General features: G+C 71.1%; 53 protein-coding genes and 1 pseudogene (1 of these 54 cut by a window edge). 32 read left to right on the forward strand and 22 right to left on the reverse strand.

The window, feature by feature from the left end:
• The coding region (locus tag AB0I04_RS39835; protein ID WP_360897344.1) for an acyl-CoA dehydrogenase family protein at positions 1–227 on the reverse strand (227 nt) is incomplete at its 3' end.
• Positions 228–293: 66 nt separating this feature from the next.
• Between AB0I04_RS39835 and AB0I04_RS39840 the strand changes: the two genes are divergently transcribed.
• Together AB0I04_RS39840 and AB0I04_RS39845 are read left to right on the forward strand one after the other, a co-directional pair.
• A complete protein-coding gene (locus tag AB0I04_RS39840; protein ID WP_360897190.1) occupies positions 294–1613 on the forward strand; it encodes a UDP-glucose/GDP-mannose dehydrogenase family protein in 1320 nt (439 codons plus the stop codon).
• Positions 1614–1687: 74 nt separating this feature from the next.
• Positions 1688–2140: a CoA-binding protein gene (locus AB0I04_RS39845; RefSeq protein ID WP_360897192.1), complete on the forward strand. Its 453-nt coding sequence runs from the start codon at positions 1688–1690 to the stop codon at positions 2138–2140.
• Here the strand turns inward: AB0I04_RS39845 and AB0I04_RS39850 are convergent, their stop codons facing one another.
• Positions 2141–2578, reverse strand: a complete 438-nt coding sequence (locus tag AB0I04_RS39850; protein ID WP_360897193.1) for a nuclear transport factor 2 family protein — start codon at positions 2576–2578, stop codon at positions 2141–2143.
• A gap of 127 nt (positions 2579–2705) precedes the next feature.
• Between AB0I04_RS39850 and AB0I04_RS39855 the strand changes: the two genes are divergently transcribed.
• Complete coding sequence (locus AB0I04_RS39855; protein WP_360897195.1) at positions 2706–3497, forward strand: helix-turn-helix domain-containing protein; 792 nt, start codon at positions 2706–2708, stop codon at positions 3495–3497.
• Between the two features lie 72 nt (positions 3498–3569).
• Here AB0I04_RS39855 and AB0I04_RS39860 read toward each other — a convergent pair whose 3' ends face one another.
• The 4 genes from AB0I04_RS39860 to AB0I04_RS39875 form a co-directional block, all read right to left on the reverse strand.
• Positions 3570–3926 (reverse strand): STAS domain-containing protein, encoded by a 357-nt coding sequence (locus AB0I04_RS39860; RefSeq protein ID WP_360897197.1) that lies wholly within the window; start codon positions 3924–3926, stop codon positions 3570–3572.
• Complete coding sequence (locus AB0I04_RS39865) at positions 3914–4054, reverse strand: hypothetical protein (protein ID WP_360897199.1); 141 nt, start codon at positions 4052–4054, stop codon at positions 3914–3916. The genes AB0I04_RS39860 and AB0I04_RS39865 overlap by 13 nt, the downstream gene beginning before the upstream one ends.
• Positions 4055–4157: 103 nt before the next feature.
• The gene (locus tag AB0I04_RS39870) at positions 4158–4910 is read right to left on the reverse strand and encodes a hypothetical protein (protein WP_360897201.1); all 753 of its coding nucleotides are present in this window, start codon (positions 4908–4910) and stop codon (positions 4158–4160) included.
• 142 nt (positions 4911–5052) lie between these two features.
• Positions 5053–6669, reverse strand: a complete 1617-nt coding sequence (locus AB0I04_RS39875) for an LCP family protein (protein ID WP_360897203.1) — start codon at positions 6667–6669, stop codon at positions 5053–5055.
• Positions 6670–6750: 81 nt separating this feature from the next.
• Between AB0I04_RS39875 and AB0I04_RS39880 the strand changes: the two genes are divergently transcribed.
• The gene (locus tag AB0I04_RS39880; RefSeq protein ID WP_360897205.1) at positions 6751–7767 is read left to right on the forward strand and encodes a glycosyltransferase family 2 protein; all 1017 of its coding nucleotides are present in this window, start codon (positions 6751–6753) and stop codon (positions 7765–7767) included.
• On the opposite strand, the gene ispD is transcribed toward AB0I04_RS39880, so the two are convergent.
• Complete coding sequence (ispD, locus tag AB0I04_RS39885; protein WP_360897207.1) at positions 7730–8449, reverse strand: 2-C-methyl-D-erythritol 4-phosphate cytidylyltransferase; 720 nt, start codon at positions 8447–8449, stop codon at positions 7730–7732. The genes AB0I04_RS39880 and ispD overlap by 38 nt on opposite strands.
• Before the next feature lie 228 nt (positions 8450–8677).
• On the opposite strand from ispD, the gene AB0I04_RS39890 reads away from it, so the two are divergent.
• The 6 genes from AB0I04_RS39890 to AB0I04_RS39915 all read left to right on the forward strand — a co-directional run bounded on the left by AB0I04_RS39890 (position 8678) and on the right by AB0I04_RS39915 (position 14531).
• Complete coding sequence (locus tag AB0I04_RS39890; protein ID WP_360897209.1) at positions 8678–10333, forward strand: CDP-alcohol phosphatidyltransferase family protein; 1656 nt, start codon at positions 8678–8680, stop codon at positions 10331–10333.
• Positions 10330–11025 carry a DUF5941 domain-containing protein gene (locus AB0I04_RS39895; RefSeq protein ID WP_360897211.1) on the forward strand — a complete coding sequence of 232 codons (696 nt, stop codon included), beginning with the start codon at positions 10330–10332 and terminating at the stop codon, positions 11023–11025. The genes AB0I04_RS39890 and AB0I04_RS39895 overlap by 4 nt, the downstream gene beginning before the upstream one ends.
• Entirely contained in the window at positions 11022–11753 is a 732-nt protein-coding gene (locus tag AB0I04_RS39900) for a phosphocholine cytidylyltransferase family protein (RefSeq protein ID WP_360897213.1), read from the forward strand. Before AB0I04_RS39895 ends, AB0I04_RS39900 begins: the two co-directional genes overlap by 4 nt.
• Before the next feature lie 17 nt (positions 11754–11770).
• On the forward strand, positions 11771–12826 hold the full coding sequence (locus AB0I04_RS39905) for an iron-containing alcohol dehydrogenase family protein (RefSeq protein ID WP_360897346.1): 1056 nt from the start codon (positions 11771–11773) through the stop codon (positions 12824–12826).
• Positions 12804–13595 (forward strand): CDP-alcohol phosphatidyltransferase family protein, encoded by a 792-nt coding sequence (locus AB0I04_RS39910; protein WP_360897215.1) that lies wholly within the window; start codon positions 12804–12806, stop codon positions 13593–13595. Before AB0I04_RS39905 ends, AB0I04_RS39910 begins: the two co-directional genes overlap by 23 nt.
• 75 nt (positions 13596–13670) lie before the next feature.
• The gene (locus tag AB0I04_RS39915) at positions 13671–14531 is read left to right on the forward strand and encodes a glycosyltransferase family 2 protein (RefSeq protein ID WP_360897217.1); all 861 of its coding nucleotides are present in this window, start codon (positions 13671–13673) and stop codon (positions 14529–14531) included.
• 68 nt (positions 14532–14599) lie between these two features.
• Here AB0I04_RS39915 and AB0I04_RS39920 read toward each other — a convergent pair whose 3' ends face one another.
• Positions 14600–16867: a UvrD-helicase domain-containing protein gene (locus AB0I04_RS39920; RefSeq protein ID WP_360897219.1), complete on the reverse strand. Its 2268-nt coding sequence runs from the start codon at positions 16865–16867 to the stop codon at positions 14600–14602.
• 148 nt (positions 16868–17015) lie between these two features.
• On the opposite strand from AB0I04_RS39920, the gene AB0I04_RS39925 reads away from it, so the two are divergent.
• Entirely contained in the window at positions 17016–18794 is a 1779-nt protein-coding gene (locus tag AB0I04_RS39925; protein WP_360897221.1) for a PQQ-binding-like beta-propeller repeat protein, read from the forward strand.
• A gap of 100 nt (positions 18795–18894) precedes the next feature.
• Here the strand turns inward: AB0I04_RS39925 and AB0I04_RS39930 are convergent, their stop codons facing one another.
• The 3 genes from AB0I04_RS39930 to AB0I04_RS39940 all read right to left on the reverse strand — a co-directional run bounded on the left by AB0I04_RS39930 (position 18895) and on the right by AB0I04_RS39940 (position 22812).
• Positions 18895–20016 carry a glycosyltransferase gene (locus AB0I04_RS39930; RefSeq protein ID WP_360897223.1) on the reverse strand — a complete coding sequence of 374 codons (1122 nt, stop codon included), beginning with the start codon at positions 20014–20016 and terminating at the stop codon, positions 18895–18897.
• Positions 20017–20084: 68 nt separating this feature from the next.
• On the reverse strand, positions 20085–21353 hold the full coding sequence (locus AB0I04_RS39935) for a nucleotide sugar dehydrogenase (RefSeq protein ID WP_360897225.1): 1269 nt from the start codon (positions 21351–21353) through the stop codon (positions 20085–20087).
• A 13-nt stretch (positions 21354–21366) separates the two neighbouring features.
• Positions 21367–22812 carry a glycosyltransferase family 4 protein gene (locus tag AB0I04_RS39940; RefSeq protein ID WP_360897227.1) on the reverse strand — a complete coding sequence of 482 codons (1446 nt, stop codon included), beginning with the start codon at positions 22810–22812 and terminating at the stop codon, positions 21367–21369.
• Between the two features lie 50 nt (positions 22813–22862).
• Here AB0I04_RS39940 and wecB point away from each other — a divergent pair, with 50 nt between their 5' ends.
• Genes wecB through AB0I04_RS39955 form a run of 3 tightly spaced genes read left to right on the forward strand, consistent with a single transcriptional unit; the run spans position 22863 to position 26825 of the window.
• Positions 22863–23930, forward strand: a complete 1068-nt coding sequence (gene wecB / locus AB0I04_RS39945; protein WP_360897348.1) for a UDP-N-acetylglucosamine 2-epimerase (non-hydrolyzing) — start codon at positions 22863–22865, stop codon at positions 23928–23930.
• Complete coding sequence (locus AB0I04_RS39950; protein ID WP_360897229.1) at positions 23923–24597, forward strand: hypothetical protein; 675 nt, start codon at positions 23923–23925, stop codon at positions 24595–24597. Before wecB ends, AB0I04_RS39950 begins: the two co-directional genes overlap by 8 nt.
• Positions 24594–26825 carry a glycosyltransferase gene (locus tag AB0I04_RS39955; protein ID WP_360897231.1) on the forward strand — a complete coding sequence of 744 codons (2232 nt, stop codon included), beginning with the start codon at positions 24594–24596 and terminating at the stop codon, positions 26823–26825. The genes AB0I04_RS39950 and AB0I04_RS39955 overlap by 4 nt, the downstream gene beginning before the upstream one ends.
• On the opposite strand, the gene AB0I04_RS39960 is transcribed toward AB0I04_RS39955, so the two are convergent.
• The 3 genes from AB0I04_RS39960 to AB0I04_RS39970 all read right to left on the reverse strand — a co-directional run bounded on the left by AB0I04_RS39960 (position 26755) and on the right by AB0I04_RS39970 (position 30159).
• On the reverse strand, positions 26755–27861 hold the full coding sequence (locus AB0I04_RS39960) for an acyltransferase family protein (protein WP_360897233.1): 1107 nt from the start codon (positions 27859–27861) through the stop codon (positions 26755–26757). The two genes, AB0I04_RS39955 and AB0I04_RS39960, sit on opposite strands and share 71 nt — an antisense overlap.
• Positions 27862–27974: 113 nt before the next feature.
• The gene (locus AB0I04_RS39965; protein ID WP_360897235.1) at positions 27975–29393 is read right to left on the reverse strand and encodes an LCP family protein; all 1419 of its coding nucleotides are present in this window, start codon (positions 29391–29393) and stop codon (positions 27975–27977) included.
• A 43-nt stretch (positions 29394–29436) separates the two neighbouring features.
• On the reverse strand, positions 29437–30159 hold the full coding sequence (locus tag AB0I04_RS39970; RefSeq protein WP_360897237.1) for a TIGR03089 family protein: 723 nt from the start codon (positions 30157–30159) through the stop codon (positions 29437–29439).
• Here AB0I04_RS39970 and AB0I04_RS39975 point away from each other — a divergent pair.
• From AB0I04_RS39975 to AB0I04_RS39985, 3 genes are read left to right on the forward strand one after another with little or no spacing between them, the layout of a single operon-like run.
• Positions 30158–32296 carry a hypothetical protein gene (locus AB0I04_RS39975; RefSeq protein ID WP_360897239.1) on the forward strand — a complete coding sequence of 713 codons (2139 nt, stop codon included), beginning with the start codon at positions 30158–30160 and terminating at the stop codon, positions 32294–32296. The genes AB0I04_RS39970 and AB0I04_RS39975 overlap by 2 nt on opposite strands.
• Before the next feature lie 54 nt (positions 32297–32350).
• Complete coding sequence (locus tag AB0I04_RS39980) at positions 32351–33247, forward strand: glycosyltransferase family 2 protein (RefSeq protein ID WP_360897241.1); 897 nt, start codon at positions 32351–32353, stop codon at positions 33245–33247.
• A gap of 34 nt (positions 33248–33281) precedes the next feature.
• Positions 33282–34427: a glycosyltransferase family 4 protein gene (locus AB0I04_RS39985; protein WP_360897243.1), complete on the forward strand. Its 1146-nt coding sequence runs from the start codon at positions 33282–33284 to the stop codon at positions 34425–34427.
• Here AB0I04_RS39985 and trxA read toward each other — a convergent pair whose 3' ends face one another.
• The gene (trxA, locus tag AB0I04_RS39990) at positions 34428–34757 is read right to left on the reverse strand and encodes a thioredoxin (protein ID WP_345440502.1); all 330 of its coding nucleotides are present in this window, start codon (positions 34755–34757) and stop codon (positions 34428–34430) included.
• Positions 34758–34905: 148 nt separating this feature from the next.
• Complete coding sequence (locus tag AB0I04_RS39995) at positions 34906–35853, reverse strand: lysylphosphatidylglycerol synthase transmembrane domain-containing protein (protein WP_360897245.1); 948 nt, start codon at positions 35851–35853, stop codon at positions 34906–34908.
• An 83-nt stretch (positions 35854–35936) separates the two neighbouring features.
• Here AB0I04_RS39995 and AB0I04_RS40000 point away from each other — a divergent pair, with 83 nt between their 5' ends.
• From AB0I04_RS40000 to AB0I04_RS40020, 5 genes are all read left to right on the forward strand, one after another.
• On the forward strand, positions 35937–36644 hold the full coding sequence (locus AB0I04_RS40000) for a class I SAM-dependent methyltransferase (protein WP_360897247.1): 708 nt from the start codon (positions 35937–35939) through the stop codon (positions 36642–36644).
• An 87-nt stretch (positions 36645–36731) separates the two neighbouring features.
• Complete coding sequence (locus AB0I04_RS40005; RefSeq protein WP_360897249.1) at positions 36732–37859, forward strand: glycosyltransferase family 1 protein; 1128 nt, start codon at positions 36732–36734, stop codon at positions 37857–37859.
• Between the two features lie 49 nt (positions 37860–37908).
• Positions 37909–38961, forward strand: coding sequence for an NDP-sugar synthase (locus tag AB0I04_RS40010; protein WP_360897350.1), 1053 nt, complete (start codon positions 37909–37911; stop codon positions 38959–38961).
• A gap of 11 nt (positions 38962–38972) precedes the next feature.
• The gene (locus tag AB0I04_RS40015) at positions 38973–39875 is read left to right on the forward strand and encodes a DNA-3-methyladenine glycosylase 2 family protein (protein WP_360897251.1); all 903 of its coding nucleotides are present in this window, start codon (positions 38973–38975) and stop codon (positions 39873–39875) included.
• 52 nt (positions 39876–39927) lie between these two features.
• Positions 39928–42480, forward strand: coding sequence for a bifunctional FO biosynthesis protein CofGH (locus AB0I04_RS40020; RefSeq protein WP_360897253.1), 2553 nt, complete (start codon positions 39928–39930; stop codon positions 42478–42480).
• 162 nt (positions 42481–42642) lie between these two features.
• On the opposite strand, the gene AB0I04_RS40025 is transcribed toward AB0I04_RS40020, so the two are convergent.
• Positions 42643–43587, reverse strand: coding sequence for an NlpC/P60 family protein (locus tag AB0I04_RS40025; RefSeq protein ID WP_360897255.1), 945 nt, complete (start codon positions 43585–43587; stop codon positions 42643–42645).
• Positions 43588–43843: 256 nt separating this feature from the next.
• Here AB0I04_RS40025 and AB0I04_RS40030 point away from each other — a divergent pair, with 256 nt between their 5' ends.
• Positions 43844–44821, forward strand: coding sequence for a substrate-binding domain-containing protein (locus AB0I04_RS40030; RefSeq protein WP_360897257.1), 978 nt, complete (start codon positions 43844–43846; stop codon positions 44819–44821).
• Between the two features lie 122 nt (positions 44822–44943).
• Positions 44944–45972 (forward strand): chitinase, encoded by a 1029-nt coding sequence (locus AB0I04_RS40035; RefSeq protein ID WP_360897259.1) that lies wholly within the window; start codon positions 44944–44946, stop codon positions 45970–45972.
• Between the two features lie 100 nt (positions 45973–46072).
• Here AB0I04_RS40035 and AB0I04_RS40040 read toward each other — a convergent pair whose 3' ends face one another.
• Positions 46073–46915, reverse strand: coding sequence for a GntR family transcriptional regulator (locus AB0I04_RS40040; protein WP_360897261.1), 843 nt, complete (start codon positions 46913–46915; stop codon positions 46073–46075).
• 133 nt (positions 46916–47048) lie between these two features.
• Between AB0I04_RS40040 and AB0I04_RS40045 the strand changes: the two are divergent.
• Positions 47049–47429, forward strand: a pseudogene (locus AB0I04_RS40045) (ATP-binding protein); the annotation flags it as partial.
• A 229-nt stretch (positions 47430–47658) separates the two neighbouring features.
• Here AB0I04_RS40045 and AB0I04_RS40050 read toward each other — a convergent pair.
• The 3 genes from AB0I04_RS40050 to cofD all read right to left on the reverse strand — a co-directional run bounded on the left by AB0I04_RS40050 (position 47659) and on the right by cofD (position 51051).
• The gene (locus AB0I04_RS40050; protein WP_360897263.1) at positions 47659–48678 is read right to left on the reverse strand and encodes a hypothetical protein; all 1020 of its coding nucleotides are present in this window, start codon (positions 48676–48678) and stop codon (positions 47659–47661) included.
• 70 nt (positions 48679–48748) lie between these two features.
• Positions 48749–50023 (reverse strand): coenzyme F420-0:L-glutamate ligase, encoded by a 1275-nt coding sequence (locus AB0I04_RS40055; RefSeq protein WP_360897352.1) that lies wholly within the window; start codon positions 50021–50023, stop codon positions 48749–48751.
• An 83-nt stretch (positions 50024–50106) separates the two neighbouring features.
• A complete protein-coding gene (gene cofD, locus AB0I04_RS40060) occupies positions 50107–51051 on the reverse strand; it encodes a 2-phospho-L-lactate transferase (RefSeq protein ID WP_360897265.1) in 945 nt (314 codons plus the stop codon).
• 98 nt (positions 51052–51149) lie between these two features.
• Between cofD and AB0I04_RS40065 the strand changes: the two genes are divergently transcribed.
• Together AB0I04_RS40065 and AB0I04_RS40070 are read left to right on the forward strand one after the other, a co-directional pair.
• A complete protein-coding gene (locus AB0I04_RS40065) occupies positions 51150–52199 on the forward strand; it encodes a hypothetical protein (protein ID WP_360897267.1) in 1050 nt (349 codons plus the stop codon).
• 222 nt (positions 52200–52421) lie between these two features.
• Complete coding sequence (locus AB0I04_RS40070) at positions 52422–52688, forward strand: WhiB family transcriptional regulator (RefSeq protein WP_360897269.1); 267 nt, start codon at positions 52422–52424, stop codon at positions 52686–52688.
• Positions 52689–52805: 117 nt separating this feature from the next.
• Here AB0I04_RS40070 and AB0I04_RS40075 read toward each other — a convergent pair whose 3' ends face one another.
• A complete protein-coding gene (locus AB0I04_RS40075) occupies positions 52806–53192 on the reverse strand; it encodes a metallopeptidase family protein (RefSeq protein ID WP_360897354.1) in 387 nt (128 codons plus the stop codon).
• A 190-nt stretch (positions 53193–53382) separates the two neighbouring features.
• On the opposite strand from AB0I04_RS40075, the gene AB0I04_RS40080 reads away from it, so the two are divergent.
• The 5 genes from AB0I04_RS40080 to AB0I04_RS40100 all read left to right on the forward strand — a co-directional run.
• Entirely contained in the window at positions 53383–53745 is a 363-nt protein-coding gene (locus tag AB0I04_RS40080) for a DUF3499 domain-containing protein (protein ID WP_252841103.1), read from the forward strand.
• 61 nt (positions 53746–53806) lie between these two features.
• Positions 53807–55162: a phosphomannomutase/phosphoglucomutase gene (locus AB0I04_RS40085; protein ID WP_360897271.1), complete on the forward strand. Its 1356-nt coding sequence runs from the start codon at positions 53807–53809 to the stop codon at positions 55160–55162.
• A complete protein-coding gene (locus tag AB0I04_RS40090) occupies positions 55159–55332 on the forward strand; it encodes a Trm112 family protein (RefSeq protein ID WP_360897273.1) in 174 nt (57 codons plus the stop codon). Before AB0I04_RS40085 ends, AB0I04_RS40090 begins: the two co-directional genes overlap by 4 nt.
• Positions 55333–55466: 134 nt before the next feature.
• Positions 55467–56705: an RNA-guided endonuclease TnpB family protein gene (locus AB0I04_RS40095; RefSeq protein ID WP_360897356.1), complete on the forward strand. Its 1239-nt coding sequence runs from the start codon at positions 55467–55469 to the stop codon at positions 56703–56705.
• Between the two features lie 52 nt (positions 56706–56757).
• Positions 56758–56929, forward strand: partial view of an SIS domain-containing protein gene (locus tag AB0I04_RS40100; RefSeq protein WP_360897275.1) — the start only. Its footprint extends 971 nt past the window's final position; only the first 172 of its 1143 coding nucleotides appear in the window; the start codon lies at positions 56758–56760; the stop codon falls past the right edge of the window.

The following is a 56929-nucleotide window of genomic DNA, read 5'->3' on the forward strand; positions in this document are numbered from 1 at the left end:
ACGTGCACGGCGTGCAGGTCGGCCTGCACCAGCGCGTCGTAGACGGCCTGGGGGAACTCCCCGCTCTCATCCGTCTCCGCCGCCCGCGGAGCGATTTTGTCATCGGCCAGCGAGCGCACCGTCTCGCGGAGCATCTGGTGCTCTTCAGAGAGTTCGTACAGAGGAAAGTCTCTGGTCATACGCCGATCGTACGCGGTAAACCTACTCGCCAGTAGGGCCGGTAGCATGCCGTGCGGCCCGTGGGGAGGAAGACGGGGTTCGGGCACAACACTCTTTGGAAAGGAGGCGGGACCTTGGCACAGCGCTTGACCGTGATCGGTACCGGTTACCTGGGCGCCACCCACGCGGCTTGCATGGCCGACCTGGGCTTCGAGGTGCTGGGCGTGGACGTGGACGCTGAGAAGATCGCTCGGCTGACACGCGGCGACCTCCCGGTCTTCGAGCCGGGACTCGAGCCGGTCCTTCGCCGCAACCTGGAGAACGGCCGGCTGCGGTTCACCACGTCCTATGAAGAGGCCGCCGAGTTCGGCGACGTGCACTTCATCTGCGTGGGAACGCCGCAGAAGCCGGGCGAGTACGCCGCGGACATGAGCTACGTCGACGACGCGGTGAACTCCCTGGCGCCGCTGCTCACCCGGGCCTGCGTCGTGGTCGGCAAGTCGACCGTCCCGGTGGGCACCGCGGAGCGGCTGAGCAGGCGGATCTCGGAGCTGAGCCCCGCCGGAGACGTCGTCGAGCTCGCCTGGAACCCGGAGTTCCTCCGTGAGGGCTACGCCGTCCAGGACACGCTGCACCCGGACCGCATCGTCGTCGGCGTTCGCTCGGACCGCGCTGAGAAGATCCTGCGCGAGGTCTACGGATCGATGATCGCCGAGGATGTCCCCTTCGTCGTCGCCGACTTCCCCACCTCTGAGCTCGTCAAGGTGTCCGCCAACGCCTTCCTCGCGACGAAGATCTCGTTCATCAACGCGATGGCCGAGGTCTGCGAGGCGGCGCACGCCGATGTGACCAAGCTCTCCGAGGCCCTGTCCTACGACGACCGGATCGGCGGCAAGTTCCTCGGACCGGGTCTGGGGTTCGGCGGAGGCTGCCTGCCGAAGGACATCCGGGCGTTCATGGCCCGCGCCGGCGAGCTCGGCGTCGACCAGGCGCTGTCGTTCCTGCGCGAGGTGGACGCCATCAACATCCGGCGCCGCATCCGCATGGTCGACCTGGCACGTGAGCTGCTGGGCGGCTCGTTCATCGGCCGTACGGTCGGCGTGCTCGGCGCGGCGTTCAAGCCGAACTCCGACGACATCCGCGACTCGCCCGCCCTCGACGTCGCGACCTCCATCCGCGCCCAGGGCGGCCAGGTCACGGTGTACGACCCGCAGGCGCTCGACAACGCCCGCCGGGCCCACCCGGACCTGCACTACGGCGAGTCGGCGATGGACGCCGTCGCCGGCGCGCACGTCGTGTTGCTGCTCACGGAGTGGAAGGAGTTCCGGGATATCGACCCGGAGATCCTCGGCGCCGCGGTGGCCGAGCGCAACATCGTCGACGGCCGCAACGCGCTCGACCCCGAGCGCTGGCGCGCCGCCGGCTGGCAGTACCGGGCGCTGGGACGCCCCTAACCCCTAGCCCCTGGCTCGCAGCCGGGCGGCCCGTCGCCGGGAAGGCGACGGGCCGCTTGGTGGTTTGCAGGATCATGAGCGACTCTTACGCCGATGAGGCCGTCACCCGCCGGGTGCTGCTCGACTCGCGCACGTGGGCGTTCGTCGGGTTGCGCGACAACCCCGGCCGCACCGCGTACGACATGGCCCAGCTCCTTCAGTCCAGGGGCAAGGCGATCGTCCCGGTCCATCCCGCCACCGAGACCGTCCTCGGCGAGCCGGGCGTCTCCTCGCTGGCCGACGTGACGCAGCGGGTGGACGTCGTCGGTGTCTACCGGCGGGCCGCGCACGCGGGCGAGGTCGCCGACGAGGCGATCAAGCTGTTCGGCTCGTACGGCCCGCGGCGGGACGGCGAGGTCCGGGCGGTGTGGTTCCCGCTGGACGTGATCGATGAGGCCGCCGCGCAGCGCGTACGCGAGGCGGGCATCGACGTCGTCATGGACCGCTGCCCGGCCATCGAGTGGGCGCGCCTCCGCCTGCCCCGCTGATCACCTTCCGAGGACTTCGGCGATTTCATCGCGGAACTCCGCGCCGGCGAGGTTGTCGCCGTAGTCGCGCGAGTGGACGATCAGGCCGTCCCTGACCCGGATCACCATGACGTACGAGGAGGCGTACGGCCGGCCGGACCGGGTCATCGTGCCGTGCAGGGTGTACTCGGCGATGACCACCTCAGGGTCCGAGGTCTCCCAGAGGACCAGCGGATCGACCTTGGTGAAGCGGCGCGCCGGGGCGACGGCCTTGAACCGGGCGCGGTGACCCTCGCGTCCTTCGAAGCGCTCGGGGATTCCCGGCGGGGCGAACGGGAGCTCGATGACGGCGTCCGGCGCGTACAGGTCGGCGACGTCGTCCCAGGCGTTGTCGGCGGAGGCTTGGAGGAAACGCTCGACGACCTGACGGGGTGTGGCGGTGGCCGGTGATGCGGACACGGAAGACTCCAGGGGAGACAGGGCCTTAAGGCCGGGCATAGAATCGGAGCGATCGCTCCGGTTGAGACGTTACGGAACGTGCGCTCCGGTTGTCAATCGGCCCGACCGCGGAGGGAAGAGAGGTGGCATGTCCGGATCCGTCGACTCCGGGACGGGAGAGCGGCGAGCGGACGCCCGGCGTAACCGTGCTCGTGTGCTGGAGGCCGCTCAGGAGGTGTTCGCCGCCGACGGGCTCGCGGTGCCCCTGAGTGAGATTGCCCGGCGAGCCGGGGTCGGGCCGGGAACGGTGTACCGCCATTTCGCGAGCAAGGAGGCGCTGTTCGAGGCGGTGGTGGCCGACCGGCTCGCCCGCCTCGTCGACGAGACGGCCGCCCTGGCCGCCGACGACGATCCAGAGGCGGCGTTCTTCGCCGCCTTCTCCCTGGTCGTGGAGCGGGCCTCGCTCAACAGGGCGTTGTGCGAGGCGCTCATGGATCGTACGGGGCGGAGCGTGGAGGTCGCGGCCGAGGTCAGGGAACGCTACCGCGCCGCGCTCGCGGCGTTGCTCGAGCGGGCCCAGCGAGCCGGAGCCGTACGCGCCGACGTGACCGTGGACGACGTCCAGCGTCTCGCTCGCGGTTGCATGAGCATGGAGCAGGAAGGCTCATCCGGGCGGGCCACCGCGATCGTCTGTGACGGACTCCGGTCGTCCCGCCCGGAGCCTCCGGCCAGCCTGCCGCCCGTAACGAAACGGGTGCCCGAGGTGCGTAACGAAAGTCGGCCGGAAACGACGCGTGCGCGGTCCGCCGCGAAGGCGGCGGGCTGTGCGGAGTGCGGGGCGCCCATCGAGACGGCGCACACCGGAAGGCCGGCCCGGTTCTGCGGGGCGGCCTGCCGGCAGAAGGCGCACCGCCGGCGTACGGCCGGCCGGACCGATTGAGACGTTCAGAGCCTGTCTCGAAGTCCCCGCCTGGGCGCCGCGCAGTAGGACAGCGGGGCTTCGAGGCAGGCCCTAGAAGGTCGTGGCGCCGGTGCGGGCTCCGAGGGCGTCTTCGACGGTCGCGTGGACGGGGACCGCGGAGGCGATCCCGGTGATCTCCACGACGCGGGCGGGGCTGCGCTGCAGCGCGGCCAGGCCGGGCGTGCCACCGAGTCGGCGCGTCCTCTCGCAGGTCATGAGCAGAACTCCCAGGCCGCTCGTGTCGAGGAACGTCAGCCCGCCGAGGTCGAAGACCAGGTCGTCGCCCTCGTGCAGGATCTCCGGGAGCCATGCCTCCAGTTCGCGCGCGGTGAGGGCGTCGAGCTCCCCGCCGGCCGAGACGACGGTGGTTCCGGGCAGGCGTCGGTGCGTGAGCGTCAGCAGTTCCATGGGTGGGCTTCTCCGCTTCGCTTGATCAGCTGAACGCCCGTCTCGGGGGGAATCAGATCGAACCGGCCGATCGGCCGCTCGGTGGCGATGTCGCAGACACCAGAGGGCTCCCAGGGGGAAGTGGCCATGACGGACGTCCTTTTTGTGAGAAAAGACGGTCCCGCGCCCCTTTTTTGCCTGTGTGTCGGATCTTACGGTTTTTGTCCATGAGGCGCCAGTGTCGTATCCACGTCAGTGAGGGCGGCGCATCTCGCGGGTGCCACCGTCATCCTCGTCCGGCGGGGTGAAGAACGACCGCTCGCGGTGCGACCGCTCCGGCTCGTACAACGGCACGTCGAACTCCGTCTGCCCGTAGGCGGTGGCGGGCGCCTCGGAGGACCCGTAGACGTGGACGTCCCCCGGCTCTGCCGCCCCGTACGCGGCGTTGCGCGGCGTCCCGTACGTCGGGGTGCTGCCGTCGTCGTCGCCGCGCGCGGCGTGGCGGCCCCGACCGCTGGACGTGGCGCGTCGCGGCGACTCCTCGGACTCGGGCAGGCCGTACTCGTACGCCGGTTCGGCGTCATCGCCGGACCAGGCACGCCACCGCGAGGGGAAGAAGGACCCGAACAGCAGGCCGACGCCGACGAACAGCATGAACCCCTCCTCCTCCAGGCCGGCGAGCGTGACGCGCTGGCCCTTGAGGGGAAAGCGGTTGATGAGGTCGGTGGTCGTCTTCTGGGAGATGAAGAACAGCACGCCGGCCGCGGTGAGGATCAGCCCGCCGAGCAGCGAGCCCAGCGGCGACAGCCGTGAGGACGTGAGCAGGGCGAAGACGATGGCGGCACCGGCCAGCAGGCCTCCGCCGAGCCACTTGTCGGTCGTGTGGCCCTGCATCACGAAGCCGTGCTGCAGGCGGTACGTACCGAAGATCAGAAGCCCGGCGAGAGCGGCCGTGAGGATCAGCCCCAAGAGGAGTCCCCAGGCGTGGCGGGCGCCGTTCGACATGGATGTTCCTCCCAGTGGGCGGCGACACCGGCGGTGGTCGCCGGTTCACCAGCAGGCTAGTGGCCCGACGAGCTGGGAAAAAGAAGCATCTTCCGGACACGGTGATCTGACTTCGCCGGTCAGGTCGATCTCACGGTCGAGGTCACGTGCAGAGGTTCTGCGTGGCCGTCTTCGCGTTCACCTGCTGCTGGGAGCCGCCGGCGGGCGCCTGGGCGGGCGCGTTGACCGTGACCTTCTTCGCCCCGGACCAGGACGACCCGACCACCACCTGCAGCCGGGACCCGAGCCCGGCCACCTCCTTCAGTCGCGCTCCCGGGATCGCCGCCTTGAGCGTCTTCGCCGAGTCCTCCCGGCCCGGCGAGTACTGGATGACGGTCGTCTCGACCCCGTGCCGCGTGCCCAGCACCACGCTCGCCCGGAACCCCGCGTCGCGCAGGTCGCCGGTGGCCTTGGTGGCCAGCCCGAAAGTGCCGACGCCGTTGATGACCCGGACGTCGATGTCGCGAGGGGCCACGGTGAGGCCGCCCGGCTTCGCGGTCGGCGAGGCGCCGGCCGGAGAACTCGGCGAGGCCTTCGGCGCCTCGACGATCGGCTTGTCCCGCTGGATCTGGTCGAAGAGCCGCCCGGCGGCGTTGTCGTCCCACAGCACGGTGGACTGGCGCACCCCGGCGATCGGTGTCAGGTAGTTGCTGTTGGCCAGCGGCACCGTCGTGAAGGCGATGCTGTCCGTGCTCATCCCCTTCATCTGCGTCGCCAGCGACGTCAGCGTGCCCTTCGACAGCTCCTTGTCCGCCCGGATCGTGCTCAGCGCCGCGCTCAGCACGGCCGGGTACTTCGTCGGGTCGGTCAGCGCCTTGTGCGCCACGGCGGACATGAACTGCTGCTGCCGGTTGATCCGGCCCAGGTCGCTGCCGCCGGTCAGGGTGTAGCGGGCGCGCGAGTAAGCGAGCGCGGTCTTGCCGTCCACGGTGGTCTTGCCCGCGGGTAGCTGTAGGCCGCTCTTGGGGTCGTTGATCGGCTGGCTCGTGCAGACGGTGACGCCGCCGAGCGCGTCCACGACCTTGATGAAGCCCAGGAAGTTGATCTCGACGTAGTGGTCGACGTGCACGCCGGTGACCCGCTCGACCGTCTGCACGGCGAGCGTCGGCCCGCCGTACATGTAGGCCCAGTTGAGCTTGCCCTGCCGTTCGCCGACGTCCGTGCCGCGCGCCCCTTCGCTGCCGTTGGACTTGTGCGACGGAATGGTGACGAGAGAGTCGCGCGGCAGACTGACCACGGTTATCTTGTCGTGCTTCGACGAGACGTGCACCAGCATCATCGTGTCGGAGCGTTCGCCGTCGGCCCGGCCCAGGTGCAGGTCGCTGATCTGCTGGGCGGTGAGTCCCTCACGGCGGTCGACGCCGGCCAGCAGGATGTTCATCGAGCCCTCGGGCCCGGAGTCGGGGCGGTTCTTCAGCCCCTCGAAGGCGTTGACGCGCCGCACGCTGCCGAGGACGTAGTCCTGGAACGCCCAGCCGCCGCCGGAGAACAGCAGTACCGCCGTCGACAGCACGCCCGTCGTCACCAGGTAGCGGCGCTGCCGCCGCGCGCCGTCCGGTGCCACGGCCGTCCTGCGGGCGGAGCGCTCGACGCGCACGTGGGAGGACTCGGCGTCGCCGAACGCGACGCCCTCGACCTCCGCGGCGTCGTCGTCACCCGGAGCGCCAGGGCGGGGGCGGAAGTAACGCTCCTGCGGGTCGGACTCCTCGTCGTGTGCCATGACGGCTCGCCTCTCCGGGGGGTGCGAAGTCTTGCCTTCATTGCGGCGTTCCTCGCGTTCGTACAGTACCGTGGCGCCGTCATGAATCCCTCGCCCAACACACAGGTCGCCCGAAACCGCGTTTGGCCGGCCGTGTCAGTGATCATGCCCGTGCTCAATGAGGAGCGGCATCTCGCGGAGGCGGTCAGGTCCATCCTCACCCAGGACTACCCGGGTGAGCTGGAGCTCGTGATCGCTGTCGGGCCCTCCCGCGACCGTACGCAGGAGATCGCCGAGAAGCTCGCGGCCGACGATCCGCGCATCGTCGTCGTCGCGAACCCGACGGGCCGTACCCCCAACGGCCTGAACGCCTGCATCCAGGCGTCGCGGCACGACATCGTCGTCCGGGTCGACGGCCACTCACTGCTGCCGTCCGACTATGTGCTCGCGGCCGTCGAGACGCTCGAGGAGACCGGCGCGGACAACGTCGGCGGCATCATGGCCGCCGAGGGCGTCACGCCGTTCGAGAAGGCCGTCGCCCGCGCGATGACCACCAAGATCGGCATCGGCAACGCGACGTTCCACATCGGCGGCGGGTCGGGCGAGGCGGAGACGGTCTACCTCGGCAGCTTCCGGCGCAGCGCCCTCGACCGGGTCGGCGGGTACGACGAGACGTTCGTCCGCGCGCAGGACTGGGAGATGAACCACCGCATCCGCCAGACCGGCGGCAAGGTCTGGTTCACGCCCCGCATGCGCGTGACGTATCGGCCCCGGCCCAACATCCGGGCGCTGGCCAAGCAGTTCTTCCACACGGGCAAGTGGCGGCGTGTCGTCGGCCGCGAGCACCAGGGCACGCTCAACCTGCGCTACCTCGCGCCGCCGCTGGCCGTCGTCGCGATGGCCGCCGGCGTGGTCGCGGGCGTCTTCGGCTTCTGGCCCGGCTGGATCATCCCCGGCGGGTACGCCGCCCTGATCCTCGCGGGCTCGGTCGCGACCGGGCGGGGCCTGCCGTTCTCGGCGTGGGTGCGGCTGCCGGCGGTGTACGCGACGATGCACGTCGCGTGGGGCCTCGGCTTCCTGCTCAGCCCGCCGAGCCTGGGGCGCTCTCGCGAGCGGTGATCTGTTCGGCGATCAGCAGGTCGACCGGATGCGTGATCTTGATGTTCTGCTCGCTGCCCAAGACGACCTGGATGGGGATCTCGGGCAGGTAGCGGTGCACCACGCCGCAGTCGTCCGTCGGCGGGCGCTCGGTGAACCCCGGGTCGGCCAGCGCGCGCTCGTACGCCGCGCGGATCGTCGCGAGCCGGAACCCCTGCGGCGTCTGGAAACGGCGCAGCCGGTCCCGCGTCGGCATCTCCACGACCCGGTCCTCCTCGACCACGACGACCGTGTCGGACGAGGGCACCGCCACCGCGACGACCTCGTCGCGCTCCAGCGCGGCGACGCAGTCGGCGATGATCCGGGCGTCGACGAACGGGCGGGCCGCGTCGTGGAACAGCACGCGGGCGTCGCCCGGCCGATCCTCCAGCGCGGCCAGGGCCCGCAGCGTCGACTCGGTACGGGTGGCGCCGCCCTCGACGACGTCGGCGACCTTGGTGTACGGCTTGGCGATCACCTCCGCCTCGGCCACGTGCCCGGCGGCCATCACCACGAGGACCTCGTCGATGTCCGGCGCCGAGTCGAACGCCTCGATCGCACGGGCGAGAATGGGGCGGCCGCCCACCGTCGCCAACTGCTTCGGCGCGTTCAGTCCCAGGCGCAGGCCCGTTCCACCGGCGAGGACGACCGCAATGGTGCTCATGTGCCCGCACTTTACTGTCCGCCACGTACACGGTGAGGGCCTACCGCGCGTCGACAGCGGTAACCTATGGGGACCTTTGCCGCGTCACCCGGCTGAACGGATGTTTACGGCGAGGAGGCGGCGCCGTGACGGTCGCGGTATGGTCGGCGCTCGCATCTCACCGCTCTGCCGGAGAGAGACCCCCACCCCAGACCTGAGGACTACAGACATGATCTTCGGAGGGTGCCGATGACGTTGGCAGTGGTTCTCGCGACCGAGGCGGTCGCGTCCGGGTCCACGCCGACGGCCGGCCTCACGCTCCCGGGCGGCGGCCCCGTAGTCGCCCGTGTGCTCGCCCAGCTCCAGTCCCTCGACGTCGCCGACCGCCGTGTGATCGCCCGCCCCGAGTTCGCCGAAACGCTCCGGGAAGAGGGCTGCGAGGTCGTCGAGTCCAAGGGGCTCGCCGACGACCTGCGCGAGATCGCGCGCGTGGCCCGTGCTGCGAAGGAGCCGATGCTCATCCTCCACGGTGACGTCGTCGCCCATCGCGAGGTGATCGCCCGGCTCGTCTTCAACTCCAAGGCTCCGGCCTCCGCCGTCGTCGCCCGTGTCCCCGTGGACGACGACGACCTCACCCGCCCTCTCGTCCGGATCGGCAAGGGCCGCATCAGGTCCGCCGGATCCCCGTACCACCAGGTGACCGACCCGAACGCCGTCTTCCGCGGCGTCCTGCGCGTGTCCCAGGAGGAGACCGCCACCCTCGCGCAGGTGGCCGAGAAGCTCGCCGAGCTGGCCGACAAGCCGGACGGCTTCACGGAGATCAGCCCGATCCGCCACCTGTGGCAGGACCCGGCTGACACCGGGGACGCCGACATCGAGCAGGCCGACGGCGACTACCAGAGCGCCCTGGCCACCACCCCGATCACCGGAGACGACGCGCCGGCACTGCTCGTCGTCGGTCTGGTGCGGTCGGGCGTGAAGGTGACCGGCCGCGGCAACAGCGTCCTGCTCTGCGAGCGGGTCCTCGACCAGACGCAGGCCGACGCGGCGCAGCGCGCCGTCGACGCCGTCGACGAGGACAAGGTCCGGCTCAGCACCGCGGTCAAGAGCAACGACGGCTTCTTCACCACGTACGCGGTCAGCACCTACTCCCGCTACATCGCCCGCTGGTGCGGCAAGCGCGGCTGGACGCCGAACTTCGTCACCGCGATCTCGATGGGGATCTCGGTGGTGGCCGCCTACTTCTTCTCCACCGGCCAGCGGTGGGGGATGGTCCTCGGCGGCGTGTCGCTGTACTTCGCGTTCGTCTTCGACTGTGTCGACGGGCAGCTGGCCCGCTACACCCGCCAGTTCAGCACTCTGGGCGCCTGGCTCGACGCGACGTTCGACCGTGCCAAGGAGTACACCGTGTTCGGCGGGTTGGCCGCGGGCTCGACCGCGGCGGCGGTCGGCAGCTCGGTGCACGGCGGCGACGTGTGGTTCCTCGCGGTGACCGCCATCACCGCGCAGACCTGCCGTCACATGGTCGACTTCGCGTTCGGCGCGTCGAAGCGGCGGACGCCTCCCGAGCCGATCCCGATCGTTCCGCTCGGCAGGGCGGACGACCGCGTGCTGGACGAGCCGGAGCCGACGAAGAGCCGCCCGAAGGGCAGTGGTCTGAGCCACCTCGCGGTGTGGCTGTCCGCACGCTCGGAGAAGGTCCGCGTCTTCCACTGGTTCAAGAAGATGATCGTGCTGCCGATCGGTGAGCGGTTCGCGCTGATCGCACTGACCGCCATGTTCTTCAACGCCCATGTGACGTTCATCGCGCTGCTCTCGTGGGGCGCCGTCGCCGCCTTCTACACGGTCGCCGGCCGTTTCCTCCGTTCCCTCACCCAGCCCAGGGCGGTGGCAGTCCAGAAATGAGCACAGTAGTTCCCGGCATGTCGCCGGCGGGCGACCAGCCCGCCCCCGCTCACGCCCCCGTCCCGGACGCCGAGCTCGCCTACCACGGGAGCCGGCTGGTCGCCTACCGCGACGACGGCCCGATCGCCCACGTGCTCGGCCGGCTCACCAAGGGACAGCTTCCGCCGTTGCTCCCGCTGCTGGTCGCGGGTATCGTCACCGCGATCCTGCTGGTGGCCGGGGTCAACGGCCAGACCAGCCCGGCGGTCTTCGCCCCGGTGCTGGTGCTGCTGCTGGCGGGCCCGGGCTCCACGCATCCGCACAGCGGACGGCTGGACTGGTTCGTGCCGCCGCTGATGCGGGCGATCGAATACGGCTACCTGGCGACGCTGGCCTTCGCCCACGACGTTTCCAAGCCGCTGGTGTACGCCTTCCTGTTCGTGCTGGCCTACCACCACTACGACACCGTCTACCGCACGCGGCAGCGGCTGTGGCCGGCCAAGTGGGTGTTCGTCGCCGGCCTGGGCTGGGAGGGCCGCATGCTCATCGCGGCGGTCGCCACGCTCCTGGGGAAGCTGCCCATCGTTCTGGCGGTCCTCGGCGTCTACTTCCTGCTGCTGTTCGGCATCGAGAGCGTCTACACCTGGGTGCGGACCGGTACGGGCAAGGGCGTCATGGTCAATCTCGAGGAAGAGGAGGAAGCCGGCTCATGATCGGTATGGTTCTGGCCGCGGGAGCGGGGCGTCGGCTCCGTCCGTACACGGACACGCTGCCCAAGGCTCTGGTGCCGGTCGACGGTGAGACGACGATCCTCGACATCGCGCTCGGCAACCTCGCCGAGGTCGAGCTGACCGACGTCGTCATCGTCGTCGGGTACCGCTCGGAGGCGGTCGAGCAGCGCAAGGCCGCGCTGGAGAGCCGGTACGGCGTCTCGATCACGCTGGTGCACAACGACAAGGCCGAGGAGTGGAACAACGCCTACTCCATGTGGCTGGCCCGCGACCACTTCGCCGACGGCGTCCTGATGGTCAACGGCGACACGGTGCACCCGGTGAGCGTCGAGAAGACCCTGCTGGGCAACCGCGGCCCGGACATTCTCCTCGCCGTCGACGACCAGAAGAAGCTCGCCGACGAGGAGATGAAGGTCATCCTCGACGGCGACCGTCACCTGCAGCGCATCACCAAGCTGATGGACCCGTCCGAGGCGGCCGGCGAGTACATCGGCGCCACGCTGCTGGAGCCGGCCGCGGCTCGGCCGCTCGCGGACGCGCTGAAGGCCACCTGGGAGCGCGACCCCGACCTGTACTACGAGGACGGCTACCAGGAGCTGGTGAACCGCGGCGGCAAGATCTCGGTGGCCCCGATCGGCGCGGTCGACTGGGTCGAGGTCGACAACCACGACGACCTGGAGAAGGCCCGCCGGATCGCCAAGGAATACTGATGCCGCTGCTCACGCGGATGCTCCCCGCGCCGCTGTCCATCGACGTGCGGCGCGGGGCCATCGCCCATCTCGGTGAGCTCCTCGCCGACCGGCGAATCGCCACCGAGGGCCGCGTCGCCATCGCGGTGGGCCCGGGGCAGGGCGACCAGATCGCCGAGCACGTACGGCCGAGCCTGCAGGCGTGCGAGGTGTTCCACGTCGACGGCGGCACGGTGGACGCCGCCATGTCGCTCGGCTCGCGGCTGCGCAGCGGCTCGTACGAGGCGGTCGTCGGCATCGGCGGCGGCAGGACCATCGACGCGACCAAGTACGCCGCGACGCTCGCCGGCATGCCGATGGTCTCCGTCGCCACGAACCTCTCCCACGACGGCATCTGCTCGCCGACGGCCTCCCTCGAGCACGAGAAGGGCAAGAACTCCTTCGGCGTCGCGATGCCGCTGGCCATGGTCGTCGACCTGGACTACGTCCGCGCCGCGCCGGACCGTCTCGTACGGGCCGGGATCGGCGACGTGCTGAGCAACTTCTCCGCGGTCGACGACTGGCTGCTGTCCAACCGGGAGCAGGGCGACCCGATCGACCGGCTCGCGCTGACCCTCGCCCGTACGGCCGGCGAGGCGCTCATCTACCAGCCGAAGTCGATCGAGTCGGACGAGTTCCTCACCGTCCTGGCGGAGGGCCTGGTGCTGTCCGGCATGGCGATGTCGTTCGCCGGGTCCTCACGCCCGGCCAGCGGCGGCGACCACGAGATCCTGCACGCCATCGACCACCTCTTCCCCGGCACCGCCAACCACGGCGAGCTGGCCGGGATCGGTGCGGCCTTCTGTTATCACCTCCGCGCGACGCATCTCGGTGAGGGCTCCGAACGCCTCACGGAGATCGTGGCGAGCCTGGATCGTCATGGACTCCCCAAGACTCCGCATGACATCGGTCTGACCGAGGAGCAGTTCGCCGAGGCGGTGGCGTACGCTCCCCAGACACGGCCAGGCCGGTACACCATTCTCGAGCACCTCGGACTCGACGAGGGCGCTGTGCTGAAAGCGGTACGCGAATATGTCGGCACCTTCGCTGGCTGAGGTCCGGGCGGGCGGTCAGCCACCCGGTCTCAAGGATCGACGGAACGAAGAGCACTGGGCGGGGCGGCTGTACATGCGCAGCATCTCGCCCTTCTTCAGCTGGATCTTCATCCGGATCGGGTTCAGCCCGAACCAGCTGACCTACATGATGATCGTCTGCGGCATGCTCGGCGGTGTGGCCGTCGCGGTCGACGGCCGTGGCACCGCGGGCCTGGTGTGGGCGATCGTCGGCGCCGTGCTGATCCAGGCCTACCTGCTGCTGGACTGCTCCGACGGCGAGGTGGCGCGGTTCCGCAACCGCACGTCCATCACCGGTATCTTCCTCGACCGGATCGGGCACTACATGTCGGAGGTCGCGCTGCTCGTCGGCCTCGGCGTCCGAGCCCAGGGCGCGTGGGAGAACGGCGGCTACGTCGAGCTGGGCCTGCTGGCCGCGCTGGGCGCCGCCCTGATCAAGGCCGAGACCGACAACGTCGTCGTCGCCCGGGCCAAGGGGGGCATGCCCGCCGAGCCGGTGAGCGGCGACCGCGCGCTGCGCCCGGAGTCGACCGGCTTGGCGCTGGCGCGCGAGGCCGTCTCGATGCTGAAGCTCCACCGCATCATCGGCGCGGTCGAGCTGTCCCTGCTGATCGTGGCGGCCGCGGTCGTCGACCACCTGACGCACGGCCTGACCGCGACGAGGGTCCTCGCCGTCGCCGTGGCGGTCGTGGCCGTCCTGCAGACCGGGCTGCACTTCGTCAGCATCGTCGCCTCCCGGAGGCTCAAGTGAACAAGGTCGCGTTCCGGAGGCTCAAATGAACGAGACGGACCCCAGCGGGGTCCGAGTCGAGTCGGGGAGGCGCGCGTGAGGCTGTCCGTCGTCGTACTGACCATGGGCAACCGCCCGGCCGAGCTCGAACGCGCCGTCAAGAGCGCCCTGAACCAGAAGTACGTCGACGTCGAGATCGTCCTCGTCGGCAACGGCGCGGACGTCCCCGGCTCCTGGCCGGAGAACGTCAAGGTGCTCCGGCTGCCGGAGAACGTCGGCATCCCGGCCGGCCGCAACCGAGGCGTCGAGGCGTCGACGGGCGAGCTGATCCTCTTCCTCGACGACGACGGCTGGTACGAGTCGGCGGAGCTCGGCGCGCGTCTGCGGGACATGTTCGACGCCGACCCGAAGCTCGGCATCGTCTCCTTCCGGGTGCGCGACCCCGAGGGCGGGCCGGGGGAGCGGCGTCACGTCCCCCGGCTACGTGCCGGTGACCCGCTCCGGTCGTCGGACGTCACGACGTTCCTGGGCGGCGCCTGCGCGATGCGCCGCGCCGTGTTCGACATCGCCGGCGGGCTGCCGGAGGACTTCTTCTACGCCCACGAGGAGACCGACCTCGCCTGGCAGGCCCTGGGCGCCGGATACCGCATCGTGTACGACGCCGAGTCGGTGATGTTCCACCCGGCCGTCGCGCCCACCCGGCACGAGATGTTCTACCGGCTGAACGCCCGCAACCGGGTCTGGCTGGCGCGCCGCAACCTGCCCTGGCCGCTCGTGTTCGTCTACCTGGGCGTCTGGGTGGCGATGACGGTCGTCCGCGAGCGCAACCGGGCCGCGCTCCGCCCCTGGCTCAGCGGCTTCCGCGAGGGCTGGCGCAAACCGGCGGGCCGCCGCCGCCCGATCTCCTGGGGCACCGTCTGGCGCATGACCCGCCTCGGCCGCCCCCCGGTCATCTGACCGCAGACGAGGGCCCGTCTCCGTGCTGTGTCTTCCCGACCAACCGGCCCCGACCGACCCCCCGGCTGTCACCAGAGGGGGATCGTTCCCTTGTGAGGTGACAGCGGGCCGCGGGCGTCGTCGCCCGCGCCGGGCTTCATCCCCGTGCGGGCCCCGTCCCGTCCGGTGAGGATGGCCTGCCAGTCCGGGGCGGTGGTGAGGACGGTGAGGCGCTGGGTGGCGCGGGAGACGGCGACGTAGAGCGTGCGCAGCCCCATCCGCGAGTAGTCCGCGATCTCGCCCGGCTCGACGATCAGGGCCGCGTCGAACTCCAGGCCCTTCGCCTCGAGCGCGTCGAGGACCTGCACGCGCTCCGGGAGACCGGGCAGCGGCGGGGCCGGGTGGCCGACCGGCAGGATGACGCCGACGGTGCCCTCGACCGCGTCGGCGAGGGCGGCCGCCTCGGCACGGACGTTCCCGTCGAGAGCGGGGACGTGACGGATCAGCGGGACGTGGCCCGAGGCGCGCACCGCGCGGGCGGGCCGGGCCTCCGGTACCGCGCGGGCCAGCACCCGCGCTGCCACCTCCGCGATCTCGGTCGAGTTGCGGTAGTTGGTGGTCAGCTCGAAGGTGTGCCGGGGGCGGCGGCCGAGGGCGGCGTCCATCGCCTTGCCCGCGGCGGCGGAGTCCTCCCAGGCGCTCTGCGCCGGGTCCGCGACGATCGTCCAGGTCGCGTGCCGGCCACGCCTGCCGAGCATGCGCCACTGCATCGGCGACAGGTCCTGCGCCTCGTCCACGACGATGTGGGCGTACTCCACCGGGAGGTCCTCATCGTCCTCGTCGTCGCGGCGCATGGCCTGCTCGCGGCGCTCGACGTAGGTGGTGAGCTCCCGCAGCGTCAGGTCGTCGTCCTCGGTCTCGACCCGCTCGCCCGTGAAGACGTTCACGCCGTCGATCACGAACGGATCCTCCGCCTTGCGCTTCTTCGCGCTCCGGGCCGGTCGCGGCCGGGGCCCGAGGATGGTGCCGACCTCGTCGAGCAGCGCGATGTCGAGGTACGACCACGGGCCCCGCCAGGACTCCGCGAGCGATTTGACCTGGCGGTCGGTGAGGGCGCGGCCGGCGGCGCGGCGCAGCCGGTCCTCGTCGGCCAGCGAGCGCAGCACGTCGGCCGGGCGGCGGACCGGCCACCAGGCGCGCAGGAATTCCACGAAGCGCCGCTCGTCGCGGACGCGCTCGGTGAACGCCGCCCGCGTCGTGGGGGCGTCGTCCAGGCCGCCGATCTCCTGGAACCGCTCCCAGAGGGCGGTGAGGAGGAGCTCCGCCGCGCGGGGATAGGCGGTGTTCACCGCGCCGTGCGCGCTGCGGTGGACGTCCCGGCGGACGCGGTCGAGCGCGTCCCGGTCCAGCGCGACGACGACGCCACGGTAGACGGTGCGCAGCTCGTCCGGGCTGCCCGGCGGGGCGTCCTGGACGGCGCGGCGGAGCAGGCGCGTCATCATGGGGGCGCCCTTGAGGCGGGTCATGTCCGGCGCGTCGTGTCCGGCCGCCTCCGCACCCGGGACGAGGTCGCCGAGCGAGCGCAGGGTGGCGCCGCCCTCACCGAGCGACGGCAGCACGCGTTCGATGTAGGCGGTGAACCGAGGGTTCGGGCCGACGATCAGCACGCCGCGCGAGCCGAACCGGCGCCGGTGCCGGAACAGCAGGTACGCGACGCGGTGCAGGGCGACCGCGGTCTTGCCGGTGCCGGGACCGCCCTGGACGATCACGGTGCCGTCGGCGGGGGCGCGGATCACCTCGTCCTGCTCGCGCTGGATCGTGGCGACGATGTCCCGCATCACGCCCTCGCGGCTGCGGGCCAGGGAGGCCAGGAACGCGCCGTCGCCGACGATCGTGAGGTCGGGGCGGGCACCCGGGATCAGCAGGTCGTCCTCCAGATCGACGACCTTGCGGCCCCGGCAGTGCAGCACGCGGCGGCGAACGACGCCCTGGGGGTCCTCCGGGGTCGCGCGATAGAACGCCTCGGCCGCAGGAGCGCGCCAGTCGATCACGAGGGAGTCGTGCTCGCTGGTGCGCACGCCGATCCGCCCGACGTACAGCGTCTCACCGCCGACCAGGTCGAGACGCCCGAAGACGAGGCCCTCCTCGGCGATGTCGAGCGCTTGGCTCCGGACGGCGGCCTGGTGGACCATCGCGTCGCGGTCGACCAGCGAGCCCTTCGTGCCGGCCTGCGCCTGGCGGTACCCCTCCTCGAGCATCCGGCGGGCGGCCGCACGCATCTCCTCGAGGCGGGCGTACGCCTCGTCGACGCGGGCCTGCTCTGCGGCGATCTGCTCGTCCTTGACGGTGGGCACCATGGAGCAATTATCGGTGTGATGCGCCCGAACCCCGTACCCTCGGAGCCCGGGAGGTCGGTCGGGGCTGGTTGGTCGGGAAGACAGAGCAGGTCGGTCGGGGCCGGTTGGTCGGGAGGACACGATTGCCCGGCAGACACACCATGGGGAGGTGGTCACGGTCGAGTCCGTGCGGAGCCGCAGGCAGGTCATCACGAGCGCCCTGACGGCCCTGCTGGCCGTGATCGTCGGTGGGGTGCTGGCCGACCATTTCGTCCTTCAGGCGGAGTGGTGGCAGGTGAACCGCACCGTGACGCAGGCGCCGCAGCCGCCGCTGGGCGACCTCGGGCCGCCGGCGACACCGGTTACCACGAGCTGGCAGCTGAGCACGCCGGTCGGCGACAGCGACCTGCCCGCCTACGACCGGGTGGCGTACTCCATCGTCGACGGCCAGCTCGTCATCGTGTCCGGGCACGGCCTCGACGTCCGGGACGCGCGTACCGGTGAGGAGCGGTGGCACTACTACCGCGCCGAGTGGTCCATGCTCGGCTGGGCGCGCACCGGGCAGGTGCTCGTCGCGTACCTCGAACGGACCGGGCACCGCGGCAACCGCCTCATGGTGGGCCTGGACGCGGTGCACGGCACGCTGCTGTGGCGGCAGCGGGGCGACGTGCCCTCCGTGATCGATCGGACCACGCTGCGCTGGCCGGCCGCCGGCGGTGTGGTGTTCGTCACCGAGGACGGGCGGCACACGCTGTACGGGCGTTCGGCCACGACGGGGCGGCGGCTGTGGACCAAGCGGCTCCCGCACGGCTGCCTGCTGCCCGAGGCGGTGCCGTACGCCTCGGACAGCAGCGAGAGCATCGCGGCGTTCAGCATCGACTGCGGCGCGCGCGACCGGGTCCTGGTCGTCGATCCGCGGAAGGGCGTGACGAGGTTCACCGTCCTCACTCGGAACACCGCGCGCTCGGCGATCGCGGTCGGCGGCGACGTCACGGTCGTCTTCGACGGATCGTCGCTGCAGGCGTTCGACGGGCGGGGGCACCCCTTCCTGCGCCGCGCCGGTCAGGACGTGTGCCACAACATGTGCCCGGTCGCGGTGACCGCGGGCCATCTGCTCGTCGCCTACGAGACCGGGCAGCGGTCGGAGGACGCGACGCCGACCCGCCGCCTGGAGTCGGTGGACATCGCGACGGGCGCGTCGTCCTGGTATCGGGACATGCCCGGGTACACCGCCCTGTCGGTCGCCGGCGGCCTGGTGTACGGGCTGCGGTCGCGGCTCGCCGATCCGCTGCTGCCCGCCGGGGTGGACGTCATCGATCCGGTCAGCGGGAACGGCACCACCGTGCCGATCCCGGTGGTCCTGCGGGCCGGCCTGGACGGCGTCCGGCCCTGGCTCGCCGCAGGCGGAGGGCTGCTGTACGTCGCCGCGCCGGCCGCGCGCCCGCGCCCGTTCGGCGCGGCCCGGCTGGTGGCACTGCGCGGCGGGATGCGTGGCGAGGGACCGCCGGAGCTCGCGGGCGTCCCGCCCCATCGGTGGCCGGACGCCTGCTCCCTGCTGCCCAAGCGCGACCTGCCGCACGGCTACGCTGGCGAGCCGACGCCGGCGACCGTCGACGGCCTGCGGCTCCCCGCGGGCTGCACGTTCCGGCCGCACCACGGCCACGGGCGGGACTCCGACGGGCCGCAGCGGGAGACGGGCGTCCTGTCGGTCACGGTTCAGTGGGTCGCCGCCGATACCCGCACCGCCGAGGCGCTGTTCGGGGCGGCCCGTGACACCCAGAACGGCACGCAGGTACGGGCCGGGGACCAGGCGTACGCGACCGGTACGTCATCCGGAACGGTCGTGATGCGGGTCGGCAGCACGGTCGTGACCGTCAGCTCCGGGCTGCCCGACACGGCGACGCGGCTGGCAGCGGTGGTCGCGGCGCGGCTGCGCAGCGCCGCCTGATACGGCGACGCGGCTGGCGGTGGTGGTCGCCGCGCAGCTGCGCAGCGCCGCCTGACACGCGGCGGGACGGCGCTCTTCGATCTCCGACCGACCGGCAGCCTCAGACCACCCGGGGCGACAACTCGGTCGCCGTGTCGGTGGCGGAGTGGGCCCAGTCCTCGAGCTGGGCGACGAACAGCCGCGCCTGCTCGGGCCAGTGGAAGCGCGCGCGGGCGGCTTCGTGCCCGCGTTTGCCCATCTCCAGCCGCATCGCCGGATCGTCGCGCAGCCGCCGGACCGCCGCGGCCGTCGCCTCGGGATCCTCGAACGGCACGACGAGGCCGCAGTTCGCGTCTCCGACGATGCGGGCGGCGATCGGGTTGGGCGTGCTGATGACCGGGATGCCGCGGGCCATGTACTCGACGACCTTCGTGGGCATCGAGTGCCGGTAGTTGGGCGTGTCGTGCAGCAGGGACAGGCCCGCGAGGGAGCCCTCCGCCATGCGCAGCGCCCGGTCGTTCGGCACGAACCCGTACCAGCGCAGGATCCCCTCGCGCTGCGCGTCGCGCAGCAGCGGCCGTACGTCGGCGTCCGCGCCGCCGATCAGGTCGAGCATGATGCCGTCGGCGTGCACCAGGCGGGCCAGCTTGATCAGCTCGCTCACGCCGCGGGCGAACGACAGCTGCCCGACGTAGATGATCCGGTCGTCACCGGGCGGGGCGGGCGGCGCGTCCGGCACGTGGGTGGTGTTGGGCACCACCGGGTGCGGCTGGCGGAACCGGTCCTGGTACCCCTCCTCGGCCAGCAGCAGCTTCAGCCGCCGTTCGGCGCGGCGCTCCATCCGGCGTACGGCGAACCGCAACGGGATCCGGAGGGGCGCGGGCAGCCAGCCCTTCGCGCCGAGCGCGGCCGCGGTGTCCTCGTGCACGTCCCAGACGGTCCGCGAGCGCAGCCGGTGCGGCACCGCGAGCAGCAGCTCCGGGTCGTGCAGCAGGAGGATGTCGGCCTCCTCCGCGTGCGCGGCGAGGGTGCGGCGGGCCTGGCGCAGGGCGCGCAGCCGGTTCCGGCCGGTCGCCCTGGGCACGTCGAGCGGATCGATGTCCGGCCAAGGCGCCACATTGCACGCCCGAAAGGGCGCCACATAAGTCACGTCGTGGCCGGCGTCCAAAAGCGCGCGGATCTGGCGGTGCAGAATTCGCGCGTCCTCAGGATGGTGCACGACGGTGCACACGAAGATCCGCATGGTAATCACGTCCCCCGGACTCTCGCGTGCACAGACGAATATTCGGTGAACTCCATAAGGCGATCAGGTCACAGGAGCTCGACGCGTTCGGCGGCGGTTTCCTCGACGCGGCGGGTGGTGCCGCGAGTGTCGAACAGCAGCCGCGCGTGCCGGGTGAGGCTCTCGGCGTCGTACTCCTGGTGGTCCGTCACGACGATCACGAGGTCGGCCTCGGCGAGCGCCGTGTACAGCACGCGGGCGCGCGGGATGTCCTCGCCGTCGACCTCCCAGGCCTCGACGTGCGGGTCGTGGAAGCTCAGGTCGGCGCCCAGCTTCCGCAGCCGTCGGGCGACCGGACGCGCCGGCGACTCGCGCTGGTCGGCGATGTCGGGCTTGTACGTCACGCCGAGCAGGAGCACCTTGGCGCCCTTCATCGCCAGGCCCTCGCGGTTGAGCAGGGCCTGCGAGCGCTCGACGACGTAGCGCGGCATCCGGTCGTTGATCTCCTGGGCGAGCTCGACGAACCGGAACGGGTACCCGAGGGACCGGACCTTGTAGGACAGGTAGTTCGGGTCGATCGGGATGCAGTGCCCGCCGACGCCGGGGCCCGGGTAGAACGCCTGGAAACCGAACGGCTTGGTCGAGGCGCAGGCGATCGCGTCCCACAGGTCGATGCCGAGCTCGTGGCAGAACACGGCCATCTCGTTGACCAGCGCGATGTTGACGTGCCGGTAGGTGTTCTCCAGCAGCTTGGCCATCTCGGCCTCGCGCGTGCCCTTGGCCTGCACGACCTGGTCGACGAACTTGCCGTAGAACGCGGCGGCGGCGTTGGCGCAGGCCGGCGTCAGGCCACCGACGATCTTCGGGGTGTTGCGGACGCCGTAGACCGGGTTGCCCGGGTCGATCCGCTCCGGGGAGAAGGCCAGGTGGAAGTCCTCGCCCGCGACCAGGCCCGACTCCTCCAGGATCGGCCGGACGACCTCCTCGGTGGTGCCCGGGTAGGTCGTCGACTCCAGCACCACGAGCGTGCCCGGGTTCAGGTGCCGGGCGACCGTCTGGGAGGCGGACCGGACCGCCGTCAGGTCGGGGCCGCCGTCGTTCGACAGCGGCGTGGGCACGCAGATCACGATGGTGCGCGCACCGTCGAGGATGTCCTCATCCCGCGTCGGCGTGAAGCCGGCGGCGAGCATCTGCTCGGCCTCCTCGGCGCTCACGTCGTCGACGTGCGAAAGGCCGGCCTTGAGCCCGGCGACGACACGCGCGTCGCGATCCAGCCCGCCGACCCGGAGGCCGGCGCGGGCGGCCTCCCGCACGAGCGGGAGGCCGACGTAGCCAAGTCCGATGACCACCAGATCCACCAGGTGGCTCCCTTCACGATGCTGCGGAGGCGATGTCACGGTAGGCGCCGAGACAGCGGGCGGTGACGGCCCGCCAGGTGCGGTTCGCCGCGACCCATTCTCGGGCCGCGTGTCCGATTTCGCCGCGTAGCTTTGGACTGTAAATCAGCTGGTCGAGGCAATTCGCCCAGGCTTCCGCGTCTTCCGGAAGAGTTAACGTGCCGGTCACGCCTGGTTCGATGATTTCGCGAATCGCCTTGACATCACTTGCTATTACTGGGAGTCCCCCTGCCATCGCCTCCAGCGGTTTCAGCGGAGTCACCAACTGGCACACCCGGTCCGCCCTTCGCGGGACCGCGAAAACATCGAGGACTGCGTGATACCGACGTACCTGATCGACCGGCACCCGGCCAGTGAAGATCGCCGGGACCTTGAGCTCGGCGGCGCGGCGCTCGAGCGCCGGCCGCTCGGGGCCGTCGCCGACGAGCAGGAGCGTGAAGTCGCGCCGCAGCGCCGCCGCCTCGATGAGCGTGTCGATGCCCTCGAAGCCGTAGAACGTCGAGGTCAGGCCCACGACGACGTCGTCCTTGGCGATGCCGAGGTCGGCGCGCAGCTTCCCGCCGTCCGGCAGGGGCTGCAGGAAGCCGTCGTCCACGGCGTTGGGCACGACGAGCACGTCGCCGACGCCGCCGCGTCCCTGGATCTCGGCGCGCATCGCCTCGCCGAGCGTCACGACCAGGTCGGCGTCGCGCATCCGGGCGGTCTCGAGCTCCCGGGAGAGCCGGTAGAACTCATCCTCCGTCGACCGCGCCGGGTCGCGCGACAGCCAGGAGTCCTCCAGGAAGCCGCGGACCTCGTAGACCACGGGCAGGCCGTACCTGCGCCGCAGTTCCAGCGCGACGGCCGCGTTGAGGTGGTTGCTGGCCGCGTGCAGCACGGTCGGCCGCAGCTCTTCGACGAGGCGTCCGGCCAGGTCGGCGGCCTTGCGCACTTCCTGTACGGGTCCCGTCGGCGGCAGCCAGGGGAGCAGCCGGTGGTAGGGGATCCCGTCGACCTCGCACGTCGCCCGCGCGTCCCGGATGCCCTGCGTCAGCGGGTACCCGAGCCGGGTCACGACGTGCGGGTCCAGGCCCAGCTCGCGCTGGGCGGACACGATCCGGTGCGTCCGCACGGTGTACCCGGCCTGCGTGCGCGGCAGCGCGTTCGTGACCAGGTGCAACACCGTGTTCCCGCTGGTGCCGGGACGCGCGGCCTGAGGCCGCGCCTCTGCCGCGTCGGCCAGCAGCGCGCGCAGGTCCTCGGTCTCGCGGTCCTGGCGCTGCGGGGCCGGTGCGGCCAGCGCGCGGTACCGCGCGCGAATTCCGGCGGGCGCCACGCGAAGAGCCAGCCGTACGGCCAGCCGGACCGCCCGTCGTGGATCGGCACGGGCGTGCCGCCACGCCAGCACCGTCCAGAAATAGATCATCTTGGCCACCTGCATGGCGGGCGAGGTTAGGGATCGTCCGTGAACGAAAGGGAAACGCAACAGTGATCGCGCATGTCCTCGGTGCCCGGCCGAACTTCGTCAAGGCGGCACCGGTGATCGCCGCGCTGTCCGAGACGGGACGCGAGCAGCGGGTGATCCACACGGGTCAGCACTACGACGAGCGCATGTCGGAGGTGTTCTTCCGGGAGTTGGGCCTGCCCGAGCCCGACGTGAACCTGGAGGTCGGCTCCGGGAGCCACGCCGTACAGACGGCCGCGATCATGGTGGCGCTGGAGAAGGAGTTCACCGAGCGTTCACCCGAGCTCGTCATGGTGTACGGCGACGTGAACTCCACCATCGCCGCCGCGCTCGTCGCCGCCAAGCTCCACATCCCGGTCGCCCACGTGGAGGCGGGACTGCGCAGCTTCGACATGACCATGCCGGAGGAGGTCAACCGCCGGCTCGTCGACCAGCTGTCGAACCTGTGCTTCGTCACCAGCCCGGAGGCCGTCGGCCACCTCGCCGCCGAAGGGGTCGCGGTGGACCGGGTCCACTTCGTGGGCAACCCGATGATCGACACGCTGCTCGCCCACCTGGACAAGTTCGACACCGAGGCCGTGCGGCGGTCGTACGACCTGCCCGAGCGGTACGTCGTCGCGACCCTGCACCGGCCCGCGAACGTCGACGACCCGGCGGTCGCGGCCGGGCTGGTCAAGCGGCTGCACGAGATCGCCGAGCTGGTGGACGTCGTCATGCCGGTGCACCCGCGCGGCCGGAAGGTGCTCACCGAGGCCGGGCTGGACGCCCACCCGCGCGTGCGCCTGCTCGAGCCGCTCGGCTACGTGGAGTTCGTCGCGGCCGTACGCGGCGCGGCGGCCGTCGTCACCGACTCCGGCGGCGTGCAGGAGGAGACGACGATCCTCGGCGTGCCGTGCCTCACCCTCCGGCCCAACACCGAGCGGCCGATCACGATCACGCACGGCACCAACCGGCTCGTCACCGCCGACGACGTGGTCCCGGCGGTCGCCGAGGCCCTGGCCGCGGGGCGCGGCGAGCAGGAGCACCCGCCGCTGTGGGACGGCCACGCCGGACCGCGTATCGCCCGCGTCGTGGAGGGATATCTCGGTGGCTGACCGGCAGGTTGCCCGGCTGAAGGCGGCTCTGGCCGACCGCGAGGCCCGCGTCCAGATCCTTGAGGCGCGGGTCGCGGCCCTGGAGGGCTCGACCTCCCTCAAGGTGGGGCGGGCCGTCACCGACGCCGCCCGCAGCCCCGGCAAGGGCGTCGTCCAGCTGCCGCGCGAGCTGTACCGCATGTGGCGGCACCGGGGCGCGCCGAACGTCGTCACGTCCGTCGACGCGCGCGAACGGCCGATGTTCACCGCGCGCGACGAGGACCGGCTGATCGCCGCGGCGCCCGCGACGGGTCTCGTGGTCGCCGGTGTGCTGGGCCCGGCCGCGACCGAGGCCCTGGAGGAGGTCGCGCACGTCGTGCCGCTGATGCCGCACGACGCCGCCCTGGTCCTCGACACGACCGACGTCGACATGGTGATCGTGGACGCGGCCGCCGGGGAGCCCGGCGGGCCGTGGGCGTACCTGGGCGTCCCGGGCGTGCCCGACCGGGACCGGGCGCTGCTCGCGTTGCTGGGCGTGGCCCGCGACCGGGGCCGTCCCGTCGTGCTGGCCGGTACCGCCCCGGCGATCGCCGGATTCGGCTGGGACGCCACCGTGCCGCCCGGCACGCCGATCGCCGAGGCGCTGCCGGGCCTGTGCACGCGGTTCGGCATCGAAGATCTCTCATGACCCTGCGAGAAGGAGAACGCGTGCGCGCTCTCGTTTACGGCGACGTCGATCTGAACCTCATCGACGGGTCGGCGATCTGGGCCCAGGGGATGGTGCAGGCGCTGCAGGTCGCCGGCGTCGAGGTGACGTTGGTCCTCAAGGCCCCGGTGAAGACCGGACGCCTCGTCGACCCGCTCGAGCGGCTGTCCGGAGTGACCGTGCGGCGCCGGCCCGAGGACGCGACCACCTCGCTGACCGTCGAGGAGGCCGCGGGCCTGCTCACCGAGCTCGACGCCGAGGAGTCGTACGACCTGGTGGTGGTGCGCGGCAAGCGGCTCGCCGTACGCCTGACCGCGACGCCCCTGGCCGGGCGGCTGTGGACGTACCTCACCGACGTGCCGCAGACCGTCGCCGAGCTGGACGGGAAGACGCGCGGCGAGCTGGCGGCGGTCGCCAAGGCGTCGCGGTTCCTGCTCTGCCAGACCGAGGAGCTGCGCTGCCACCTGGAGGGCGTGCTGCACAAGGCGGCGGGCAAGTGCGTGCTGTTCCCGCCGGTCGTCGCGCTGCCCGAGGGCCTCGAGCCGGCCGCGGAAAAGACGCCCCACCGGCCGCTGAAGCTCGTCTACACGGGCAAGTTCGCGCCGCGCTGGAACACCTACGAGATGACCGCGCTGCCGCGCCGCCTGGCCGCCCGCCGGATCGACGCCGAGCTCCACATGATCGGCGACAAGATCCACCACGACAAGAAGGACCCCGGCTTCTCCCGCCGCATGCGCGTGGCCCTGGAGTCGACGCCCGGCCTGACGTGGCACGGCGGCCACCCGCGCGCCGAGGCCATGCGCGTGTCGGCCGGATGCGACATCGGGCTCTCCTGGCGCCACCCGGAGCTCGACGCCAGCCTGGAGCTGTCCACCAAGGTCCTGGAGATGGGCGCGCTCGGCCTGCCGGTGGTCCTCAACCGCACGCCGATGCACGAGAACCTCCTCGGCGCCGACTACCCGCTGTTCGCCGCGACCGAGGACGACGTCGTCGACGTGCTGGCGGAGGTGACCGACCCGGAGGTCTACGCGCTGGCCCGCTGCCGGTGCCTGGACGCCGCGAAGGCGTTCTCACTCGACGCGGCGGCCGGCCGGCTCCGCACGTACCTGGGGCAGGCGTTCCCGCCGCCGCTGCGCGAGGGGTCCGAGCGCCCGACGCGCGTCGTCGTCGCGGGGCACGACCTGAAGTTCTTCACGCGGCTGCTCGACCACTTCGGCTCGATCCCGGACGTCGAGGTGCGCGTCGACCGCTGGCCCGCCCTCGGCACCCACGACCCGAAGGTCAGCGCCGAGCTGGCCGAGTGGGCCGACGTCATGATCTGTGAGTGGTGCGGGCCGAACGCCGTCTGGTACACCGAGTGGCGCAAGAAGCACGGCCGCCCGGACCAGCGGCTCATCGTGCGGCTGCACCGCTTCGAGCTGTACGGCGCGTGGCCGGGTCGGCTGGACATCGATCTGATCGACCAGGTCGTCTGCGTGAGCCCGTCGTACGCGGAGCTGACCCGCAAGATGACCGGCTGGCCGGCCGAGAAGATCATCGTGATCCCCAACTGGGTGGACGTGGCGCAGTTCGACCGGGCCAAGCTCCCGGGCGCGCGGTTCCACCTCGGGATGATCGGCATCGCGCCGTGGCGCAAGCGCCTCGACCTGGCCGTGGACGCCCTGGAGGAGCTGCGGCGGGAGGACCCGCGGTTCACGCTGTTCGTCAAGTCGAAGCTGCCCTGGGATCTGCCCTGGATCTGGAACCGCAGCGAGGAGCGCGAGGCGTACGAGGGGCTGTTCCGGCGGATCCGGCGCTCGCCGCTGCTGGCGCGTTCGGTCGTCTTCGACCCGTCCGGGCCGGACGTCGCCGCGTGGCTGCGCCGCATCGGCTTCGTGCTGTCCACCAGCGACGACGAGAGCTTCCACCTGGCGCCCGCCGAGGGCATGGCGTCCGGGGCCGTCCCCGCGCTGCTCGGCTGGCCGGGCGCGGACACGATCTACGACCGGCGCTGGATCCACGAGTCGCCGTCCGCGATGGCCCGGGGCATCGCCGCGATCGTCGCGGAGGGGCGCTGGAACGACGAGAGGGCGCGGGGCCACGCGGAGCTCGCGCGGTCCTACGCCCTCGATCTCGTCGCCGAGCGGTGGGTGGAGCTGCTCAGGCCTTCTGCGGACGCCGTAGCGGCACGAACGCCCACGACATATCCGGCTCAAGCGCCCAGTGCATGACCTTGCGGACCGGCGGGGTGCAGAGCAGCGTCGCCAGCACCGCGCCGGCCGCCGCGGTCCCCAGTACGCCCGGGATGGTGTGCAGGAACGCCGCGTCGTACCAGCCCATGTACTCCATCCCCTTCGTGAAGAAGCCGTGGAGCAGGTAGGCGTACAGCGTCGCGCCGCCCAGGCCGGTGAACCACGTCTCGCGGGTCGGCACAAGTGACAGGAACGCCGCCACCAGGACGGTCGCCGCGGTCATGAGCCCGAGCCGCATGGCCGAGCCGGTGAGGTTGTCGACGTGCATGACGGCGTTGCCGCTGCGCCAGTACACCCACTCGGTGGTCATGCGCCGGTCCGCGACGAAGAGGACGAACGCGAAGCCGACGACGAGCGTCAGCGCGCCGAGCACCCGCGCCTTCCGCTGCTTCAGCAGCTCGAAGTGCTCCGGCTTGAGCATCAGACCCAGGACGTAGAACGGCACCAGGCCGAACACGCGGTTCATCTCCAGGTCGTCCGGCAGGTCGCTCATGCCCGCGAGCACGGAGACGCCCACGGCGACCGCGACCGGCCACCGGATCTGCTGCCAGACCGGCGTGGACAGACGCCACAGGAACAGCGCCATCAGGAACCAGGTCAGGTAGTACGGGTCGAGCAGGCTGATCTCGAAGCTCGAGTTGCCGACCGCCCAGTGGTACGTGGAGTACGCCGTCTCGAAGACGACGTAAGGCACGCCCAGGTTGGTGATCAGCTTGCGGGCCTTGCCTCCGGAGAACGTGAAGTTCCGGGAGAAGTAGCCGGTGATCACGATGAACACCGGCATGTGGAACGTGTAGACGAACAGGTAGAGCGCGTGCGCGACGCGAACGTCGCGCAGGTCCACGATCGAGTGGCCGGCGACGACCAGCACGATCGCGAGGAACTTCGCGTTGTCGAAGAACGGATCCCGCCGGCGGCGCGGCGGAGGCGGGGTCTCGTCGCGTACGACCGGCAGATCAGGGGTCGTTACGGGGCCCTGCGGGCCTTCGGCGGAGTGCGTGATGGGTGTGGTCATCGATTCCAGAGATGTGGGGCTGGCCGTCCGGGTCGAGAATCGACCATACAGACAGTCAGCGGCACATGCAGGGCGACGCCCGAACTCTCAGCGGGCTCTCAGCTACAGCGCGTCTACGACTTGTCCGCGCAGGGGTCCGCCGCGGCGTTCACCGCGCCGGCCGAGGTCGAGGCGGGAATGTTCGACGACCCCGCGCTCTTCAGGCCCTGCCAGTCGGGTCCCAGGACGAGGTCCACGGTCCCGGCCGGGGTGTCCTGCCCGGCTACGGGCTTGGCGCCCGGGACCACCTGGGCGAGCGCGGCGGCCTGCTGGTCGGCGCCGGCGCCGTAGAGCAACTCCGTCTGGCTCGGCTTCGTGCCGGTGAAAGTGCCGACCTTCCCGACCTGGTACCCGCGCTGGGTGAGCTGGTCGCCGGCCCGCCCGGCCAGACCGGGAGTCGTCGTGGCGTTGAGCACCCGGACCTTCACCTGCGACGGCTGGAGCTTTACCTTCTTGACCGGCGTCTCGGCCTGCACCTTGTTGTCGTTGCGGATCGCGGAGAACAGGTTGTTCGCGTCCGGCTGCTTCCAGGCGAGGCGGTTCGGGTCGGGGGGGTAGAGCCCCCACGGCACGGTGATGAACTGCACCTTGCCGGCCGACATGCCCTGCACGCTGCCGGCGACCTTCTTCATCTCGTCGACCGTGAAGTCCTTGTCGGTGGTGACGGACTTCGTCATGGCGTCGAGGAAGCTCAGCAGCTTCGACGGGTTGGTCAGCGTGCCGTTGCTCGTGGCCTTCTTCACGACGGCGCCGAGGAACTTCTGCTGGCGCTTGATGCGGCCGGTGTCCGATCCGTCACCGAGGCCGTGCCGCATGCGGACGTACGCCAGGGCCTGCTCGCCCTTGACGATGTGCCGCCCGGCGCCCAGGTACAGCTTGCTCGACTTGTCGGCGACGCGCTTGGGCAGGCAGATCTGCACGCCGTCGAGCGCGTCGACGACCCGCTTGAACCCCGAGAAGTCGACCTTGACAAAATGATCGATGCGGATGCCGGTCAGCGTCTCGATCGTGTGCCACGTGCAGCCGGCGCCGCCGTTGTTGAACGACTCGTTGATCATTCCCAGGTGCGCCGGGATCGTGTGACCGCTGGTCGACTTGCACTGCGGCAGTTGCACCATCGAGTCACGCGGGAAGCTGATGCCGAGGGCCTTTCCGCCGCCCGGCGACAGATGCAGCAGGATCATCGTGTCGGAGCGTTCGCCGACGTCCCGGCCGTACTTGGCGTTCGCGCCGTTCCGCTGGTCCGAGCCGATGAGCAGCACGTTGAGGGACTTGTTCAGCTTCGGCGGCCGCTTGCCGCCCAGCTGGGCGGCGACGTCCTCGTGCTTGATGTTGCCCTCGAGTTTCCGGTACGCCGCGTAGGCCGCGAGACTCGTGCCGACGAGGACGACCGCCATCGCGATCGACGCCCAGCCGATGACGCGCCACCACATCCCCCGCTTCGGCGGGGTACCGGACGTGTAGTCCTGGTCGAGGTACTCGTAGCTGATCATCGGCCTCATAGGCTAGGGGTAGGGCGCGGAACGGTCGATCCGGTCAGATCACGGAAGTCACATGTTCTACGGCGATTCGGCGTTCCAAGCTTGATCTGTCGAGGTTTTGGCAGATTATTACTGATCCGTCGGAGGTCAAGGGGCCGAGCAAACCTCTAAGGATTCCTTGAGGTGTGTCGAAGCCCACAGTAGTGAGCACCCGAGCACTCTCCGGCGTGCCCAACGCCCGGGCCTCGGCCACGAGTTCCGGCCCGGTCAGGGTCCGGTCGGCGAACTCCACCGCCGGCGCGTCCGGGTCGAGGACGCCCCCTGAGAAGCGGTCGCCGTACGCCCGGACCTCTACGGCGTAGTCGGTGACGCCCGGCGGGCAGTCCGCCAGCGGCGCGCCGAGCGCATGCAGCGACAAACCGACCACGTCAGCGGTCGTGTCGGCCGCTTCGGCCAGCCGAGAGGGCCCCGCCGCTACGATGTCGGCGTCGCCCGGGATGGCGCCGTCGCCGACCGGCACCACCGTCAGCCCGGCCGACCAGCACGCGAACAGCCAGACGGCGGTCTGCCAATGCCCCGGAAGGGCGAGGGCCACTCGTCCGGACGGTACCGCAGCGAGCCCGTCGACCAGCAGGTTCGCGGTCTTGGCCACCCAGTTGTCGAACGTCTTGACAGACAATTCGACACGCTCACCGGTGGCGTCGTCGTAGAAGGTGACGAGCGGACGGGACGGATCGGCGGCCAGCGCCCCGCGCAGGAGCTCAACGGGATGTGACATGAAAGTGAAGATTACGGCCACCCGGGCTCCCGGCTCGCGCGACCGTTACTCTCCGGACTCGATGGACGACATCGACGGGGGGCCCGGGGCATCCCGGGCGGACCTCCTTCTCGCACGCCTCACCGTCGCCCCGGTCCTCCTCCTGGTCTCCTGGCTGGTGGTCGGGCTGCCGCTGCTGATGGCAGGGGTGTTCCGGCCGTGGACCGCGATCCCGCTGTTCGCCGTGGTCGCGGGGGCCGCGCTGACCTTCGGCCTGCGGGCGGTCCGGCCGGCCGGCCGGACCCCGGGCCGGTTCTCCTGGTGGCCATTGGTGGGCGTCCTCGTGGTCGCGGTGGCGTTCGGCGCACTGCAGCTCGTGATGTGCTCGCAGCAGATCGTCGTCCGCCGGGACCCGGCGTCGTACTTCAACTTCGCGACCTGGCTGGAGGGCCACGGATCCCTGCCGATCCCGCAGATGCGCTGGGCGTTCGGCGGCGGGGACGGCGCGCTGACGTACGGCAGCCCGGCGTTCTACCAGCGCGGCGGCGTCCTCGTGCCGCAGTTCATGGCCGGGATGCCGCTGATCGTGACGCCGGGCGGCTGGCTCGGCGGCCCGTACGCGACGCTGGCGATGATGCCGCTGATCGGCGCGCTGGCCCTCATCTCGTTCGCGGGCGTGGCGGCCCGCCTCATCGGCCCCCGGTGGGCGCCCGTCGCCGCGCTGGCGCTCGGGCTCACCTGGCCGATGATGATGGTCTCCCGGTCGATCTACAGCGAGACCGGCGCCCTCATCTTGATGTTCGGCGGCCTGGCCCTCACGCTCGACGCCCTCCGGTCGGGCCGCCGCCTGCCGGCGCTGATCGGCGGGCTGGCGCTCGGCCTGGTGATCCTCGTGCGCATCGACGGCATCCGCGACGTACTGCCGGTGCTCGCCTTCGCGGGGCTGCTGCTGGCGCTGCGGCGGCGCGCCGGCCTGCCGCTGCTGGCGGGGCTGACGGTCGGCGTCGGCGCGGGCCTCCTCGAGGCCGTCGTCTTGTCCCGGCCGTACCTGCACTACCTCGGCGCGTCGCTGCGCCCGCTCGTGTACATCGCGGCGGCGGTGGTCGTCGCCACCGCTCTCGCCAGCCTGGCGATCCGCCGCTGGGGGCTGCCGGACCTCACCCGCTTCCGGCTGCCGGACCTGGCCGTCCCCGCGACCTTCGCGGCGCTGGCCTTCTTCGCCGCCCGCCCGATGTTCCAGATCGTCCGGCGGGTGCCGAACAACACCGACGACCGGGTCAACGCGTCCTTCATCGCCGCGCTGCAGCGGACCGAGCACCTTCAGCTCGATCCGAACCGGCAGTACAACGAGCTGAGCCTGCACTGGGTGGCGTGGTACATCGGCGTTCCCGCCGTCCTGCTGGCCGCAGTGGGCCTCGCCCTGGTCCTGCGCGGCCTCCTGCGCCGGCGCCGTACCGACTGGCTGCTGCCGTACGCCCTCATCGTCTGGACCACCCTGGCGACCCTCTGGCGGCCGGGCATCACCCCGGACCAGCCGTGGGCGAGCCGCCGCCTGATCGGGATGGTCATCCCGGGCCTGCTGCTGTTCGCGCTGTGGGCCGTCGCCTGGACGGCGCGCCGCGTGCGGAGGCTCCGCCCCGGGCGTCTGCTCTGGGCCGGGAGGTCGGTCGGGGTCGGTTGGTTGGGGGTGGCTCTCGCTACGGTGGGTGCGCTCCTCATCATGGTGCCGACGGCGATCGCCTCGGCGCCGATGACGTTCACGCGGACCGAGGAGCGCGAGGTCTCCCAGGCCCGCGCGATGTGCGACGCCATCGGCCCGAACGCCTCCGTCCTCATCATCGAACGCGTCACCGGCGACCGGTTCACCCAGCTGATCCGTGGGATGTGTCACACGCCCGCCGCGCGCGTGCGCGTCCTCCCCGGCTTCAAGACCGCGCCGAACGAGGACGTGATGCGGGTCGTCCGGAAGGTCGTCGCGGCGGGCCGCCGACCGGTTCTGCTCGGCGCCGACGGGTCCGACGTGTCGCCGTACGGGCCGGCCCGCCGGGTCTTCCACATCCACACCCGTCGCGACGCGAGCACGCTGGTGACGGCTCCGCAGGGTACGTGGTCGCTCACGATCAACGCCTGGATGAGCGATCCCATGTACAGAGGGTGAACAGTGCGTACGCTAAGAACCGTGGATCGGACTGGGCGACTATCCTCGCCGGGCGTGACTAACACGCCCCATGTGACGATCGTCCTGCCGTGCTACAACGAGCAGGACCACGTCATCGACGAGGTCGAGCGCATCTGCAAGGCGATGGACGCCAGCGGACACACGTACGAGCTGCTGGCCGTCGACGACTGCTCGACCGACCAGACACTGGCCCGCCTCGAGGAGGCCGCGCCGCACTACCCCAACATGCAGGTGGTGCCGTTCCACCGCAACGGCGGGTCGGGCACCGTGCGGCGGATCGGCTCCCAGCAGGCCCGGGGCGACATCGTCGTGTGGACCGACGCCGACATGACCTACCCGAATGAGCGGATCCCGGAGCTGGTCGACGTCCTCGACCAGGACCCGACGGTGGATCAGGTCGTCGGCGCCCGCACCACCGAGGAGGGCACCCACAAGTTCCTGCGGGTGCCGGCCAAGTGGTTCATCCGCAAGACGGCCGAGGTGCTCGCCGGGCAGAAGATCCCCGACTTGAACTCCGGTCTGCGGGCGTTCCGCAAGGACGTCGCCGAGCCGTACCTCAAGTTGTTGCCGCCCGGGTTCTCCTGCGTCACGACGATCACGCTGGCGTTCCTGTCGAACCAGCACGACGTCCGCTACGTGCCGATCGACTATTCCAAGCGGGCCGGCAGCTCGAAGTTCCACTTCGTGCATGACGCCTACCGCTACATCCTGCAGGTGCTGCGGATGGTGATGTACTTCAACCCGCTGAAGGTTCTGATGCCGCTCGCGCTGTGGCTGCTGGGGCTGGGCGTGGCCAAGGGCGTCCTGGACATGGTCCTGCACCCGCTGCGGTTCGCGATCAACACTGTGCTGATCTTCGTGACCGGGTTGATCATCGCGTCGATGGCGTTGCTGGCGGACCTGATCGTGCGATCGCGGGGAGACACGTGAGCCGGAGCGACGTGACGGGGAGGCGGGGCCGACCGTGAAGATCGCGATCATCGGTCCCGCGTTCCCGTACAAGGGCGGCGGCGCGCACCACACCACCGAACTGGCGCACCGGCTGGCCGCCGCCGGGCACGACGTCACGCTGGAGTCGTGGAAGGCGCAGTACCCCTCCTTCCTCTACCCCGGCGAGCAGACGATCGCGACGCCCGAGGGCGAGCCGTTCCCCGGCACCCGGCACGCGCTGGCCTGGTATCGCCCGGACGGCTGGCTGCGCATCGGCCGCCGGCTGCGCTCCCAGGACATCGTGATCCTCGTCGTGCTCTCGCCCGTGCAGGTCCCGGCCTATCTCGGCATGCTGATGGGCCTCGGCTCCCGCGACGGCAAGGGCCCGCAGGTGATCGCGTTGTGTCACAACGTCCTGCCGCACGAGCGCAAGCCGTACGACGTGCCGCTCATGCGGCGGCTGCTGACGCGCGCCGACGGCGCGCTGGTGCATTCGGCGCAGCAGGCCCAGCTCGCCCGTGACCTGGCACCCGGCACCACGGTACGCACGGCGGTGCTGCCCGCGCACCTGCCGACGCCCCCGCATGGGACGCCCATCGTCACGGGCGCGCCGGAGGGCCCGTGGAACCGCCTGCTGTTCTTCGGCATGGTCCGGCCGTACAAGGGCCTGGACCTGCTGCTGCGCGCGCTCGCACGGGTGGACGACGTCGCGCTGACCGTCGCCGGGGAGTTCTGGGGCGGTGCCGACGAGACCCGCGCGCTGATCTCCTCGCTCGGGCTGGGGGAGCGGGTGGAGCTGCGACCCGGCTACGTCCCGGCCGCCGAGGTGCCGGAGCTGTTCGCCCGGGCGGACGCCCTGGTCCTGCCCTACCGCACCGCGACGGCCTCCCAGAACGTCTTCATGGCCTACGAGCACGACGTCCCGGTCATCGCGACGCGCGCCGGCACCCTCGCCGATCATGTTCGCGAGGGCGTCGACGGCGTGCTGTGCGAGCCCGACGACGTCGACTCGCTCACCGACGCGCTGCGCCGGTTCTACACGCCGGGCGAGCCGGCGCGGCTGCGGGCGGGCGTGCGGCCCGTCGACTCCGAGCCGCACTGGGCCGCCTATCTGGAGCAGCTCCTCACGGCCGGGCCACTCGTCGGGAGCGGCGCCGGCGGCGAGGAGCGGTCGGCGTAGTCAGGCCCCGATGTGCGGGGTGATCGCCTTGAGGAGGGCGCGCTTCGGCTTGGCGCCGGTGATCTGCTCGACGACCTCGCCGTCCTTGAACAGCAGGAGGGTCGGCAGCCCCATGACGTTGTACTTGCCCGGGGTCGCCTGGTTGTTGTCGTAGTCGAGCTTGGCGATCTTCAGCTTGCCCGCGTACTCGGAGGCGATCTCGTCGAGGACCGGCGCGATCATGCGGCACGGGCCGCACCACGTCGCCCAGAAGTCGACCAGGACGGGCGTGTCGCTCTTCAGGACATCCTGGTCGAACGTCGCGTCGGTCACGGTGATGGGCTCGGCCACGGGAGCCATTGTCTCTCCTTCCGGTACGCCGCACGTGCGGCGTCGGTCAACACCGAACACAAGGCCGGTGGACCTGGCGATATTCCAGCGGGGAGAGGCTAGTCGACCGCGCCCGCCCAGGGGGTGATCCGGCCGGGCGGGTCGGGGGTCAGTCGACCGGGCCGGCGACCGGCTCGGCGTCGTCCTCGACGAGGACGGGGTGGCGGGTGCCGAGGAGTACGGCGGCGCCCGCCCACGCCAGGTCGGCGACCGTGAGGACGACGCGGGAGGCGAGCGCGACGACCAGGGGCGCGCCGGCCGCCGGCAGGACGGGCCCGAGCGTCACGGTCAGCGCGGCCTCCCGCACGCCCACGCCGCCGGGCGCGATGACGATGATGAACCCGGCGGTGAACGCCAGGGCGTACGCCCCCGTGGCGAGGAAGAGGCCGTGGCCGCCGGCCGCCCGCACCAGCAGCCAGGTGTGCGCGCCGAACAGCAGCCAGCCCAGTGCCGTCCACGCGACCGAGACGGCCATCGTGCCGAGCCCGGCGGTGCGGGCGAGGGGCTGTCGGCGGGCCAGCCGGAGGGCGCGGTTCAGCGCGAAGGCCAAGACGCGCGGATGCAGCATGGCCAGGAAGATCGGCGCGAGGACGAGCAGCCACCAGTAGCGGCGCGTCGCGTCCGGCGAGGTGAACGGCAGCGTCACGGTGGCGACCGCGCACCCCGTGGCGATCGTCGTGGCCATGGACAGCACACCGGCGCTCGCGCCGCGCTCGCGCGGCACGTGGTGCTCCTTGGCGAGCTCCATCTGGGCGACCAGCGCCCACACCGACCCGGGGATGTACTTGCCGAGCTGCGACACGAAGTAGACGCGGACCGCCGCCCGCAGCGGCAGCGGCGAGCCCAGGCCGCTCAGCAGGCGGCGCCAGGCGAGCATCCACGCGCCGAGCCCGAGCACCCCCGCCAGCAGCGCGGCGCCGACGTACGGCCAGGACAGTTCGGTGACCGCGCGACGGGTGTCGTCCCAGCGGGAGAACAGCCCGTAACCACAGAAACCCAGCGCGACGACGACCAGGGCGACGCGCGCGAGGCGGCTCGCTCGCAGGCGGGAGATCACCTCGCCAGACTAGTCGGTACGTACTGGTGAACACTCGGTGATCAGCGGGTACGCACTCCGGGAGGGGCCGTACAGTGAGGCCGATGAAACTCAATGACGCGAAGGCCTTCGTCGGCCATCAGGTGCACGTGTGCCGCTTCCGCGAGGCCGGGACCCTGCTGCGGTGGATGGGCGACGACCTGCGCGGCAAGCGGGTCCTCGACGTGGCCGGCGGCGACGGCTACTGGGCCGGGCAGGCCCGCAAGCGCGGCGCGCACGCGGTCTCGATCGACCTGGCGCGCGGCAAGATGCTGTACGGGCAGACCCTGAAGCACCCGCCGGCGCTGATCGAGTGCGACGCGCTGCGGCTGCCTTTCGTCGACGGCAGCTTCGACGCCCTGCTGTCGGTGTGCGCGATCGAGCACTTCGACGACGGCGGCAAGTCGCTGGACGAGATGTCGCGGATCCTCAAGCCCGGCGGCGAGCTGTTCATGTCCGCCGACGTGCTGAGCCGCTCGCGCGAGTGGCCGAAGCTGCGCGAGGCGCACTGCGCGAAGTACCACGTCCAGCACACCTACACGCATGAGAGTCTCGGGGAGCTGCTGGGCGACCGCGGCATGGAGCTCGTCGAGTACTCCTACCAGTTCCGCAGCCGCGCGACCGAGCGTCTCTACCTGTCCCTGTCGGCGTACGGCGGCCGGATGGGATTCAACGCCGCAGCGCCGCTCACGCCGCTGGTCGCGCTCGCCGACAAGCGGAGCCCCAACGACCGCGGCAGCATCGTTCTGATCAAGGCGCGCAAGAAGGGTTGAGATCCCCCTGTCGACGATCGATCGGCGTAGGCTTCCGATCGGGGAGTGATCCCGACCGCATCGGCACCTAACGGAGGGGGCGACACCGTGGTGCCTCGTGTGCTTGTCGACGCGACCGCCGTGGCCGCCGACCGTGGCGCGCTCGGACGCTACGTCGACGGGCTGGTCGGCGCGCTGCACAGCGCGGACGCCGATCTGGCCGTCGTCTGTCAGCGGTCGGATGAAGAGCGGTACGGAAAGCTGGCACCGAAGGCGCGGGTCGTCGCCGGCCCGACCGCCATCGCGCACCGCCAGGCGCGCCTGTCCTGGGAGCAGACGAGCCTGCCGTTCATCGCGCAGCAGGTCGGCGCGCAGGTCATCCACGAGCCGTACTACTCGATCCCGCTGCGCCCGGGCGTGCCGATCGTCGTGACCGTGCACGACATGGCCTACTTCACCGACCCCGAGGCGCACAATCCGCTGAAGACGACGTTCATCAAGTCGGCGACGCGCACCGCGGTGCGGCGCGCGACCCGGGTGATCGTTCCGTCGAAGGCGACCCGTGACGAGATCGTCCGGCTGCTGGGCGCCGACCCGACCCGGATCGACGTCGCCTACCACGGCGTCGACCACACGATCTTCCATCCGCCCACCGAGGAGGAGCGGCGGCGCCTGTCCGACCGGCTCGGCCTGCACGGGTACCCCTACATCGCGTTCCTCGGCGCGCTCGAGCCGCGCAAGAACGCCCCCAATCTCATCCGCGGCTGGGTGGAGGCCGTGGCGGACCTCGAGCGCCCGCCGGCGCTGGTCCTGGCGGGCAGCGGGGGATGGGACGACGAGCTGGACGCCGCGCTCGCCGACGTGCCGTCCCGCCTGCGGCTGATCCGGCCGGGCTACCTGCCGTGGCCGTCGCTGCCGGGCTTCTTCGGCGGGGCGTTGACCGCGGCCCTGCCGAGCCGGGGCGAGGGATTCGGCCTGCCGGTCCTGGAGGCGATGGCCTGCGGCGCGACCGTGCTGACGACCCACCGCGCCTCGCTGCCGGAGGTGGGTGGCGACGCGGTCGCCTACACCGAGCCCGATGCCGACGGCATCGCTGCGGCGCTGCGCGCGCTGATCGACGACCCGGAGGGGCGGGGGCGACTCGCCGAGGCGGCGCACGCCCGTTCCCGGGATTTCACCTGGGCGGCGTCCGCGGAGGCCCACATGGCGGCCTACCAGCGCGCCGTCGAACAGTAGGGTGACTGGCCAGGACCGATGAGGGAGGGGCACCCTGGAAGCGATTCTGCTGGTCGGGGGTAAGGGCACGCGGCTGCGGCCGCTGACGATTTCGACGCCGAAGCCGCTGCTGCCGACGGCAGGGGTGCCGCTGCTGGAGCATCAACTGCGCAAGGCGAGCGCCGCGGGCATCCGCCGGATCGTGTTCGCCACGTCGTATCGCGCCGCGATGTTCACCGAGGCGTTCGGCGACGGGTCGCGGTTCGGCCTGGAGCTGGTCTACGTGACCGAGGACGAGCCGCTGGGCACGGCCGGCGCGATCCGCAACGCCGCGTCGAAGCTGACCTGCGACGCCGACAGCCCGGTCGTCGTGCTCAACGGCGACATCCTGTCCGGCCACGACCTGGTGTCCCAGGTCGCGATGCACGAGAAGTCCGACGCGGCCGTCACGATGCACCTCACTCTGGTCGACGACGCCCGGCGGTACGGCGCGGTGCCGACGACCTCCGAGGGCAAGGTCATCGCGTTCGTGGAGAAGTCCCCGAAGCCGCCGACCAACCAGGTGAACGCCGGCTGCTACGTCTTCCGCCGCTCGGCGATCGACGCGATCCCCACCGGCCGCGTGGTGTCGGTGGAATACGAGACATTCCCGCAGTTGCTCGCCTCCGGCGAGACGATCATGGGGTACGTCGAGGGTGCGTACTGGCTCGACGTCGGCACGCCGGCGACCTTCGTGCAGGGCTCGTGCGACCTGGTGCTCGGCCGGATGGAGTCGCCGGCCGTGCACTCGGGCGGGGGCGTGCTGTTCCTCAACGGCTCGTCGGTCGCCCCGGAGGCGGCCGTCTCCGGTGGCACGACCGTCGGCGCCGGAGCCGTGGTCGAGTCGGGCGCGACGGTGGAGTCGAGCGTGCTGTTCGACGGGGCCGTCGTGGAGCGCGGGGCGCGGGTGTCGCGCTCGGTGCTGGGCCGGGGCGCGCGGATCTGCGCGGGCGCGGTCGTGGAGGACGCCGTGATCGGCGACGGCGCGATGGTCGGCTCGGGCAACGAACTGCGCGACGGGCTGCGCCTGTGGCCGGGCGTGCAGCTTCCGGAGACGGCCGTGCGGTTCTCCGCCGACGTCTGAGCGGACACGTTTTGCTCGCTCAGGAGGCCCGTACCCGGACATGGCGGCCGCCGTGGCCGGTCGACGTGGGGCTGACTCTGTCGCCGCACCGCCGGGGCACCGGCGACCCGGCGTTCGCGATCACCCCTGACGGGGCGGTCTGGCGGGCGTCGACGACCCCGGACGGCCCGGGCACGCTGCGGCTGCTGGCGCGCGGTGCCGAGATCGACGCCGAGGCGTGGGGGCCGGGGGCGTCCTGGCTGCTGGACGGCGTGCCGGAGCTGCTCGGCGCGGGCGACGACCCGTCGTCGTTCCGCCCGGAGCACGAGATCCTGCGCCAGGCGGCCATCCGGCTGCGGCACTTTCGCATCGGCCGGACCCGCAACGTCTTCGAGGCCCTGGTCCCGGCCGTCCTGGAGCAGAAGGTCGTGGGCAAGGAGGCCTGGCGGGCCTGGCGCTACCTCGTGCGTGAGTTCGGTGAGCCCGCGCCCGGCCCGCTGGACCTGCGGGTGCCGCCGCCGCCCCGGACCTGGGTGATGATCCCGTCCTGGGAGTGGCACAAGTCGGGTATCGAGGCGGTCCGGGCCCGAACGATCATCGGCGCCGCGCGGGTGGCGAGCCGCCTGGAGGGCGACGACACCGAAGAGGTCGATCGGCGGCTCCGCTCGCTGCGCGGCATCGGCGTGTGGACCTCGGCGGAGACACGGCAACGGGCCCTCGGCGACGCCGACGCCGTCTCGGTCGGCGACTACCACATTCCCGGCATCGTGGGCTGGGCGCTGACCGGCCGGAAGGTCGACGACGCGGGCATGCTCGAGCTCCTCGCCCCGTACGCCGGGCACCGATACCGGGTGACCCGCATGCTGGAACTGTCCGGGGCGGCCCCGCCACGTCGGGGGCCGCGGATGCCGGTCCGCGACTACCGCCGCTTCTGACGTCCGGGGGGTGATGGGAATAACGGGGAGGAACCGGGCGTACGTTACCAACATGAGTGATCCCGCCGCTCCGGCGCCGTCGCCCACCGCCCTCCGTCGTGCGCTCGCCCGGGCGCGCGACGGCAAATCGCTCGACGCCTCCGAGGCCGAGGTGCTGCTGCACGCGCGCGGCGACGACCTGGAGACGCTCCTGTCGTACGCCGCGCGGATCCGCGACGCGGGGCTGGAGGCCGCCGGCCGGCCCGGTGTGATCACCTACAGCCGCAAGGTGTTCATTCCGCTGACCCGCCTGTGCCGCGACCGGTGCGGCTACTGCACGTTCGCCACCGTGCCCGGCCGCCTCGAGGCGCCGTACCTCAGCCCCGACCAGGTCCTGGAGATCGCCCGCCAGGGCGCCGAGCTGGGCTGCAAGGAGGCACTGTTCACCCTCGGCGACCGGCCGGAGGACCGCTGGAAGCAGGCGGGCGAGTGGCTGCACGCGCACGGCTACGACGACACGCTCTCGTACGTGCGCGCGATGGCGATCCGTGTGCTGGAGGAGACCGGGCTGCTGCCCCACCTCAACCCTGGTGTCATGAGCTGGCGGGACCTGCAGCGGCTGCGGCCGGTCGCGCCGTCCATGGGCATGATGCTGGAGACGACATCCCGGCGGATCTTCGAGGAGAAGGGCGGCGCGCACTTCGGCTCGCCCGACAAGGACCCGGCCGTACGGCTCCGGGTGCTGGAGGACGCCGGCCGATCGAACGTGCCGTTCACGACGGGCGTCCTGATCGGCATCGGCGAGACCGTACGGGACCGGGCTGAGTCGATCTTCGCGATCCGCAAGGTCGCGCGGGAGTACGGCGGGATCCAGGAGGTCATCGTCCAGAACTTCCGCGCCAAGCCGGACACCAAGATGGGCTCGATGCCCGACGCCGAGCTGGAGGAACTGGCCGCGACGATCGCCGTCACGCGCATCGTCCTGGGGCCGAAGGCGCGCGTGCAGGCCCCGCCGAACCTGGTCGACTCCGAGTACGCCCTGATGCTGCGGGCGGGCATCGACGACTGGGGCGGCGTCTCACCGCTGACGCCCGACCACGTCAACCCCGAGCGCCCGTGGCCGCAGATCGACGAGCTGGCCGCCCGCACCGCCGACAGCGGGTTCGCGTTGCGGGAGCGCCTGACGATCTACCCGGAGTACGTCCGGCGCGGCGAGTCCTGGCTCGACCCCCGCCTCGCCGCCCACGTGGGTGCGCTCGCCGGCCCCGACGGGCTGGCCCGCGAGGACGTCACACCGGTCGGGCTGCCCTGGCAGGAGCCGGACGGCAGCTGGGGCGAGGCCGGGCGTACCGACCTCCACGTGGCGATCGACGCCGAGGGCCGGACGAACGACCGGCGGGACGACTTCGACGAGGTGTACGGCGACTGGTCCGAGGTCGGCACGCGGATCCGGCCCGCGGAGCGGTTCGACGCCGACGTCACGGCGGCCCTGCGGAGCGCCGAGCGCGACCCGGCCGGGCTGTCCGACCAGGACGCCCTCGCGCTGCTGCACGCCGACGGCCCCGAGCTGGACGCCCTGGCCCGGCTCGCCGACGACCTGCGCCGCGACGCCGTCGGCGACGACGTCACCTACGTCGTCACGCGCAACATCAACTTCACCAACGTCTGCTACACCGGCTGCCGCTTCTGCGCGTTCGCCCAGCGCCGCACGGACGCCGACGCGTACACGCTGTCCATCGAGCAGGTCGGGCAGCGGGTCGACGAGGCCTGGGCGGCCGGGGCGACCGAGGTGTGCATGCAGGGCGGCATCCACCCGGACCTGCCGGGCACCGCGTACTTCGACCTCGCGCGCGAGGTGAAGAAGCGGGCGCCGGAGATCCACATGCACGCCTTCAGCCCGATGGAGGTCGTCAACGGCGCCGCCCGTACGGACCTGTCCATCCGGGACTTCCTGCTCGAGGCCAAGGAGGCGGGCGTCGACTCGCTGCCCGGCACGGCCGCCGAGATCCTCGACGACGACGTGCGCTGGGTGCTCACCAAGGGCAAGCTGCCGACGTCGGCGTGGACCGAGGTGGTCACGACCGCCCACGAGATCGGCCTGCCGACCACCTCGACGATGATGTACGGCCACGTCGACACGCCCGCGCACTGGGTCGCGCACCTGAAGCTGATCCGCTCGATCCAGGAACGCACCGGCGGCTTCACCGAGTTCGTCCTGCTGCCGTTCGTGCACCAGAACGCCCCGATCTACCTCGCCGGCCTGGCACGGACCGGGCCGACGGCGCGGGAGAACCGCGCGGTGCACGCCCTCGCCCGCATCCTCCTGCACGGTGCGATCTCCAATATCCAGTGCTCGTGGGTGAAGCTCGAGGACGAGCTGTGCGCCCAGGTCCTCCAGGGCGGCGTCAACGACCTCGGCGGCACGCTCATGGAGGAGACCATCAGCCGGATGGCCGGGTCGGAGAACGGCTCGTTCAAGACGATGTCGTCGCTGGAGGAGCTGGCCGCGCGGGCGGGGCGTCCGGCACGGCAGCGGACCACGCTGTACGGCGCGGTGCCGGAGGAGCGTCGTGCGGCGGCGCTGGCGACGGATGGCGTCGGGCGGTTCCTGCCGCTGGCCCAGTGAGGGATTCCGGGAGCGGACAGGGCGGTCCGCTGCGGTTTCGGGGGTCCGCTGGGGTTCAGGCGGTCTGCTGTGGGTTCAGGGGTTCTGCTGGGGTTCGGGGGTCTGCTGGGGTTCTTCGGGGGCGGACAGGGTGGTCCGGCACCCTGTCCGCCGCGTCGTCACTTAGCCGATGAAGCGGACGACGTGGGCGGTGTGCCGTCCCGACCCGTACAGGGTCGTGACGTGCACGCTGTGCGAGCCGCGTGGCGGCGCGGCCTCGATGATCTTGTTGTTGCCGATGTAGAGCGCCACGTGGGTCGTGGAGTAGATGTTGTCACCGCTACCCCAGAAGATCAGGTCACCCTTGCGCAGCGACGACCAGCTCTTCTTCGGGCCCCGGCTGTACTGCTGGGAGGTGTCGGCACCGATGTCGATGCCCGCGCCCTTGTAGAAGGCGTACAGCGTCAGGCCGGAGCAGTCGAAACCGTAGCGCCGGTAGTCGTTGTAGCCGCCCGGGCTCGGCGACGCGATGCCGCAGGACGCGCCACCCTTGCCGCCGGCGCCCCACGAGTAGCTGCGGACCTTCTTGGTCTCCGCCGTGGCAAGCGCGATCACCCGGTTGATGCGGGCGCTCGTCGAGCCGACGCGGGAGCCGGCGGAACCGCTGTTCCGGCCGTGCACGGCCGCGCTGCTGTAGCAGTTGGTGGAGCCGGCGCCGCTGCCGCTCCCGCTGGTGCTCCCGCCGCCGGTGCCCGTCGAGCCGGTGGTGCACCGCGGCACGCCCGGGACGAACCCGGTGTGGCCGGTCTTGACGTAGACGTCGGTCACCCAGGTGCCGGCGGAGGTCTTGTCCCAGATGTTGGAACCGTAGGCGTACTCGCCCGGGTCCTGGCAGACGATGGGGACCTTCTGCCCCTTCTTGTACTGGTCGACCTTGACGGTCTTCGCGTTGAGCGACTTGCCCGCGCGTCCGTCAAGGTTGTCGCCCGCCACGAAGTTGTGGACGGTGACCTTCTTGCTGGACGACGTTGACTGCACATGCGACGACGAGCAACCGCTGACCGCCGCGATGCCGAGGGATACGGCCGCGACGCTCAGCCCGTTGACGAGTAGTCGTCTGGTTGTCATGAGCGGGTCCTCTCCTGGCGCGGCTCGGGGCCGCGCTGGTCGGGGGCTTGCGGTCGGTGATCATGGCACACATTGCGGGGAGTAACGCATCTATTTCACAAATCCGACTTAATCGGACACGCATCGTCACTCAAAGTAAGTAGGTACTGGCGAACGCGAAAACTGCTCGTAAATCCACACCGACGGTTAAAGAAAGGTAAACGCCTCAAACGGGCATTTAGCGGCACTTTTCTCCGGGCGTACTATCCTCCGGATCATGGCCGTGACCAGGAGGGATCCCCGGGTCCGTCTGCTGATCGCCGGCGCGGTGCTCCTCGTCGTCGGTCTGTCCGCCGGGGCCTACCTCCCGCGCGACGGGTCGCAGACGTGTCAGGGAAAGACCCTGCAGATCAGCGTGGTCGCGGCACCGGATATCACCCCCGCGCTCGGCGACATCGCCGCCCGATTCAACGTGCAGCCCCACGAGATCGGCGGAAGGTGCGCGCGAATCACGATCGACATGCGCGACCCGTCGGCGGTCGTACGATCCCTCAAGAACGGCGAGTCGCTCGACGCGGACGCCTGGGTGCCCGATTCGTCGATGTGGCTGAAGCCCGCCGAGGTCGCCGGTGCGCGGACGCTCGCGACCGGCACGCCCGTCGCCGCGACACCCGTAGTGATCGCCGTCCCACGCACCGTCGCCGGCGAACTGCGCGACGCGAAGACCGCCGCCGGCTGGCGCCTCCTGAAGAAGGCTCCCCCGCACACGTCGGTCCGCACCCTCGACCCGGCCCGCAACGCCGCGGGCGCCGCCGTCGCGCTCGCCACCCGCGCCACGATCGGCCCCGTCACCGTCCGGCGGGATCCCGATCCCACCCGGCTCTACGCGGCCTTCGCCGGACTGCCCGGCCTCCGCCGCCCCCTCGTGGCCGCGACGGAACAGTCGGTCGTCGCCTACAACGACACCCATCGGCCAAATCCGGCCACCGTCATCGTCCCCGAGGAGGGCACCCTCCTCCTCGACCATCCGCTCGTCGCGGTGACCACCGACCCGCTGCGCGCGCAGGCCGTCGACGCGTTCCGCTGGGCGCTCCAGGCGCGGCCGGCCATCGACACCCTCCAGTGGTACGGCTTCCGCACGGCGGACGGCCGCCTCGACGCCCGCGACGCGGCCCGCCTCGGCCTCCGCGAGACCCTCCCCAAGATCCTCCCGAGCCCGACCCAGGCCCAGATCACCGCCGCGATGCGCGCCTGAGCCCGCAGAGTTCCGGATGATCTTGTGCCTGGTCAGCGGGGGTCTTGACAGTCGCGAAGACGCCATTCTAGGTTCCCAGAACGATTAGGAAACCTTCCTATCCGTTTCTGAGGAGAACGCCTATGTCCTGGGCACGTAGGGTCGCGGCCGTCACCGTTGCCGCGTGTGTGGCTGGTCTCGGTCTGACGGGTACCGCCTCGGCGCGCGAGCGCGCCGTACCGCCTCACGTCTTCGCTCCGTACGTCGAGACCTATCTACCCGACAGCCCCGCCGCGCTGGCCGAGCAGTCCGGCGCCAAGTACCTCACGCTGGCCTTCCTGCAGACCGCGGCCCCGGGCTCCTGCACGCTCACCTGGAACGGTGACGCCAATGCCCCGGTGTCCTGGTCGGTCTACGGCGATGACATCACCGCGATCCGCCGCGCGGGCGGCGACGTGATCCCCTCCTTCGGCGGCTACGGCGCCGACACCACCAACACCGAGATCGCCGACAGCTGCACCGACGCCAAGGCCATCGCCGCCGCCTACGAGAAGGTCATCACGACCTACGGCGTGACCCGTCTCGACTTCGACGTCGAGGCCGACTCCCTCAACAACACCGCCGCGATCGACCGCCGCAACAAGGCGATCACCCTGGTCCAGGACTGGGCGCGCCGCCACGGCCGGACCGTGCAGTTCGTCTACACCCTGCCGACCTTCACCACGGGCCTCAGCGCCCCCGGCGTCGCGCTGCTGCAGAACGCCGAGCAGAACCACGCGAAGATCTCCGTCGTCAACATCATGACCTTCGACTACTACGACAACCAGCCGCACGAGATGGCACAGGACACCGTCAAGGCCGCCACCGGCCTCGTCGGCCAGTTGAAGGCCATCCACCCGAACGCGAGCCTCCGGCAGCTCTGGTCGCAGGTCGGGGTCACCGAGATGGTGGGCATCGACGACTTCGGCCCGGCGGAGACCTTCACGACCGGCGACGCCGTCCAGGTCGAGCACTGGGCCGCCGAGCAGGGCATCGCCGAGTTGTCCTTCTGGGCCATGCAGCGCGACAACGGTGGATGCGTCGGCACCGGCGGCAGCAACACGTGCTCGGGCGTCGCCCAGCAGCCCTGGCAGTTCAGCCACACCTTCATCCCGTTCACCGGCCGAGCCTGACCTCCCGCCCGTCGACCCGAAGCGGCCTCCGATCAACCGTCGGAGGCCGCGTGATCGCGAGGGTTCCGCGTGAGGAACCCTCGCGATCACGGCGGGTCGCTCACCGCGCCAGCGGCGGGCCGTCGGGCCCGGCGTCGCGGTGCGGCCAGGCCGCCGATGCGTCCCTCTTGATGTGAACGACCTCCTCGACGCGATCGGAGGGGATCACCACCTGGGTCACCTCGATCGCCTTCTCGTCCTTCGCGCTGTAACCGACACGGACGATCTCCTGCACGGGAAGACCCTTGGGGATTTCCAACTGCGTGGCCTCATCCGCGTCCGGGAGGCGGGCTCGGTGGAATTCCACCCATTCGATCGGTCCGTGGCCCGTCTCCTCGAGCCGGTCGATCCATGCACCTGGGCCGGAGCCGAGCGGTTCCGCGACATCGGGGGCGTCGACCACCCCGCGTGGGTGGATCCACGTGTCCGAGCGTTGGAACGGCGGTTCTCCGGGAGGCCCGGTCACCCGGCGCCGCCGCAGGATCAGTGAGCCGACGGGGACCTTCAGAAAGTCGGCGAGCCGCGGGTCGGTGATCGGCTCCTCTGTCACGGTCGGCGTCACGTGATGAATCCACAACTCACCGCCGCCGGCCGCGGGAAAGCTATAGCCACCGACCGTTGGGCTGCCGTCCGCGGCGACATGCCTGGTGTTCCGTTTCACGAGGTTGCCGCGAAGGACGCGCCGACGCATGGCCGGACGGACGATCGTGCCGCGGCGGGGGACCGACCACACCTTGCCCTTGTCAGCGAGGCTCTTGACGGCCCGCGCGATGGAATTGCGGGACACGCCGTAGTCCCGGGCGAGATCCTCCATGCGCGGGAGCGCCTCGCCGGCGGCCCATTCGCCCGCGTCGATGCGTCTCTCGAGATCGCGCTCGATGTCACGGTACGGGGCTGGCGCCACGTCGACATCCTTCCTCGGATTTGTTGAAGCTTATTGACGGACGGTCATCGCACGGGCACGATGAGTGAGCAGCTATTTGTTGAAGCAAATAGGGCTGCGCCAAACGCCTACCTCCGACGGGGAGTGATTTCCTGTGCCACTTGATCCCCCGGTCCCTGCCACCGGTGCCGGACACCCCATCTTGACCGATGGATCCGCTCCGTCGTGGATATCGCTGAGGGTCCACGACGCGTCCGTCGCGATCGCACGGCGATTCGCCCGGGACGTCATCGCCGACCATGTCACGGATGCCGATCACGCCCACTCGATCGTCCTGGTCGTCTCCGAACTCGTCACGAACGCGCTGCGCGCCGCGAGCCGTCTCCGCTCCTGGTCGCACTACGACCGGCCGGTCCAGGTCGGCGTCCTGTCGACCGTTCAGGGCGTGCACCTGTACGTCGCTGACCCGGATCCCCGACCGATCCCAGTCGCCCATGCAGCTGAGGCGTCGGCGTTACGAGAGAACGGCTGGGGTCTCGGCATCGTCGACGCCCCTGGCCGGTCAACGCTGGACCACCTACGGCGACGACAGCAAGACGATCCACGTCCTCATCCCGCATCCGGCGTGACCCAACAGTCGTTGTCGCCGAGGGTTGCCGGGGCTCCTCCAACGGAAACCGGCGGCGATCACAGGTGGCGGGTCGGGGCAGCGGGCGGAAACGATCAGGGACGTCCCGGATTCCGGTCAGGGATGCCCAGGACGATCAGGGCCGGCGGGCCGGGCGGGTGCGGAGCCAGTAGGAGCGGGCGGCGACGATCAGGGCGATGCCGTAGGCGGCGAAGGCGCTCAGTCCGATCCAGCTTACGAGCAGGGCGTCCGTCGAGGTGTGGAAGTCGCCGCGGGGTATGGTCACCGCTCCGGCCGTGGCGAGGGCGGCGTAACCGATTCCGGCCACTCCGTACGGCGCGAGTGTGGCGGCGCCGAGAACGGCCGGTGTGAGCGGTAGCCAGCGCGGCACCCGCCTGCCGTGTAGGACGAGGGTCCAGCGGGGGAACACCTGGCCCCATGGGCGCACCAGCCCGAAGATCAGAAATATGCCGAGCGCGGCGAGCAGCGCCGTGGCGTCGATGCCCCACGACTCCAGCGTGAGCCATAGCCCGGAGGCGCCGTTGCGCTCGGCGATCGCGCGCATCTCCGCGCCGCTCGTCCCCGCGAAGGTGCCGCCCACCGCCCACGTCGTCTTCATCGCCGCGTACGGGACGAACGCCAGGGCTCCCGCGTAAGCGGCCCACCGCGCGGACCGGGGAGCCGGGGACGGCGCCGGCGGGCCCAGCGCGGGGCCGGAGCGGGCCGTGGTGGCGAGGAGGGCGACGCCGAGCGCCGCGAGTGCCTCGTTCGCGGCGGCCACCGGGTCGTCGACCTTCTGCTCGAAGACCAGCGTGATCACGTTCATCAGCAGGCCGAACGCGGAGACCGCCGACAGGGCGCACGCCGTCCAGAGCAGCGCGCGCCGCCTCGACCGTACGGCGGTCGCCGCCAGCGCGGCGACGGCCACGACGGCCCAGCCGAGTGCCGCCGGAGCCCGGTGGCCGCCGCCGGCGAAGACCGGGGTGCCGGTCAGCGCGCACACCAGGCCGAATCCGCCATAGGCCACGGCCCAGCCCAGCGCCACCCTGCGGGGCCATGACGACGTCCGGGAACTCGCCCCGTCCGACATCATCGACGCGCTGCTCAGCCCTGCCGGTGGATCCACCTTCGACGTCAACCCCGCGTCATCGGTCATGCCTCCCACCGTGGCACCGGCCTTCAGCGGGGACCTCCCGCGCTCGGGTGATCGACCTCCCTCTCAGGGGTCAGCGGCGCAGGATGAAGCTCTCCGGGTCGCGGGGTGGGCGGTCGCGCGGGGGAGCGGCGGCGTGGCCGACGCCGACCGCGCCCATCGGGTCCCAGTTCGGCGGGAGGTCGAGCGTCTCGCGCACCACGTCGGCGCAGAACAGCGTGCTCGACACCCAGCAGGAGCCCAGGCCCTCGACGGCCAGCGCGACGAGGAGGTTCTCCACGCCCGCGCCCATGGCGACGAGGAACATCTCGCGTTCGGCGCGGGAGCGGCGCGCGTCCGGGTAGTCGTGCGCGCCGTCGGTCACGAGGCAGGGCACGACGAGGTACGGGGCGCGGCGCAGCACGTCGCCGCGTTTCAGCCGCCGGGCGATCGACTCCTCGCTGAACCCGTCGCCGCGCAGGTCGGCGGTCCAGGCGTCGCGCATAGCGTCGAGCAGTCGGTCCTTGCCCTCCTCGACGAGCACGAACCGCCACGGGGTCGTATGGTGCGGGGCGGGGGCGGTGATCGCGGCGGCCACGGCGCGCTGGACCGCGGCAGGGTCGACCGGCTCCGGCCCGAACTCCCGTACGGTGCGGCGGGCCGCCAGGACGTCGGCCGAACCGTACCGGAACATGTCCTCGTCGGGGGAGCGGACGAGCGCCCGTGCCCCCGGTCCCTCTTCCTCGGTCACCAGGTCGCCCAGGCCGCGGACGACCGCGACCGGGACACCGGCCAGCTTGCCCTTCACCAGTTCGGCGGCCGAGGCGATCTCGTCGGCGATCGAGGTGATCGTGGCGTCGAGGCGGTTGCCGTACGCGTCGACGCGGCCCCGCAGGTCGTCGAGGGGCGAGAGGCCGGCCACGCCGATCGCGGCGTCGGTGAGGCCGAGCCGCCACGGCCGGCCGAGGGTGTCCGAGACGATCACGCCGACGCGGACGCCGGTCAGCTCGTGGAGGCGTGCGCGGATCCGGCGCGCGGAGGCGTCGGGGTCCTCGGGCAGGAGGAGGACCGTGCCCGGTTCGGTGTTGGAGGCGTCCACGCCGGCCGCGGCCAGCACCAGGCCCTGACGCGTCTGCACGATCCGGGTGGCGCCCCGGCGGGCGACCACGCGTACGGTCTCCTCGTCGATCGCCTTCTCCCGGTCGTCGGCGACCAGGAGGCGTCCCTCCGCCTTGCTGACGATCTTCGAGGTGACGACGACCACGTCGCCGTCCCGCAGCCCCGCTCCGGCGATCAGTTCGGCGACGTCGTCGCCCTCCCGAACTTCCGGCAGGCCATCGACGCCGAACACCTCGTACCGCGCGCTCATCGCTCGCTCGCCCTTCTCGTTCGCTGCGGGAGCGGCCTTCATCGGCTGGGCGACGTTGCTCGAGCCCTCGCTCCGCTCACCGCTCACGAGCCCAGCTCCGCGGCGAGGTCGAGGGCGGCGCGGGCGATGGCGGCGGCCGCGTCGACGTCCGTCATCAGCAGCGGGCGGGAGCGGACGGCGATGCCGTCGAGGTCGCCCTCGATGGCGGCGTCGGCCGTGTCGACCAGCCAGCCGTCCAGCAGGTCCGGCCCGTAGTGCGCCGCCACCGCACCGGCCGAGGTCTCCACGCCGATCGCGGTCAGGCACGCGTCGGCCATGCCGCGGACGGGCGCGCCACCGATGATCGGGGAGACGCCCACGACGGTCTTGGCCGCGACCGCCGGGCGGATGCCCGGCACGGCCAGGATCGTGCCCACGCTCACCACCGGGTTGGACGGCGGCAGGATCACGACGTCGGCGGCGTCCAGTGCCTCGAGCACGCCGGGCGCGGGCTTGGCGTCCTCCGCGCCGACCGCCGAGATGGACCGGGCGGGGGTCTCCGCGTGCAGCCGCACCCACCACTCCTGGAAGTGGATGGCGCGCCGGCCTTGGGCGTCCTCGATGACGACGTGCGTCTCCACTCGGTCGTCGCTCATCGGCAGCAGGCGCACGCCGGGCTTCCAGCGGGCGCAGAGCGCCTCGGTCACCGCGGACAGCGGGTATCCGGCGTCGAGCATCTGCGTGCGCACGATGTGCGTCGCGAAGTCACGGTCGCCGAGGGTGAACCAGGATGGGCCGACCTCGTACGCGGCCAGCTCCTCGCGGATCGTGAAACGCTCGTCCGCGCGACCCCATCCCTGCTCTTCGTTGATGCCGCCGCCCAGGGTGTACATCACGGTGTCCAGATCGGGACACACCCGTAGCCCGAACAGTGAAATGTCGTCGCCGGTATTGCCGATGACGGTGATATCCGCCTCTGGGGCGGCCTGCCGCAGTCCGCGCAGGAACCGGGCTCCGCCGATTCCGCCCGCGAGTGCCACGATGCGCATGCGGACAAGTCTGGCACTCCGGGGTTCCGGCGGACGCCACGGGCCATGGGGCAATGTGCGAAGCTTGCGTGGAACGGATCACTCACAGGGAGTAACGCGTGAACAACGACGCCGCGCAGCGGCTACGAGAGCCCGGCGCCTGGGTCCTCCTCGGCTCGGTGTTCCTGCAGGTCGTCAGCGGACTGATCAGCCTCTTCACGGGCGGTAGGGGCACGACGTTCTCCTACCGCGCCTTCGTCTTCACCAATAGCGACAGTTTCTTCTCGGGCGTGGCCGTCGTCGCGCTCGTCGTCGTCGCCGTGCTGCTGGTGTCCCGGATCGGCGGCGCTCCGACCGCGCAGGCCCGTAACGTCGCCCTGGGCGGGATGATCCTGCTCGGGGTGATCGCGCTGCTCGATGTGATCGCCATCCTCGCCGGCCTCGCGGCGGGCAGCAGCGCCGGGGGCATCGTGTTCGACGTCCCGGCGGGCGAGAAGTTCTCGATGTTCCTGTACGGCATCGCGAAGCTCGCCGTGCTCGCGGTCGGGGCGTACTACGTCTTCTCGGTCTTCCAGTCGTTCGGCCCGGTACAGCCGGCCGGCCCGCAGTATCCGCAGCAGGGCTACGGCCAGCCCGCGCCGCCGTACGGGCAGCAGCCCACCTACGGCCAGGTCCAGCAGCCGTACGGCCAGCCGCAGCAGCCGTACGCGCAGCCGCAGCAGCCCTACGGGCAGCCGCAGCCCCAGCAGCAGCCGTACGGCCAGCAGACGCCGTATCCGCAGCAGGCGTACGGCCAGCCGGCCTACTACCAGCAGCCGACGGCCCAGCCGGGCCAGCCCGCGCAGCAGCCTCCGCAGCCCGCCCAGCAGCCTCCGCAGCCCGCCCAGCCGGGACAGCAGCCTGCCCTGCCCGCCCAATCGGGACAGCAGGGACAGGAGGGACAGCAGGGGCCGACGGGACAAGCGGGGCAGTCGTCGACCGAAGAGAACGAGGGGGAATGGACTCGCGCCTTCGGGGGTACGGATCAGCCGCCGACCGGGCAGGGCGAGGGGGAGTGGACGCGCGCCTACGGCGGTGGCACGGACCAGTCGGCGCCCAGCGAGTCCTCGTCGGGATCCGATGAGTCGGATCGGCCGGATCGGGCCGACCCGTACCGGCCGCCGGAGTAGGCTGCGGCGGCAGAAACGCATAACTGCGTGAATCCGCGCAGTGACTGCTGTCTCCGCAGGTCAGCGCGGCTTTTTTAGCTGCACCTCACCGTTCCCTGCCCATTCGGCTTGACGACGCTGGTCATACACGCGTGTAATTTCATGGGTGTAGTTCTGCCTTCCCGGGGGACTCAGTCGGGGAAGGTGACCAGGGGGGACTCCACGGGGCGAGGAGGTGCGTCTGTGAGCGAAGTGCTCATCCCGCTGACGCACGGCACAGATGACGGCGAAGAGTTGGGCTGGCAGGAGCGCGCACTGTGCGCGCAAACAGACCCGGAAGCTTTCTTTCCGGAAAAGGGTGGCTCGACCCGTGAAGCCAAGAAAGTGTGCCGTGCTTGCGAGGTACGGGCGGAATGCTTGGAATACGCGCTGGGTCATGATGAGCGGTTCGGCATCTGGGGCGGTCTGTCCGAACGCGAACGCCGGAAGCTGAAACGCGCGGCGGGCTGACGCCCGCACCAGCGCGGTGCGGATGCCCGAGGTGATCGTTCACCCGGGGGTCGGCCGGACGGCTCGACACGGTCCGGTAGGCCCCCGGGGGGCATCACCGTCGCTGGGGGCCGCGCCCTATTCGTCGCGCGAGTCGTACGTCGGGTCGACCGACTCCGGGGCCAGCCCGAGCAGATCCGCGACCTCTTCCACGACCACGTCGCGGACCAGCCGGGCGCGGTCGCGCTCGTCGTCGCCGCCCCGGGCCTCCACCGGTCGCCGGTAGACCACGATCCGCGCCGGCCGGCCGTCCGCGGCGGGCAGCAGGCGCCCCAGCGGAACCGGCTCGGCGGGGTCCGCCCACGACTCGACGGGCGGCACCTCCTCGACGGCGAACTCCACGCCGGTCAGCTCGTGGCTCCAGCGCTGCTCCAGGCGGCGTGCCTCATCGCGGACGAGATCGTCGAAGCGTTCGGCACGGGTCCGGGAGATGGGCGCGTCCGGCGGCGCGAGCGGCCCGCGCATCCCGCGGCCACGGCGGTCGCGGCGGCGTGTGCTGGAGCGTGTCACCCGGGATCGCACTCCTTGAGCATAGTCCCGACCTGGCTCGGCTGCCCCCCGCACAAAGATCCGTTATGCGGTCGCGCGTCGGAAATACGGCGACACGAAGTGAGGATAGTGGCGCGGGTACGGCAGGAGGAGATACGTTCCCGTCGTGAGCCCCGTCCGGATCTGCTCCCGCACCGCGTGCAAGCAGTCTGCTGTCTACACGCTCACGTACGTCTACGCCGACTCGACCGCTGTTCTGGGCCCGCTGGCAGCGTACGTCGAGCCCCATTGCTACGACCTTTGCGCCGAGCACGCCGAGCGCCTGACCGCCCCCGTCGGCTGGGAGCTCGTCCGGCTGCCCGCCGAAGAGTCCGAGCCGACGAGCGACGACCTCGAGGCGCTGGCCAACGCCGTCCGCGAGGCCGCCAAGCCCGCCACACCGAGGCAGGAGCCGGTGGGACAGGGCGTCGAGGTCGGCCGCCGCGGCCATCTGCGAGTGCTCCGCTCGGACACGCCCCGCAAGCCCTGATCCGCTCCCGGTAGGCTCAGGACCGCAATGCGACGACTGGGCCGTGAGCAGGGGAGCGTCAGTGGGCGACGTGGCCAAGATCTTCAAGGCGTACGACGTCCGGGGTGTCGTGCCCCATGAGTTCGACGAGGCGATAGCCGAGGCGGCTGGGGCCGCCTTCGTCCGCGTCACCGGCGCCACGGCGATCGTGACCGCCCACGACATGCGGGCCTCATCGGGCCCGCTGTCCGCGGCGTTCGCCCGGGGCGCCACCGCCCAGGGCGCCGACGTGACCGAGGCGGGTCTCGGCTCGACCGACCTGCTCTACTACGCGAGCGGCAGCCTGGGCCTGCCCGGCGCGATGTTCACGGCCAGCCACAACCCGGCCAAGTACAACGGGATCAAGCTGTGCCGGGCGGGCGCCCGGCCGATCGGCCGCGACACCGGGCTGAGCGAGATCCGCCGGCTGGTGGCGGAGGGCGTCCCGGCGTACGACGGCCCGGCCGGCTCGGTCAGCGGCCTCGACCTCCTCCCGGGATATGCGGCTCACCTGAGCTCCCTCGTCGACCTGTCGGGCATCCGCCCGCTCAAGGTCGTCGTGGACGCCGGCAACGGCATGGGCGGCCACACGGTGCCGAGCGTGTTCGACGGCCTGCCGATCGACCTGGTCCCGCTCTACTTCGAGCTCGACGGCACGTTCCCCAACCACGAGGCCAACCCGATCGAGCCGGAGAACCTACGGGACCTCCAGGCGGCCGTCCGCGAGCACGGCGCCGACATCGGGCTGGCCTTCGACGGCGACGCCGACCGCTGCTTCGTCGTCGACGAGCGCGGCGAGCCGGTCACCCCCTCGGCGATCACCGCCCTGGTGGCCGTACGGGAGCTGGCCAAGCACCCCGGCGCACGGATCGTGCACAACCTGATCACCTCACGGGCCGTTCCCGAGATCATCCGGGAGCACGGCGGCGAGCCCGTCCGCACGCGGGTCGGGCACTCGTTCATCAAGCAGACGATGGCCGAGACCGGCGCCGTCTTCGGCGGCGAGCACTCCGCCCACTACTACTTCCGCGACTTCTGGTACGCCGACTCCGGCATGCTCGCGGCGCTGCACGTCCTCGCCGCGCTCGGCGAGCAGGACGGCCCGCTGTCCGCGCTGCTCGCCGCCTACAGCCCGTACACCGCCTCGGGTGAGATCAACTCCGAGGTGGTCGACCAGGAGGCCGCCACCGCGCGGGTCCGCGGGGAGTTCGCGGGTCGCCCCGGCGTGACCGTGGACGAGCTCGACGGCCTCACGGTCGGGCACACCGACTGGTGGTTCAACCTCCGCCCGTCCAACACCGAACCTCTGCTCCGCCTCAACGCCGAGGCGGCCGACCCCGAGACCATGTCCGCGGTGCGCGACGAAGTGCTCGCCATCGTCCGAAAGGAAGACAGTTGAAGATCGACGACTGGCTGCTGGAGATCCTCGCCTGCCCCAACTGCCGGGGCGAGCTGAAGGCCGACGAGGCGGCCGACGAACTCATCTGCACCGGAACGTGCAAGTACGCCTACCCGGTGCGTGACGACATCCCGGTCCTCCTCGTCGACGAGGCACGGACCCCGGCCTGACCGATTCCATGGGTGCAAGCCCGCGATTCAGCCACGTACCGGTAGGTGCAGGTGGTCGGTTTTGTCGTTGCCGACCGTCGGCTTGCCTGGGAAAATCAGCGCATACCTTGGCCATGGTGGTTACGATCGTGCTGGTGCGGCTTTGTTATAACTACCGCTTGTATCCGACGCCCGGCCAATGCATCAGCCTGGCCCAGGCGTTCGGGTGCGCGCGGGTGGTGTTTAACGACGGGTTGCGGACCCGGCAGGCCGCCTACGAAGCAGGACTTCCGTATATCAAAGACACCGTTCTACAAAAACAGGTGATCACCACTGCGAAGAAGACACCGGAACGTGTGTGGCTGGGTGAGGTGTCCTCCGTGGTGCTGATACAAGCGCTGGCGGACCTGCACCTCGCGTACCGGAATTTCTTCGCTTCGGTCACGGGCAGGCGCAAGGGGCCGAAGATCGCGCCTCCCGGGTTCCGGTCCCGCAGGGACAACCGGCAGACCATCCGGCTTACTCGTAACGGCTTTTCGATCCGAAACGACCGTCTGTTCGTTGCGAAGGTGGGTGAGATCCCCATCAGGTGGTCCCGGCAGCTGCCGGCCGAACCGTCATCGGTCACCGTGATCAAAGATGCGTCCGGCCGGTACTTCGCCTCGTTCGTCATTGACACTGAGGACGAACCGCTGCCAGCCACCGGAGGCGACGTCGGAATCGATCTTGGATTGTCGCACTTCGCGGTCCTGTCAGACGGAACAAAGATCTCCAACCCCCGCTGGCTGCGCCGCCGTGAACGCAAACTGCGGCGGGCACAGCAAGCTCTGTCCCGTACTCAGAAAGGGTCGAATAACCGCAAGAAGGCCGCACGTCGCCTTGCCCGCACACATGCCAAGACCGCCGACGCGCGCCGCGAGTTCCACCACCAGCTGTCCACCCACCTGATCCGTGAGAACCAAGCGGTGTACGTGGAGACGCTGAATGTCAGGGGACTGGCGCGCACCCGGCAGGGCAAGAGCGTGTACGACGCCGGGTGGTCGGCGTTCGTGAACATGCTGGCTTACAAGGCCGCCCGGTACGGCCGCACGTTCGCCCGGGTCGCGCGGGACTTCCGCTCGTCGCAGGTCTGCTCGGTATGCGGGCACCGTGACGGTCCAAAACCTCTGCATGTGCGCTCCTGGACCTGCACCGAATGCGGCACCCGCCATGACCGGGACCACAACGCCGCGCGAAACGTCCTGTTCGAAGGACGCCGTGTCGTCGCCGCCGGACGTACCGCTGAACAGCGGCATGCGGAGACGCTAAACGCCTGCGGAGAACCAGTAAGACCACCGTTCGCGGTGGCACGGTTCGTTGAACCAGGAACCCACCAGAAGCCCAAGGCGGCATGATGCGGCACAGGCAGGCTGGAATCCCCACCGTTCACGATGGGGAGGGCGTCAAATGAGTCCTGTCGAGGTCGACCCCGGCCGCCTCGACGATCCCGAGGCGCTGGCGACCGCCGATCGAGGCGACATGCTGCGGAGTGCCGCGTCCGCCGCCGCGCAGGTGCGTGAGGCCCGGCTGCACACCGCCGAGGCGGGCGTCGAGCGGATCGCGCAGGGCGGCCGTCCGC

It is taken from the genome of Actinoallomurus sp. NPDC050550, from assembly GCF_040655075.1.
In the GTDB taxonomy this organism is placed as follows: domain Bacteria; phylum Actinomycetota; class Actinomycetes; order Streptosporangiales; family Streptosporangiaceae; genus Actinoallomurus.

Excerpts from the sequence above, each read along its gene's own strand:
- AB0I04_RS39895 (WP_360897211.1), top strand. The coding sequence starts at position 10,330 with ATGAGCACAGTAGTTCCCGGCATGTCGCCGGCGGGCGACCAGCCCGCC.
- AB0I04_RS39890 (WP_360897209.1), top strand. The coding sequence starts at position 8,678 with ATGACGTTGGCAGTGGTTCTCGCGACCGAGGCGGTCGCGTCCGGGTCC.
- AB0I04_RS39900 (WP_360897213.1), top strand. The coding sequence starts at position 11,022 with ATGATCGGTATGGTTCTGGCCGCGGGAGCGGGGCGTCGGCTCCGTCCG.
- ispD (WP_360897207.1), bottom strand. The coding sequence starts at position 8,449 with ATGAGCACCATTGCGGTCGTCCTCGCCGGTGGAACGGGCCTGCGCCTG.
- AB0I04_RS39855 (WP_360897195.1), top strand. The coding sequence starts at position 2,706 with ATGTCCGGATCCGTCGACTCCGGGACGGGAGAGCGGCGAGCGGACGCC.
- AB0I04_RS39860 (WP_360897197.1), bottom strand. The coding sequence starts at position 3,926 with ATGGAACTGCTGACGCTCACGCACCGACGCCTGCCCGGAACCACCGTC.
- AB0I04_RS40020 (WP_360897253.1), top strand. The coding sequence starts at position 39,928 with ATGAGTGATCCCGCCGCTCCGGCGCCGTCGCCCACCGCCCTCCGTCGT.
- AB0I04_RS39875 (WP_360897203.1), bottom strand. The coding sequence starts at position 6,669 with ATGGCACACGACGAGGAGTCCGACCCGCAGGAGCGTTACTTCCGCCCC.
- AB0I04_RS39870 (WP_360897201.1), bottom strand. The coding sequence starts at position 4,910 with ATGTCGAACGGCGCCCGCCACGCCTGGGGACTCCTCTTGGGGCTGATC.
- AB0I04_RS39965 (WP_360897235.1), bottom strand. The coding sequence starts at position 29,393 with ATGATCAGCTACGAGTACCTCGACCAGGACTACACGTCCGGTACCCCG.
- AB0I04_RS39880 (WP_360897205.1), top strand. The coding sequence starts at position 6,751 with ATGAATCCCTCGCCCAACACACAGGTCGCCCGAAACCGCGTTTGGCCG.
- AB0I04_RS40025 (WP_360897255.1), bottom strand. The coding sequence starts at position 43,587 with ATGACAACCAGACGACTACTCGTCAACGGGCTGAGCGTCGCGGCCGTA.
- AB0I04_RS40075 (WP_360897354.1), bottom strand. The coding sequence starts at position 53,192 with ATGCGCGGGCCGCTCGCGCCGCCGGACGCGCCCATCTCCCGGACCCGT.
- AB0I04_RS39865 (WP_360897199.1), bottom strand. The coding sequence starts at position 4,054 with ATGGCCACTTCCCCCTGGGAGCCCTCTGGTGTCTGCGACATCGCCACC.
- AB0I04_RS39940 (WP_360897227.1), bottom strand. The coding sequence starts at position 22,812 with ATGCAGGTGGCCAAGATGATCTATTTCTGGACGGTGCTGGCGTGGCGG.
- cofD (WP_360897265.1), bottom strand. The coding sequence starts at position 51,051 with ATGCGCATCGTGGCACTCGCGGGCGGAATCGGCGGAGCCCGGTTCCTG.
- AB0I04_RS39930 (WP_360897223.1), bottom strand. The coding sequence starts at position 20,016 with ATGCGGATCTTCGTGTGCACCGTCGTGCACCATCCTGAGGACGCGCGA.
- AB0I04_RS39970 (WP_360897237.1), bottom strand. The coding sequence starts at position 30,159 with ATGTCACATCCCGTTGAGCTCCTGCGCGGGGCGCTGGCCGCCGATCCG.
- AB0I04_RS39960 (WP_360897233.1), bottom strand. The coding sequence starts at position 27,861 with ATGACCACACCCATCACGCACTCCGCCGAAGGCCCGCAGGGCCCCGTA.
- AB0I04_RS40035 (WP_360897259.1), top strand. The coding sequence starts at position 44,944 with ATGTCCTGGGCACGTAGGGTCGCGGCCGTCACCGTTGCCGCGTGTGTG.
- AB0I04_RS39910 (WP_360897215.1), top strand. The coding sequence starts at position 12,804 with ATGTCGGCACCTTCGCTGGCTGAGGTCCGGGCGGGCGGTCAGCCACCC.
- AB0I04_RS39905 (WP_360897346.1), top strand. The coding sequence starts at position 11,771 with ATGCTCCCCGCGCCGCTGTCCATCGACGTGCGGCGCGGGGCCATCGCC.
- AB0I04_RS40000 (WP_360897247.1), top strand. The coding sequence starts at position 35,937 with ATGAAACTCAATGACGCGAAGGCCTTCGTCGGCCATCAGGTGCACGTG.
- AB0I04_RS39845 (WP_360897192.1), top strand. The coding sequence starts at position 1,688 with ATGAGCGACTCTTACGCCGATGAGGCCGTCACCCGCCGGGTGCTGCTC.
- AB0I04_RS39920 (WP_360897219.1), bottom strand. The coding sequence starts at position 16,867 with ATGGTGCCCACCGTCAAGGACGAGCAGATCGCCGCAGAGCAGGCCCGC.
- AB0I04_RS39975 (WP_360897239.1), top strand. The coding sequence starts at position 30,158 with ATGAAAGTGAAGATTACGGCCACCCGGGCTCCCGGCTCGCGCGACCGT.
- AB0I04_RS39955 (WP_360897231.1), top strand. The coding sequence starts at position 24,594 with ATGACCCTGCGAGAAGGAGAACGCGTGCGCGCTCTCGTTTACGGCGAC.
- AB0I04_RS40030 (WP_360897257.1), top strand. The coding sequence starts at position 43,844 with ATGGCCGTGACCAGGAGGGATCCCCGGGTCCGTCTGCTGATCGCCGGC.
- AB0I04_RS40050 (WP_360897263.1), bottom strand. The coding sequence starts at position 48,678 with ATGACCGATGACGCGGGGTTGACGTCGAAGGTGGATCCACCGGCAGGG.
- AB0I04_RS40055 (WP_360897352.1), bottom strand. The coding sequence starts at position 50,023 with ATGAGCGCGCGGTACGAGGTGTTCGGCGTCGATGGCCTGCCGGAAGTT.